Raw genomic sequence first — 57671 nt, 5'->3', positions numbered from 1 at the left:
GAGGGCAGCCGCCGGTTTCTACGCCGAGAATGCGGTCCGCGCTCAGTGCCTCGTGATGGGTGAGGAACTTGGCATCTTCCTGGGTGTAGATGTCATTGGTGACGACGGCGATATCGTAGTACTCGCGCATGGCACCGCAAAGTTCACGCAGCAGCGCGGTTTTACCGGAGCCTACCGGGCCGCCGATGCCGACACGCAGGGTCTGTTTTTTGGCTGTGGTCATGGTATTTATCCCCAGGATGCTTATTGGGTTCTCGTTAGGATCTAAACAATCGACTGTACTGGTGTTCGTGCTTGGCGCTGGCGATAGCCAGCGCGGGCAGGCCAGCCCCGAGTTCAAAGTCTTGTAATTGTGTTGCGCGGGTGATGGCCGCCGGTACCTGTTGCTGAATTTCGCCGATCAGTTGCTGCGCCTGGGTCTGTCCCAGGGGCACCAGTTTGGTGACGGCGGCAACCTGGTTTTCCAGCCAGGCCCACACCAGCCCGAGTACGGCGGCTTCCCCGCTCAGTTGCCAGTGATGTGCGGCGATGGCGAAGGCGGTGACAAAACTGGCTTCGGATTTCCCCAGCGGCTGTTCAATCTGCAGCTGCACTAAAAGCCGGATAAGGGCGTTGCCGGTAGCGGTGTCAGTGAGGCGCAGTTCGCGGGTTTCGCGGCACGCCAGGGCGTAATGGTTCCAGTAATGCAGCTGTTCCATATCGTCCTGCTGCAGTGCGCGATAGCAACGCAGCAGTAGCGGGCAATCCACCTGCGCCAGGGATTCCATCAATTGCAGTGACAGCCATTCGCGAGTCTGTTCGAAGTTTTTCACCCAGCCCGTATCAATGGCGTACTCCAATCCCTGGGAAAACGCGTAGCCGCCCACCGGCAGGCTGGCACTGGACAACTGCAGCAGGCGCAGCAGCGCCGCGTCAGTGGTGGTGATGCTCATGGTGATCGTGGCTATCTCCATGACTGTACGAATGGCTATGCGAGTGCCCATGAGAGTGCCCATGAGAGTGCCCATGGGAATGACCACCACTGTAGGCACCGGATTCCGGTACAAACACCGCCTCTTCTCGCGTCAGGCTGAGTCCGAGCAGTTCCAGCATTTCTTCCAGCACGTGGTCGGGGGTAATACGCAGCCAGTATCCATTGGCGCTTTCCCGGTTGCCGATCTGTAATTTCACATGACGGTTTCCCAGGTGGTAGCAGGCGCGACTGAAGGTGAACCAGTCATTGCAGTGGGCGGTGGTTACCGGCTCTTCGGCGCCGACCACCTCGACATAGCTATCGCACTGGCTCTGCAGGATTTCCCCTACCTGTAATGGCTTGCCACGCTCCAGAAAAATCCGCACTTCGCTGCCGTCGGTCGCCTGCGCACGCAAGCGGCCGCGGTCCCGCTGCAGGTGGTCCAGCACCAGGGAATACTGGGGCGTTTTTTCGCTGTCGGTACCGAGACGCTCGTAGATATCCAGTGTCAAAAGGCGTTCCTCACAATCAGAATAAGCAATAACGCTGCGCCAGCGGCAGCTCCGTGGCGGGTTCACAGGTAAGCAGTTCGCCATCGGCACGCACTTCGTAGGTCTGGGGGTCAACGGTGACGTCCGGCTGCCAATCGTTCAGCAGCATGTCTTTTTTGCGGATATTGCGGGTGTTTTTACAGGCTACCAGGGTGCGTTGCAGGCCGAGTTTTTCTCCGACACTGTTGTCCAGTGCAGCCTGGGACACAAAGGTCACCGAGGTTTTCGCCGCGGCCAAACCCAGGGCACCAAACATGGGGCGGTAATGCACCGGTTGCGGCGTGGGGATGGAGGCATTGGGGTCCCCCATGGGGGCCGCGGCAATCATCCCGCCTTTTAAAATCATCGATGGTTTTATGCCGAAGAAGGCCGGCTTCCACAACACCAGATCCGCCAGTTTACCCAACTCGATGGAACCCACTTCGTGGGCGATGCCGTGAGTGATCGCCGGGTTGATGGTGTACTTGGCGATATAGCGGCGCGCGCGAAAATTGTCGGCGCCGGCAGTTTCACCAACTGCATCCTCCGGCAAATTGCCGCGCTGTACTTTCATCTTGTGCGCAGTCTGCCAGGTGCGGGTAACCACTTCACCCACACGGCCCATTGCCTGGGAATCCGAGGCAATCATGCTGAAGGCGCCAAGGTCGTGGAAGATATCTTCCGCGGCAATGGTTTCCTTGCGAATACGCGAATCGGCAAAGGCAATATCTTCGGGAATACTGGTATCTAGGTGGTGGCACACCATCAGCATATCGAGATGTTCATCCACGGTGTTGACCGTATAGGGACGCGTAGGATTGGTGGAAGACGGCAATACGTTTTCCGAGGCGCACGCCTTGATGATGTCCGGCGCGTGTCCACCGCCGGCACCTTCTGTGTGATAGGTGTGAATGGCGCGCCCCTTGAAAGCACCGAGGGTATCGTCCACAAACCCGGATTCGTTCAAGGTGTCGGTGTGAATCGCCACCTGCACATCGTATTTTTCCGCCACCGTCAGACAGCAGTCGATGGACGCGGGTGTAGTGCCCCAGTCCTCGTGCAATTTTAGCCCGCAGGCACCGGCTTCCAGTTGTTCTTCAATGGCTTCCGGCAGGCTGGCATTGCCCTTGCCGAGAAAGCCCAAGTTCATCGGCAAGCTGTCCGTGGCCTGCAGCATTTTGCCAATATTCCAGGGACCGGGGGTGCAGGTAGTGGCATTGGTGCCGGTAGCTGGTCCTGTACCGCCGCCGATCATGGTGGTAACGCCGGACATCAGCGCCTCCTCCACCTGTTGCGGGCAGATAAAGTGAATGTGCGCATCGATACCGCCGGCAGTCAGGATCGAACCCTCGCCGGCAATAATTTCGGTGCCGGGACCGATGATGATTTCGACCCCTTCCTGCACATCCGGATTGCCCGCTTTGCCGATTCCGGAAATGCGCCCGTCTTTAACTGCAACATCAGCCTTGACCACACCCCAGTGATCGAGAATGAGCGCGTTGGTGATGACCAAATCGGGGGTTTCGGCAGACGGCCGCTGGCTCTGCCCCATACCGTCGCGGATCACCTTGCCGCCGCCGAACTTCACTTCATCCCCGTAGCGGGTGAAATCTTTTTCTACCTGCAGCCAGAGTTCGGTGTCTGCCAGACGCACGCGATCGCCGGTAGTGGGGCCGAACATCTGTGCGTAGCTTTCTCTATCCATGCTGCTCACGGTTTCACTCCCCTCACTCCCCGACCTTGTCCAGTGGGCCCATGACCTCACCACGAAACCCGTACACCTCGCGCGCGCCCGCGTAAGCCACCAGCTCGATCTCGCGCCCCTGTCCGGGCTCGAAACGCACCGCGGTACCGGAGGCAATATTCAGGTGAAAGCCCCGCGCCTGTTCGCGCTCAAACCGCAGCGCCGGATTGACCTCGTAAAAATGGTAATGGGAGCCCACCTGTACCGGGCGATCACCGGTATTTTCCACCCGCAGGGTGCGGGTTTCACGGCCGGGATTGAGTTGGATATCGCCCCTGTCTGACGCGACCTGAATTTCTCCGGGAATCATTTCACACCCTTTTTAATTAGCGCTTCAGCTGATGGGATTGTGCACGGTCACCAGTTTGGTACCGTCGGGAAAAGTGGCCTCCACCTGCACTTCGCGAACCAGTTCGGGAACGCCGTCCATTACCTGATCTGCATTCAATATCTCGCGGCCGTAACCCATCAGCTCCGCGACACTTTTGCCGTCCCGCGCACCTTCCATGATTTCCATGGTGATCAGCGCCACGGCCTCCGGATAATTCAATTTCAATCCACGCGCCAGCCGGCGCTCAGCGAGCAGTGCGGCGGTAAACACCAGCAGCTTGTCTTTTTCTCTCGGCAGTAATTCCATGCAAAATCCTGCAGTGCCTTTTCAATTTATAGATATCAAAACAAATCAGGTGCGCCAGATTCGCGGCGCACAGGGCGCACGTCCCAGCCATTCCGACCGCAGACGCGCCCACACATCGGTAAGCAGTGCACGCACTTCAAACGCGCAGCGCCCCAACACACGCACCGCGAGCATTTCGCCGACCAGGGTGACACCGGCCACACAGCGCTTGTCATGCGCTGCGATAATTTCCCGGCAGTCTTCCAGCACAATCTCTTCAGGTGCCTCCGCAAACGGCCCCATCACCAGCAGTCCATTGACCGGCAGCCCCTGCAATCCAGCGCGTGATTGCAAAATTTCTTCACCGCTCAAGCGCAGGGATTCCACCAGTAGCGGGATGCCCTCACGAAAAATTTCCAACCGCTGTAATAACTGGCCACTGGCAAAGGTGGCATCGCAGGCGGGCAAACCGAGGGACGTAACCTCCCAGCCTGCAAACCGCGCCCCGTGTGCAAGATTCACTCGCGTGTGCATAACCCCATTGGCACCCGGATAGGCAATATTCTCCAGCGGCAACCACTCCAGGCTCGCCCCGGCCTCGACCCGCAGCGTCGTATTCTGGCTCTGCAACAGGCCGTCCTGCCGCGCCCGGTAAACACGCCCCGCACCGGTGGTCGTCACCAGTGCACCCGCGCCCTGCTGGACCTCCACACGGATATCCAGCCGATCCCCGGAAACCAGCCCACCGGGTGGATGCAGCAGGTACACATGCGCCAGATCCCGCCCCTCTGGAAAGAACGGCTTCTGCACATACAAGGGACCGGAATGCCGATTGCGCGCCAGCCGGCAGCCACGCGCCCCGCGCGCGAACTGCAGCTCAAGGTTCGCGTGCCAGCGCCCTGCGGAAACGGCTTCAGCCGCACTGGGCTCGGGAATAGCGAGTTGATTCATGGAAACACTGGCAACAGCTTCTCGCCCCGGAAAATCTTTCACTCTTTCCCGGCAGCAGGTTGGATTTAAGGCCAATGGAAACAAGATTCAGAAGCGAGGGGTATGCGTCATTTGACGTAGAACGCTACCTGCGGGCACTCGTCGAAAGTTTGAAGTGAAGGGCAAAAAGAAACCGCGGCCTGAAATGGCCTTACAAAAGCCGTACACTCGGACACGGCTGAATAAATAACAGAATTGATCTCTAGCCTCGGAAAAGGAGCAACCAATGGCCCTCACTCCCTCCACCATGATTCCACTGGGCACGTCCATGCCCAGCTTCAAACTCCCGGATCCGACCGGCGCCCTGGTCAGCAGCAGCGACTATGCGGGCAAGCCACTGCTGGTCATGTTTATCTGCAACCACTGCCCCTTCGTAAAACACATTGCCGCCGCACTCTCCAAATTCGCCGAGCAGTACCTGCCCGCCGGCCTCGGCATCGTCGCCATCAACAGCAATGACTTTGCCAGCTATCCGGAGGACAGCCCGGAGAAAATGCAGAAAGAAGTGGCCGCGCGGGGATATCGCTTTGCGTATCTGGTGGACGAGGATCAGTCTGTGGCCAAAGCGTTCGACGCTGCCTGCACCCCGGACTTTTTCTTGTTTGATGGGAATGGAAAGCTGGCCTATCGCGGGCAGTTTGATGACAGCCGACCGGGGAATAATGAGCCGGTGGATGGAAAGGATTTGCGCGCAGCTGTGGATAAAGTTCTGGCGGGGGACGAGCCAGGAGAAGATCAGACGCCGTCGATCGGCTGCAATATCAAGTGGAAATAATCTCCGCTAACGAAGCAATGCAGGTGGGCTGAAGCCAAAGTGCTGGGTGTAAGTTTTTGAAAGCGTCGGCGACAGGGACGTCGCCGACGCAGCGTACAGGGATGTATTCACAGCGGTTTCAAAAACTTACACCCAGTGCTTTGGCGCCACATAATGCAAATAGAACTTTCGCCCCAGCTACGAAGCACTCTTCAAAAAAGCCAGCATCCACCGCGCCACCGCACTGGTGTGAATATCGTTAGAAAGCGAATCCTTGCCCTTCTCCACCATATCCTCACCAAACACCTCTCTGCGCAGCTCCATCAGCCCCTGTGAATAGGGCTTGGTGAACTCCGGATGTGCCTGCATCGTAAGCATGTGCTCACCAACCTGCAGCAGCGCATAAGGGCAGAAATCGCTGGAAGCAATCACCTTGGTGCCCGGCGCCGGTGTCACCACCTGATCCTGATGGCTCACCAACAGGCTGAAGTTCTCCTTAGGCTCCACCATCCACACCGGCGTCTCCTGCACCTCGTAACTGTGCACCCCCACACCCCAGCCCTTCTCCGACTTGCGCGTCTCACCACCCAGCGCATGGGCAATCAACTGGTGGCCAAAACAGATCCCCAGGGTCGGCTTCTCGCGCTTGTGCAACTCGCGCACAAACGCCATCAAAGGCGCAATCCAAGGCTGGTCATCGTAGACACCGGTTTTGCTGCCGGTAATCAAGTAGGCATCCACCTCATCGATATCGTCCGGATAGTGGCCGTGCTGCACCTCATAGGTCACAAACTCCAGAGATGGGTCTTCACGCTTCAGCAGGTCCGCAAACATCTCCGGGTACTCGCCGAATTCCGCCACCAGTTGCGGGCGTACATCGTCGGTTTTCAGAACACCTATTTTCATCTTTCCACCACTGCTCACTAAAACACACCAGTAAATTTGTGATCACATTATCCCGATGCGCCCGGAGACCAACAAGCCCCAAATCACCAGCACTCGGCCTGTCACCAGAGTAAACGCAAAAATATTGCGCTTTTCCATCCCCGGCTAGACTGAAAGTGTTGCGCCACACGGCCATGAAGTTCAAGGAGCGAATGCATGAAAGCAATCAGCCTGGCTGCGGCGATTCTCGCGGCCACCCTCGGCGCCAGCCAGTGCCTGGCAGATTACGAGCAGGGCGACTTCATCGCCCGTATCGGCTGGGGCTATGTAGACCCCGATGACGATTCCGACTGGTTGCGGATCAACGGCAGCACCTTCCTGGAAGATACCCGGGTCTACGTAGACTCCGGTGATAGCGCCACAATTACCGCCACCTGGCTGTTTGCCGACCACTTCGGTCTTGGACTGCTGGCGGCACTGCCCTTCGAACACGACCTCGCCGTTGCCGGCCTGCCGGACCCGAACAACCCCGGCAACCTGCTGGGCAAAGTCGACCTGGGCAGCATCGAGCACCTGCCGCCGACGCTCACGGTGCAGTGGTTCCCCGTGTGCAAAGAGTCCTGGGTGCAGCCCTATGTCGGCTTCGGTGTGAACTTCACCACCTTTATGGATGAAGATATCAGCAATGTCGCCAACGAGTATTTCGAGGACGTGCTCGGTGCTCTGACCCCGGCGGACCTGAAGCTGGACGACTCCTGGGGGCTCGCCGGCGAGCTGGGGGTAGACATCATGTTCGGTCGCGACAGCAACTGGCTGTTCAATGCGGCGGTCTGGTACCTGGATATCGATACCAAGGCGAAGATCGACTTCCGCTCCCGTGGCGATTTCACCACCCGTATCACCACCGATGTCGACATAGATCCCTGGGTCTATTCGGTGGGGCTCGGCTATAAATTCTGACCCTCAACATCTGAACCGGTTTGCGTTTGAGCGGGCGTCAGCGGGCGCCCGCCAAACCCATTGCAGGCCTTCATCTGCGCATGTTGAACGCTCCCCCCGCCCCTTTCGCACTGGCACTATACCCTTCGATCCCCCAGTATTTTCGGCAAATATTGCCCAAAATCCATGAAATTCAACTAGAAATACTGGCACCCTTCGCTCAAAGGCACCGCCATCATTATTGCTGTATGATTGCCCGTTATTTGATCACTTTTTAGCCGGCAGGCACTCGCACAGGAGACATAATGACAACATCCACATCCCCCAGTGACATCCAGCCCGCCGGCGCCACGAAAAAAACGGCCTTTACCCGCTTCCTCGATACGGTGGAATGGCTGGGTAACCTGCTCCCCCACCCCATTACCCTGTTCGCCCTGTTTGCTGTGGGTGTGGTGCTGATCAGTGGCATCGCGTCCTTTTTTGGCCTGTCAGTGGCGGATCCCCGCCCCGAAGGTGCTGCCGGTCGTGCTGCCGATGGCGTTATCCATGTGGTCAACCTGCTCTCTGGCGAAGGTCTCAGGACCATAGTCACAACACTTGTCACCAACTTCACCGGTTTTGCGCCCCTGGGCACGGTACTGGTGGCCCTGCTGGGTGTGGGGATTGCCGAGCACTCCGGGCTGCTGTCTGCCGCGGTGCGCGGTATGGTGCTGCAGGCCTCCAAACGCACCGTTACGGTGATCGTGGTATTCGCCGGCATCATCTCCAACACCGCCTCCGAGCTCGGCTATGTGGTGCTGATCCCCATGGCGGCGATGATCTTCCACTCCCTTGGCCGACACCCGCTGGCGGGTCTGGCCGCGGCCTTTGCCGGGGTATCCGGCGGTTACAGTGCCAACCTGTTCCTCGGCACCGTGGATCCGCTGCTGTCCGGTATCACCGAATCCGCCGCGCACATGATCGACCCCACCTATGTCGTGGGGCCCGAGGTGAACTGGTTCTTCATGATCGTCAGCACCTTCCTGATCACCATTGTGGGTAGCTGGGTGACCCTGGCAATTGTGGAACCGAAACTGGGCAAGTACGACAGCAGCGAAGCTTCCGTGGATCTGTCACAGGACAAGATGACCACCCTGACCGACACCGAGAAACGCGGCCTGAAATACGCCGGCCTCGCGGTACTTGCGGTGTGCGGTTTGCTGGCACTCACCATCGTGCCGGAGTGGGGTGTACTGCGAAATCAGGAGACAGGTGCCGTAGCCGGCTCCCCCTTCCTGAAAGGCATTGTCGCCCTGATTGTGGTGTTCTTTGCGGTACCGGGCTTTGTCTACGGCAAGGTGGTGGGCACCATGAAGAATGACCGCGATGTGATCGATGCCATGTCAAAAAGCATGGGCACCATGGGCATGTATATCGTGCTTGTGTTCTTCGCCGCGCAGTTTGTGGCCTTCTTCAAAATGACCAATCTGGGCACCATCTTTGCGGTGCTGGGTGCGGAAGCCCTGCAGAGCATCGGCCTCACCGGCCCGATCCTGTTCTTCTTCTTTATCCTGATGTGTGGTGTGGTCAACCTGAGCCTGGGCAGTGCCTCGGCGCAGTGGGCGGTAACCGCGCCGATCTTTGTTCCCATGCTGATGCTGCTGGGTTATGCGCCGGAAGTAATCCAGGCCGCCTACCGGATCGGCGACTCGGTGACCAACATCATCACGCCGATGATGAGCTACTTCGGCCTGATCGTGTCCTTCGCCACCCGCTACAAGAAAGACCTGGGAATGGGCACATTGATCGCGACCATGATCCCTTACTCGATCTTCTTCTTTATCGGCTGGACCGCACTCTTCTTCCTTTGGGTGTTTGTAGCCGGCCTGCCGGTTGGCCCCGGAGCGGCCACTTACTTCACCATGTAAGTGCTCTGCTCGCCCCTCGGTGGCGGGCAAGCGCTGGGTAACCCTTTTTGAAACCGCTGTGGATACATCCCTGTACGCTGCGTCGGCGACGTCCATGTCGCCGACGCTTTCAAAAAGGGTTACCCACCACTTTCCCTTCAATTTAAGTTTCTGCGCTTCATTAGCATCTCAACAGCTCCTTCAGTAGAATCGGCCAGACCAAAATAACAAACGGTCAGGCAGCTTTCGAAGCTGCCGTGAAGGAGTGAGCATGAAAAGAAACATCCTCAAGGCATCTCTGCTGTCCTTTCTGGTGAACGCCAGCGCCACCCAGGCCCAGAACCCCCTCGATTTCGGCAGCGACATCAAAACCGCCGACCCGTCTGCCCACGTGTGGAGCGACGGCAAGATGTACCTCTACACCTCTCACGACGAGGAGTGCCAGCAGGATTTCTGGATGAAAAACTGGCATGTGTTTTCGTCGGACAATCTGGTGGATTGGGAAGATCACGGTGCCGTGTTGTCGGTGGACGACCTCAGTTGGGCCGACAACTATGCCTGGGCACCGGATGCGGCCTACAAGAATGGCAAATACTACCTGGTATTTCCCGCGGGCACCGGTCACAAGGATCGGGTAAATCCGGAGAAGAGCACCAAGTGGATGGGCATTGGCATTGCCGAAAGTGACTCGCCCACGGGTCCCTTCAAAGATGTCATCGATGCCCCCCTGTGGCGTACCCCCTATGCCAACGATCCGGCTTTGTTTATGGACGACGACGGCAAGGCTTACCTGTATTTTCACGGCACCAGCTTTGATTACTACGTGGTAGAGATGGCCGAGGATATGCGCAGTATCCAGGGCGATTTCCAGAAGATGGATATGGGTGGCCACGAGCCGAAGATGGAAGGCCCCTGGGTCTTCAAGCACGACGGCAAATATTATTTCACCATGCCGGAAAACAACCGTGAGCTCGCCTATTACATGGCCGACTCGCCGCTGGGGCCCTGGGAGTACAAGGGTATCTTCATGGATCAGGAGAACCAGAGCAACAACCACCACTCCATCGTCGAATACAAGGGACAGTGGATTCTGTTTTACCACCGCTGGATGCAGTCACCGGTGTCCAGCTGCGAGAAGCGCCAGCGCTATTCCACCGCCGAATACCTGCACTTCAACGAAGATGGCACCATCCAGAAAGTGGTGCGCACTGACCAGGGTGTAGCGGATTTCTCCGAGCGGGTTAAGAGCAGCATTGCCCACAAGGATTGATTCTTGCAGCAGTGCATGGTTACCTGCCAATCGGCCATGCACTGCAAACAGGAATTTCTTGTGAAAAAAACAACATTAACAATCGCTCTCGCACTCGCCGCCACCGCCCTCCAGGCACAAGCCGCGGATGCCGACAAACAACTGGCACAGACCGAAAGCAAGGTCATCGAATGGCGCCGCCACCTGCACCAGAATCCTGAGCTGGGTAACCGCGAATTCGAAACCGCCAAATACATCACCGCACACCTGAAGTCCCTCGGCATGGAAGTGGAAACCGGTGTTGCCCACACCGGGGTGATCGGCTTGCTCAAGGGCGGAAAGCCCGGCCCTACCGTGGCGCTGCGCGCGGATATGGATGCACTGCCGGTTACCGAGCAGGTGGATATTCCCTTCGCCTCCAAGGCAAAGACCGAATACAACGGCGAGCAAGTGGGTGTGATGCACGCCTGTGGTCACGACACCCATGTGGCCATGCTGATGGGTGCCGCTCAGGTGCTGGCGGATATGCGTGATGAGCTGGCAGGCAATGTGCTGTTTATTTTCCAGCCCGCGGAAGAAGGCGCGCCTGATGGCGAAGAGGGCGGCGCGGAACTGATGCTGAAAGAAGGCTTGTTCAAGAAGTACAAACCCGCCGTGGCATTCGGTCAGCACGTGAGCTCCAGCCTGCCGGCGGGCGTGATCGGCTACCGTTCCGGGCCGCTGATGGCGAGCTCCGACGAGTTCCGTATCAATGTAAAAGGTCGCCAGACCCACGGCTCCCGCCCCTGGGGCGGTGTCGATCCGATCACCGCTGCCGCGCAGATTGTGATGGGCACCCAGACCCTCGTCAGCCGTCAGATAGATATCACCAAGGAACCCGCGGTGGTGTCCTTCGGCAAGATCGACGGCGGTGTGCGCAACAATATTATTCCCGACAGCGTCTTCCTGAATGGCACCATTCGCAATTTCGATATGGATAATCGCCAGGAAATTTTTAAACGCTTGAAAGTCACCGCGGAGAAAATTGCCGAGAGCAGCGGCGCTACCGCGGAAGTGGAAATTCTGGAAGGCTACCCGGTGACCAGTAACAACCCGGCGCTGACCGAAGCTGCAGTACCTGCACTTAAAGCCGCGGCCGGTGACGACAAGGTGATGCTGATTCCGAAAATTACCGGTGCTGAAGACTTCTCATTCTTCGCCAATGAAGTTCCCGGTTTCTACTATTTCCTGGGTGTCACCCCAAAAGGCACCAACCCTGCCACTGCCGCCAGCAATCACTCGCCGCGTTTCTACGTGGACGAAAGCGCGCTCAAGGTAGGCACCAAAGCGATTACCCAGCTGACTCTGGATTACCTCGCCAGCCAGCAAGAAAGTTAAAAACCACCTTAAAAAAGGCGGAGCAGTGCTCCGCCTTTTTCTCTTCGATCGTCAGATCAATGCGCGCGCGCCCGGCGCTCCGCCATTAATGCTTCAAACGCAATCGCCTCCGCACTCTTTACTGCCACGGTGCTTTCCTGTGGAACGGCACTGCGCAAGGATCGCGCCGCCACGGTTACAGTATCAGTTGCACTGGCAAAGCAGCGCTCCAGCAGGCAGTCCATAATGGTTTTGCGATCATCCAGCTCGTGGAATTGACGCAGTTCGCCGCTCACCGGATCTTCAACCGCAAACGGTTCCTCTTCCCCGGTGGCCGAATTGATCACGACTCCGCTCATAAACGCTGAAATCTCAGCGACTTCCCCAACTTCACGCTCCACCACGTGGGAAAACTCGGTGTTGGTCTCGGTACCGTGGCAACCGCTGCAGGTATTCAGGCCGACGATATGCCGCGCCTCATTATTCAGGATTCCGGGTCCGTTCCAGGTAGTTACCGGCCGCGCAAATCGCCCGATCTCGGCATCGGAAGCACCACCCAGCAATGGCTCACCGGCAAACTGGAGCGGTACCACATAGCTGCCATCGAGGATTTCGGCTTCCGCGCTGTTGACGTAGTCCGCGAACAGCTGGGTGCCGTTCACATCATCCGCCGGGGTCTGTGCGACGGTCGCGGGCTCCAGCAAGCCGGTTTCCGCGCTGAGTTTGAACTCCCGCAGCTGCCAGGGATCCGCAAAGGGCAGCTCATTAGTGCGCAGCTGGTTCAACGCATTGCCATTGGGCTTGTGTGGCACGGTATTTTTACCGGTAAAACGGTTGGTCAAGGCGATCAGCTGCTGGTTGTACTGTTCACCAAACTCCAGTGCACCCAGTGCGTGGAAGCCCTCGGCCCAGGCCAGCAGCTCCTCTTCCGAATTGGCTTCCAGGCCGTACTCAAAGATGACCTTGGCCGGCAGGGTTCCACCGCTGCTGGGCTGGTTAAAGCTGAATACAAAGCGCGCCTCACCACCACTGGTGACCTGGCCACTGGCATCCCGGGTGTGCAGGTCCGGGCGGTAGACAATCGCCAGCAAACGGAACAGGTGAATATCGAAATTCAGCGCATCGCTGGTGCCCTGGCTCAGGCTAAAGCTCATACCCCGCCAGGGTTCGATAAACAGCGTCTGTATCTGCGGGCGCGTGGCCACGACGTCCTCGTTGATGACCTGCTGGTTGAGGTAGCTGTTGAGCCAGTGCAGAACAAACGCTTCTTTTTCCGCGTTGGTCGGATTCTCCTGCGGCATCATCTGTTCAATCAGATGCACCCAGGAAAGCTCGCCACTGATGGCCGCTTGCGAGTCCACCACCGACAGGTCGCGAATCAGCAACTCTTTGTCGATGTCCACGGCGTGAAATACTGGCAAGCAGGCGCCATCCAGCGTCCACTCACCCCACTCCCCATGGTGCGAGGAAGGCAGTGTGTTCTGGTTCCACCAGTTGGCGGTATACCGCTGCTGGTTCTCCACCACCCGGGCGCCACTGGCATAGGCGCTGGCCGAGTCCCAATCAGGCACTGCGGTGCAATCCACCTGGCTGGCCTGTGCGGAAGTAGCAGAAGTAAAAACGGCAGAAGCTGCCAGGACCAATGCGGACGCATTGGCACGGATAGATCGATACATAACTCTGTCCCTAAAACGAGGTTGTGGACAACCTCAAGTACTTCGAATTCACGCACCTTTCCGGGTGCGCAAAGCGGTGGCAGCAAGAAATAAAGCGAATTGCATCTCACCACACCCGACAATGACAACGCTGTCATTGCCGCGAAATACTAATACCAACAAGTCATGAAATCTATATGACGGGAACTCTGGCGGAGAGAAGCTGCAGATGAACAGGACCGGTGCCGCGCCCCGATTCAGTACCCCGGGAAAGGCGCCATTGCGGCCCTGCCGAGTGCGGCAGGTAAGTGAGTACCAACAAAAACGGCGAGCTGGAAGCTCGCCGTTTTGTGGAAAAATTTTCTAGCAGGGCGTCAAATTACGCCGTTTCACTGCGCCGGGCCCGACGCTGGCGAGGACGTTGATCCGCGCCGCCAGTGCGATTGCCGCGCGAGTCGCCGTTGCCACTGCGATTGCCATCCTGGCGATTACCACTGCGATTTCCGTCCTGACGATTGCCGCGCGCATCGTTTTCAGAGCGCCGGTTGCTGTTACCGCGGTTACCCGAGCGATTGCCGGATCGACCTTCGCTATTACCGGAGCGGTTTCCGGAATCCCGTCCGTCGGAAGCGCCGCGGCGGTTGGCCGGCTTCTTGCGCGGGGCACCGTCGCGACGCACCTGTGCGCCCTTGCCAACCTTGCCTCCGGATTCGGGTAACTGGTGATCCGGCTCAAAGCCCTCAATTTCTTCGCGCTCGATGGGCTTCTGGATCAGCCGCTCGATATCCCGCAGCTGCTTGATTTCATCCGCAGAAACCAGAGACACCGCGCGACCGCTGGCGCCGGCACGGCCGGTGCGGCCAATACGGTGCACATAATCTTCCGGCACATTGGGCAGATCAAAGTTCACTACCTGGGGCAGCTGATCGATGTCGATACCGCGCGCGGCAATATCCGTCGCCACCAGAATACGAACCTTGCCGGATTTGAAATCGGCCAGGGCCTTGGTGCGCGCATTCTGGCTCTTGTTGCCGTGAATGGCCGCGGCAGAAATCTTGCTCTTCTCCAGCTGGGTCACCAGGCGGTTGGCACCGTGTTTGGTGCGGCTGAAGACCAGGGCCTGATGCCAGTCGTTTTCCTTGATCAGGTGACTGAGCAACGAGGTCTTGCGCGCTTTGTCTACCGGGTGCAGCTTCTGCAGTACCGTCTGGGTGGTGGTATTGCGCGGGCTTACATCAATTTCTACCGGATCATTCACCAGCCCCTTGGCCAGGGCGCGGATTTCCGGAGAAAAAGTCGCAGAGAACAGCAGGTTCTGGCGCTTGGCCGGCAGTACCCGCAGAATTTTTTTGATGTCGTGGATAAAGCCCATGTCCAGCATGCGGTCGGCTTCGTCCAGTACCAGCACTTCCAGTGCATCAAACTTGATCGCGCGCTGATTGTACAAATCCAGCAGGCGGCCCGGGGTGGCTACCAGGATGTCGGCACCGCCACGCAGGCGCATCATTTGTGGGTTGATCTTCACCCCACCGAATACACAGCTGTGTCGCAACGGCAGGTTTTTGCTGTAGCTCTGCACATTATCAAAAACCTGCGCCGCCAGTTCGCGGGTCGGCGTCAACACCAGCGCCCGCACCTGGTTATTGCTGGCGCGTTTGCCGCTGCTCAGGCGATGCAGTAATGGCAGGGTAAAGCCGGCGGTTTTACCGGTACCGGTCTGCGCCGCCGCCATCACATCACCGCCGCGCATGACCACAGGGATCGCCTGCTCCTGAATCGGGGTGGGCTTGGTGTAACCCTGTTCCGCAACGGCGCGGGCAATTTCCGGCACCAGGCCGAGATCTTCAAACAACATAAATTTCTTTCTTCAATTAACGAATGTGCGACTGCGCAATAGCGACTGTGCAGTTCGCGAGTTTGTGGTTCCGGCACCCAGTGTCAGGGAATAGATCCGGTCAGAAAATTTGGGGGAAGCTGTGCTGCTGTGAACAGATCGAAAAACCCATGTTCCACGGGTCAGCTTCAAATTCGCCGCCAAAGGCAGTAGCCGAAAGTTTCACTTCGGCACGGTGCGGCATTCAGTAGAGGAGGTTCAGACACACTGTTGAGTACAGCGTTCCAGAAATGAGCCGAAAACAGTCTCGGCCTACAGATGACGCAACTGGCGTTAGCGCCAGCCGCGGCACTATACCACAGGGCGTCAGACTGCCCAGTTTTATTTGCAATGGTGTCGCACAGGCACTATTTCGCCCGAAATCCCCTTCGAGCCCCGTGGAACCTTTGGCTGCCACTGGCGCCACCGTAGGATTTCCCTGCGGCTGTAGAATCGCTGCCGATGGTGCTATAGCCGGGAACTAGCAATAACAAGCGTGAACCCGGACTCGGGGAAACGTGAACGGCAATACCGACGTTTCGGTGCTGTACTTTCGGTTCTGTACTTTCGGTTCTGTATACAGACACGAAACCGATACGAGGGCCGCAGATTGAGTGACACAAATTCTTCGAGTCGCGGCAAACGGGGAGGATAGCCTTATGTCTGGCACGACCATGAATCAACGCAGCCAATGGTTCGAAAGCGGCGTCAATGAGGGCGACCTGAATGAGATCGGCATCAGTGACAGCCCACTGGACCACAGTCGATATACCCTGCGAGACGGCCGCCAGGTTGTCATTCGCCCGGTACAGGCATCGGACGTCGATCTGGAACGTGAGTTGATTGAGGGGCTGTCCGCCGACTCCAGCCGCATGCGCTTTCTCGGCGGCATTGGCCAAGTCAGTAAACAGCTGATGAGAATTCTTACCGACAACGACCCACAGCACGAGGCATATATTGCTCTCTACAAGGATGAAGCCGGTAACCAGCACGCCGTGGGTGTCGCCAACTTCGCCTGCGATCCAGACGGTCGCGCTTGCGAGTGCGCCGTTGTGGTTGCTGACGACTGGCAGAATGCCGGCCTCGGCAAATATCTGCTGCAGGAGCTGGTAGATGCCGCCAAGGTCGACGGCCTGGAAGAAATCTACTCCATTGAATCCGCGGGCAACAACGCCATTGACCACGTCGCCCGGGAGCTGGGGTTCGCATGCAAGTCCGACCCCCGCGACTACACCATGGTGCGCTATAGCCTTCATCTGCAGTGACCTGCATTGGTAACCCCAGCATTTGCCGACAAGCCGCAAAGCAAGTCCGGGATAACCCACCAGAGGGCGGCAGCAGCCGCCCTCACACACAAATGTCAAAAAGTTGACATTCCCGCCACCGGCGCCTATCTAGAATCAGTCGACCTAGAATCACTTAACTAGAATAGTGATAGCGATGCATCCGGAGCGCCTGGCCCCTTATCCAGCGACTCAGGACAAACAACACGTCTAATAATAATTTCTGGAGGTTCCTATGGAATCCGGCCCCCTCGTCTCGATTGGACTGCCAATCGCCCTGTTTATCATCATGATCGGGATTGGATTGACGCTCACTGCCCGGGACTTCCATCAAGTCACGGTCAAGCCTGCCGGGCTGATCATCGGCACACTGGCGCAGATACTGGTTATGCCCCTGGCGGCATTTGCCCTCGCCTGGGCACTGGCACTGCCCCCGGCCATGGCCGTCGGTCTGGTGATCATCGCCGCCTGCCCCGGCGGCACCACGTCCAACCTGTTTACCCTGTTGGCCCGCGGCAATGTGGCACTGTCTATTGTGCTCACGGTTTCCGCCAGCATGATCACCATCATGACCCTGCCCATCTTTACCAACTACGCACTGCAGACCTACTTCGGTACCGGCCAGGAAATTGCGCTGCCGTTTACCAAGACGGTGATCATGTTGTCGGCCATCGTCCTGTTGCCCGTGGCGATCGGCATGCTCGTGAAGGCGTGGAGACCGGCACTGGCAACCCGGGCCGAGGGGGCAGTAAGCCTGTTCGGCGCCTTTGTGCTGGCGGCCCTGGTCGTCGGGCTGGTATACGGTATTCGCGATCGCTTTCTGGAGCTGCTGGTACAGGCTGGCCCTGCGGCCATTGCCCTGAACCTGCTGGGTATCGCAGCCGGACTGCTGTGTGCAAAGCTGGCGGGGCTGACCAAGCGCGAAGGGCTCGCCGTTGCTACCGAGCTGGGGATCAAGAATGGCACCCTGGGCCTGATGGTCACCCTGACCCTGCTGCACTCCAGTGAGATGTCGGTGCCCTCCGCCATTTACGGCGTGATTATGTTCCCCATCGGCTTCCTGCTGGTGAGCTATGGCCGACGGGTAGTGAAAGCCAGTGATTGCCAGCCGGCAAACCCGACCGAGGAAAATGCCAAGCTGGCAGACGCAAGTTGAGTCAATCCAATCCGTCGACATAACGCTGCAGGCGCGCGGGATCCGCAATGGTCACGCGCCCATAGGCGAACTCGATCAACCCCTGGTTTTCAATGTTTTTAAGCACACCGTGTACCCCCTGGCGAGTCATGCCCATCATGTTCGCCAGCAGTTCGCGGGTAAGTGCAAAACTGACTGACTGACCGCCCGCCGTCCCCGTACGATTGTGCATTTGCGCAAGAAACAATAGTCGCCTGCCAATGCGCGCCTCGGTGCCCCGCAATACATCGTCCTGAATCACTGACATAGCAGACCAGAGCCGGCGACTGACCTGATCCAGCATGGTGGGGTAGCCCTCCGGGTAACGCTGCAACAAAGATCGCAGCCCCTCCCCCGGGATTTCCACTACCCGGCTATCGCTGTGCGCGGTGGCGCCGAAAACCCTTGGCATCCCCGGGGAAAAAACCGTATCCCCGAACCAGGCACCCACATCGAGAATCGCCAGTATGGCCTCGCGGCCGCCGGCGTTGCTGGAACAAATGCGGACGCGGCCATCGGCGATGATGCACAGGTTGCTCTGCACCGATCCCGGCGGATAAATAATCTCGCCCGCAGAGTAAGTACGACTGCGGCAAAGACTGGCGAGAGCCTGGCGGGCTTCATCTCCCAAACCTGCCAGCAGCGGGCAGGCCTGAATACTCACCAATAACTCATTCATGTTTGCCTCCTGCTGCGAAAGTACTTCATCCGGGAAAACGTAAACCAATTGACAGTCTTGTGCACGCGCCGGTACCTAAAATGGCTCTGTCTTAAAAGCCAATACGCAAAATAACAAAATACGGGAGAAAGCCCATGACTGCGACACTGGATTCCATTCCGTCTCTTGAAGGCAAAGTGAGCGCTGAAGAATGGCAGCTGCGGGTAGACCTGGCCGCAGCCTATCGACTGATCGCACTCCACGGTTGGGATGAAATTGTATTTACCCATCTGTCAGCGCGGATCCCTGGTCCGGAACACCACTTCCTGATCAACCCCTTTGGCGCCCTGTTTGAAGAAATCACCGCGTCCAGCCTGGTCAAGATCGACCTCAACGGCGAGAAAGTCGACGACACACCTTTCCCGGTAAACCCGGCCGGCTTCACCATTCACAGCTGTATCCATGAAGCCCGCGAAGATGCGCAATGTGTCATGCACACGCACACCGAGGAAGGGGTTGCGGTGGCTGCGCACAGCGAAGGGTTGCTACCACTGTCACAGCAATCGCTGTTCCCGCTTTCCAACCTGGCCTATCACGACTACGAGGGTATTGCGGTAAGGGAAGACGAGAAAGCGCGACTGGTTCGGGACCTTGGCAGCGCAAATTACATGATTCTGCGCAACCACGGTCTGCTTACCTGCGGTCCTTCGGTGGCAGATACCTTCCTTGCGATGTTTATCCTGCAGAAGTCCTGTGAAATCCAGGTCGCCGCCCTCGCCGGTAACCGCCCGCTGACCCCGGTGCCGCAGCCGATCATCGACAAGATCGTCGGTGAAGGTAACAAGGTCACCAGCAACCAGGGCGGCAAGCTGGCATGGCCAGGTCTATTGCGCAAACTCGACCGTATCGATCCAAGCTACCGCAAGTAATGTTTGCGAAATTCATCTGACAAGGTAAAAAAATGGAAAATAATAATTCGCCACGGGCCACTTTCACCCATATGGAACAGGGTAGCGCCGAAGACTGGAAGTGCATCGCCGACGCCTTTGGGCCGTTTGCCCAGGGCCTCGCAGACCGGGTTATCGCCCACCTGAAACTGCTGGAAGGCGACTTTGGCGGCTTCCCGGTCGACCGCCTGACCCACTGCCTGCAAACCGCAACCCTCGCCCACCGCGATGGCAAAGACGAGGAGTATGTGATCTGCGCGCTGTTGCACGATATCGGCGACACCCTGGGCAGCTACAACCACGCCGATGTTGCGGCGGTGATCCTCGAGCCCTTCGTCAGCGAGGCCAATCACTGGATGATCAAGCATCACGCGATTTTCCAGGGTTACTACTTCTTCCACTACCTGGGTATGGATCGCAACCTCCGCGATAACTACCGTGAGCACCGCTACTTCGCGCAGACGCTGGAATTCATTCAGAAGTACGATGCACCGGCGTTCGACGCAGAGGGTGAAACGCTGCCATTGGCGTTTTTCGAACCGATGTTGAAGCGGGTTTTCGAAAAGCCGAAGAAGTCGCTCTATAAGCAGGCTTTTGAGGAAAAAGCCGAAGAAATGGCGTGATCAATACTGCGGCCAGAATCGCAGTGTAGGATTTGAAGTCGGAGCCGCCCGCAACCAACATTGGGCGGCTCCTGAATCCGTTCAAACTATCTATTCAGACTATCTATTCAGACCCCGACAATACGCGCGCGAAAATTGCGACCTTTGATTTTACCGTTGGCCAACTTGCCCAGCGCTTTTTTGGCCACTGTGCGCTCCACCGCTACAAAAGTGGAAAAGTCGAACAACTGAATTTTTCCGATCTGGGTACCGTCAATCCCACCCTCGCCGGTCAAAGCACCGACCACATCCCCAGCCCGGACTTTCTGTTTTTTGCCGCCATCGATCTGCAGTGTCGACATGAGCGGACGAGCGGGCCGGAAGCCTTTTTCAATGGCGGGGATTTCCTGCAAGGTAATCGGTTGCTGCATCAACTCTTCCAGACGCTCCAGCTTGTAGATTTCCTTCTTGCTCACCAGCGACAGCGCCAGGCCTTTCTGGCCCGCACGCCCAGTGCGCCCGACCCGGTGCACATGCACTTCCGGATCGCGGGACAGGTGGTAGTTCACCACTACTGGCAACTCTTCGATATCCAGTCCGCGCGCGGCAACGTCCGTCGCCACCAGAATCGACGCACTGCCGTTGGCGAAGAGCGTCAGGGTGCGGTCGCGATCCTTCTGTTCCATATCACCGTGCAGCGCCAACGCGGCAAAACCGGCACTGCGCAGAGCCTGGGCAGCTTCATCGGTTTCCTTTTTGGTGTTGCAGAAGATAACCGCCGACGAAACATCAAGGCTCGCCAACAACTGATAGAGAGCAGCAGGACGCTGTTCGTTGTTTTCCACCCGGTAGTAACGTTGCTCGATAGTGCTCTGGGTGTGTCCCGCGGTTACTTCGACTTTCACCGGGTCGCGCATGACCCGGGTGGCCAGCGCATCAATGGTTTTTGGATAAGTAGCAGAAAACAGCAAGGTTTGGCGTTGTTGCGGCAATGCCGCCAGAATCTGGTCCAGTACCGCCTGAAACCCCATGTCCAGCATGCGATCGGCTTCGTCCAGCACCAGAGTCTGTACCTCGCTCAGGTCCAGGTTGCCCTTGCGCAGGTGATCTTCAATACGCCCGGGCGTGCCGACGACAATATGTGCACCGTGCTTCAGTGAGCCAATCTGTGGCCCGAACGGCATACCGCCGCACAGGGTCAGAATCTTGATGTTGTGAATCGCCCGCGCCAGCTTGCGCAGTTCCCTCGCCACCTGGTCCGCCAGCTCCCGGGTGGGGCACAACACCAGCGCCTGCACCCGGAAGCGCTCCGCCTGCAACTTGTGCAGTACACCGAGGCCAAAAGCCACCGTTTTCCCCGAACCGGTCTTGGCCTGGCCGATCACATCCTTGCCCGCCACAATCGCCGGCAGCGCAGCGGCCTGGATTTCCGTCAGGCGTGCAAAGCCGAGATCCGACAGGTTCTTCAGCAGGGGCTGCTCTAGCGGCAGGGATTGAAAATCGCGGGGGTGATCCGTGTCAGACATGGTGGAAACCGGGGCTTGTAGAAGGAAAGGCCGCGTATTGTAGGTAAGCGCAGGGCAATTTCCTATTGGAATCCAACAAAATGCACCCTAGCCGAAATAGTGCGCCCAGCAGCGTCACACACATGCTGTCGGCGTCAGCTCCAGACCTAAGTCTGAGGCTTGGCGACGAAGCCCTTTTCCACATCGCCAATAAAGCCGACACTCTCGTACAACCGGTGCGCTTCCACACGTTGTGCGCCCGAAAGCAACAGAACCTTGTAGCAGCCCTTATCCCAGGCCTGATTCAGGGCGAAGGTCAACACCGCTTTACCCAACCCATTGCCGCGCGCTTCCGGAAGGGTAATAACATGTTCAATAACACCAAAGGGGCGCGCCGCCATTGCCATACTGGGCACAGTGCCCAGCATGCAGGTAGAGCTCAACTTGCCGTTATGCTCCGCAACAATGATATCGGCATTTGGGGATTTGATAATTTCTGACAACGCCTTTTCCGAGGCCGCAGAATCCAGCTCGGGATCATTCGGCCTCAATGCCCGGTAAAGCTGTAATATTCCGTCTTTGTCTTTTAATTCGGCTATTCTTGGCATACCCGCTCACACTTCACGCAAAAAAATCAAACTTTGCTACACGCTATCCGCGCTCTCAACCACAAGTACGCGCACTTCACCTCGCGGGTGTGCCACATGCTCGGTGCCTACGGATGCAAAAAAGATATCCCCCACTTCTAACACAGCCACTTCTTCTTTGCCGGATACGCGATAGTGCATATCGACCACACCATCCAGCACCACAAATACTTCTTCACCATCGTTTACGTGCCACTTGTATGGCGCGTTCGTCCAGTGAAGCCTTGTGGTTATGCCACCCATATTGGCAATTTCCTTTGCACCCCAAGCGCGCTCGGCAGAAAAATCTTTGCTTCTTACGACTTCCATTTTTTAACACTCTAGATCCATAAACATTGACGGCCCAAATCGCGGCCCACCTGACAGGATATCTACGAACGCCTATTGAATCCTGAATTTCACCCCGGAAAATGGTTTCTGATTGAACCACAGAAGCTTTTCCATTGGAAAATTGGAGAACACCAGAAGTTTGTCACTCTCCCAGCTAACCCTGAGATCACCGGGCTCAGAATCAATACCGAAAATACCGCCGTATTCCTCGCCACTTTTCAGGTCGACAAGCAGAACACCGGTCTGGACCCGGGTGAATGCACCGCAATCTGAATAACCGATCCTGGCAACTTTATTGCCATCTGGAGATGGCACACTGACAACTTCCGTATTTTTACAGATTTCAGGAAAATCAACACCGCTCAGTTCCAATGCTGCAAAAACACACTGAAACCCCACGTAGGTAAAGAAAACAGCTGCCCCGGCATTCCAAAGTAGTTTTCGAGTCTTTTTAAAATACTGCACGGCAGTGATTACCAGAAAGGAAGATTGAATTACATTATGTATATATCCATACACACCGACACTCACCGCGTTGGCAGCTTCGATTGTCAGGCATTAGGATCCGCAAAATACATACTCAACCAAAGTAACGGCATACTTAGCAAAGCAATAGCCATTGATAAATTGGACTTTAAAAAAACAATTTTCTTGCCAGAGTAAACTTCAAAAAAGCCAACGAGCAGAGAAATTGCCAAACAGGCCAGGAAACAGCTCAGGAAGAGTTGGCTAGTTCCGGTATGGCAATAAAGACCATTATGTCTTTTGCTGCAAAACCCTTCACTAACGAATAGCGCTACAGCCCCCGTCAGCAACGTAACTGCCATAGCCATTATTGTCACAAGCCGATATTTTTTACTGAGCACTCTTCTTCGCCGGGTTCTCATTTTCCTGATACTCGCTGCAGGGGCGGCGGGCGCCTATCCAGGCTGCCACCATTTCTGCCCAAAACAATAAAGCCCCGCATTGCGGGGCTTTATCTTTAGCTGACTTCGGCAAGGTTGCCCTTGCTCTCCAGCCACTGTTTTCTGTCTCCCGCGCGCTTCTTCGCGAGCAACATATCCAGCAACTGATTACTGTCGTCGCCAGCATCGATAAACAGCTGCACCAGACGGCGGGTGTTGGGGTCCATGGTGGTCTCGCGCAATTGCAGCGGGTTCATTTCACCCAACCCTTTAAAGCGGGTTACCTGGATCTTGCCTTTCTTTTTCTCCGCGGCAATGCGATCGAGAATGCCCTGGCGCTCGGCGTCGTCCAGTGCGTAGTAGACGTCTTTACCGATGTCGATACGGAACAGCGGTGGCATAGCAACATACACATGGCCATTGGTGACCAGCGGGCGGAAGTGACGCAGGAAGAGTGCACACAGCAGGGTCGCAATGTGCAGACCATCGGAGTCGGCATCCGCAAGGATACAGATTTTGTTGTAGCGCAGGCCTTCCAGGTTGTCGCTGCCCGGGTCTACGCCGAGCGCGACGGCGATATCGTGCACTTCCTGGCTGGCAAGAATCTCGTTGGAGTCCACTTCCCAGGTGTTCAGGATTTTACCGCGCAGGGGCATGATGGCCTGGAATTCGCGGTCGCGGGCCTGCTTGGCAGAACCGCCGGCGGAGTCACCTTCCACCAGAAAGAGTTCCGAGCGGCTGGTATCACCGCTGGAGCAGTCGGCCAGTTTGCCCGGCAGCGCAGGGCCCTGGGTGACTTTTTTACGCGCGACTTTTTTCGCCGAACGCAGGCGCTTTTGTGCGTTGCTGATACAGAGTTCGGCGAGCTTGTCGCCGTCTTCGGTGTGCTGGTTCAGCCACAGGCCAAACGCATCTTTGGCCACACCGGAAATAAACGCAGTGGCCTCACGGGAACTGAGGCGCTCCTTGGTCTGACCGGAGAATTGCGGGTCGGCGAGTTTGGCGGAGAGCACGTAAGAGCACTGACCCCAGATATCTTCCGGCCCGAGTTTAACCCCGCGCGGTAACAGATTGCGGATTTCGCAGTACTCGCGCATGGCATCCAGCAGGCCGGCGCGCAGGCCGTTGACGTGGGTGCCGCCCTGGGCGGTGGGGATCAGGTTAACGTAGGACTCGGCGGTGACTTCGCCGCCTTCAGGCAGCCACTGCACCGCCCAGTCTGCTGCTTCTGTCTGCGCAGAAAAGTTGCCGACAAAGGGCTCGGCCGGCAGCACTTCCCAGCCCTGATTGGCCGCGGCCAGGTAATCCTTGAGGCCGTCTTCGTAGTACCACTGATCGGATTCGCCGTCCTGCTCATTGATAAAGGTGACGGAGAGACCGGGGCAAAGCACCGCCTTGGCGCGCAGCAGGTGGCGCAGGCGCGGTACCGAAAATTTGTTGGAGTCGAAATACTTCGGGTCCGGCAGAAAACGGATGCTGGTGCCGGTGGTGCGTTTGCCGCACTCGCCGATCACTTCGAGATCGGAGGCCTTGTCACCATTCTGGAAGCCAATACGATGCACCTGGCCGTCGCGCTGAATGGTGACTTCCACCACTTTCGACAGCGCGTTAACCACCGATACACCCACGCCGTGAAGACCGCCGGAGAACTGGTAATTCTTGTTGGAAAATTTGCCCCCCGCATGCAGGGTCGACAGGATCACCTCCACCCCGGGACGCCCCTGTTCCGGGTGAATATCCACCGGCATGCCGCGACCATCGTCGCTGACCGACAGGGAGTGATCCTTGTGCAGTACCACCTCGATTTTTTTGGCGTGGCCGGCAAGGGCTTCGTCGACACTGTTATCGATGACTTCCTGAGCCAGGTGATTCGGTCGGGTGGTATCGGTATACATACCCGGGCGTTTTTTCACCGGGTCCAGCCCCGTTAGTACCTCGATATCTTCAGCGGAATAATTGGCCATAATTTCTGCTCACCCCTCGGGGTGCCTACTGCTGATGCTTATTCGTTGTTTTTTGCTCAGTGCTCGTTATGAGCGATTGTCCTAGATCTTCTATCTAATTGTTGTCTGGCGGAAATAGGAAATCTACCAGTGCCTCGGCATAGCGGGCAAATCCCTGGAAGCTGTGGTCACCGCCCTCTTCCACCGTTTGCCGCTGTCCTTGATAAAACTGCTCCGCCTCACGGCAGTCGAGGGTCTCGTCCCCGCGCTGGGCCAGTAACCAGTAGCGGCCCGCCAGTGGCGCAACCACGCTGCCTTCCAGTTGCCGCATCTTATCCACATCTTCGGGGGCAAGGCGATAGGTCTGCATTTCTCCACTGTAGGGCTGCAAGTCCTGCCCCAGGTATTTGGGCATGAAGCGCGAGGGTTTGACCGCGGGATTGACCAGTACCGCCGGTAGCCGGTGCTGCTCGGCCAGCCAGGTACTCCAGAAGCCCCCCATGGAGCTACCTACCAGACCGATGGGCCCCAGGTGGTTGCCTATAGAGTCCTGCAATATTTTACCCAGCACAACCGAAGCTTCGCCGGGATAGGGCGACACCAGCGGGGCGTAAAAGACGATGTCCGGGCGATGCTCAAGCAACCAGGCTTTGAGCAGCTCGCATTTGTAGGACTGCGGCGATGACAGGAAGCCGTGCAGATAAATCAGCAGCGGGCGTTCGCTAGAGAATTGTGGGTGTGACATGGGCGGGGATTATAGCGATGCCGCCGGCATAAGTACCGGCGGCTTTACCCCAAATGGCGAGGTTATGGTGAGGTTGTAGCAACCAGGCTGTTACTGCAGCGACTTATCCAGGCTGGCAAATGCGCGGCGCATATCGGTTTTCATGTCGGTCCAGAAGGTGACACTGGTAAAACGTTCGAAGCGGCCGTTGGGGCCGAGGCTACCAAAGTTCTCCCCGATATCACGGCGGTCGCTGAAGCGCATCACCGCATTGCCGTTGCTATCCTGCAGCTCACCGGAGAGCACACCGTAAGCACTCTGGTCGGTATACACCCGCCACAGCCAGGGTTGCGGATCCAGCGGTGCGCCCAGTGAGAAGCTGCTCAGATCCAGCTGCAGAACGTAATCCGCCTGTGCTTTATCGCTCACCAACACACTTTGGCGCGGCGCCAGGAAGCGCTCGGTCAACGTCTGCCCCATCAGGTCCTGGAGGCGGGCTATATCCTTCTGGTCCAGCTCGTAGTCCTTGGCTCTCAGGGGAGAGCCTGCGCCGGGAAAGCGCCGGCTGTAAGCCACATTGACCGGCTCGAGATAAACCTTGGCGCCACTCAGGTCAAAGGCATAGGCAGCACTGACACTATCCAGCCCGGTTTGGCGCGGCAGCAGGCCGTCTTCGGTATCTTGCGGGGTAACTGTCGCCTGCTGGACACAACCGCCGAGCAGCGCAAGGGAGAGGGAGAGGAGTAACCCGGAGAGAGACGGCCTAGAGAGAAATGGCCAAGAAAGAAGTTTGCGATAAATTGTTAGCATGGTGACCTCACTTCCTGAAGTACGAAAGTACAAGAAAATATCAGGCGGCCAAAGGTGATCGATCCTGACCAGCCATTGAACCCGGTACCGCTAAACCGCGAATTCAGGTGCCATTCTAAAATAAAAATAGATCACGAAGTCACGAAAGGCAGGTTTAACGGTGAAATGACCGATCATCCTGCTTCCATTGGAAAAGCCGGGATCAGTATCCGGAAGAGGCCAGATCCACGCTGTATTCGGCGATAGCGACGCGCTCGACCCCGGTGCTGTAGCTGCCGTCGTCGTTGAGTTCAAACCAGCGGTAGCCGGGCATTTCACTGTCCACGGCGAAAGGGCCGCTGCCGGGGGTGAACTGCACCGAGGTGGAAGGGGTGGCGTGCAGGCCAATATGATCCAGCTGACTATCGTACTGCTGGTGGACGTGTCCCCAGGCAATGGCTCGCACATTGTCCGCCCCGCGCACCAGTTCGATAAAGGCTTCGCGCCCTTCACGCAGCATATGGCCATCGATCCAGTGGCTGCCAACGGGTACCGGCTGGTGGTGCATCATCAGCAACAGGGGATGCTCGCTGTGGCTGGCAATCAGCTGTTCGATACGCGCCAGCTCAGCGGCACTGAAACCACCGCAGATTTGCCCGGGCACGCTGGTATCCAGCAATAACAGACGCCAGTTACCCAAAGCCACCACTTCCGGGCGCCTTCTGGGGGCGATTTCATCCATGCGCTGGGGATTATCGTGGTTGCCGGGCAACCAGAACCAGGGGGTGGTGACCGGCTGCATCTTGTGCAGAAAACGGCGGTAGGCGGCTTCAGAGCCGTTGGCAGAGACATCACCGGTGACGATCATCAGCTCAGGGGCGTCAGCACTGCCGGCGACGGCCGTGAGCACTTCGTCCAGTGTGCGGCCAGTATCCAGGCCCAGCAACTGATAATCCGGCCGGCCGCCAACATGGGGGTCGGTTATCTGGATCAGCCGATTTGCTGGTTCTACTGCCGCGTTATTCACTTTCTCACCTTGCCGAAACATCCATGTACGCTTGTGCGATGCCCGGCTTTCTATCTCGTCCGCAGGATTCAGATGCGCCGACCACCCAGGGTGAAGTCGACTTCCGCGCGTCCATTTGCCAGGCAATGAGCCAACCATTCGCTCAGGAACCGGTTGACCTGTTGGCGCTCGTCTTCACTGTGCATGGCCGGGTTGGGATAGCTGAAATTCAGTCCGTCGCCACCGATCGGCCCCTGACCGTCCACCGCCACCACTTCCGCCATGCGCGCATCGTGATACAGGCGCACGGTAATGGGAGGCGGAGCCAGCCAGTTTTTGTCCTTGCTGCCGGGTTCCGGCGCGGAGGATTGCAGGCTCACCTCTGTGGTGTACCTGCTGCGCTCCAGCACCGCCACTTCCAGGGTGCCGTCGGGCATCTGGTAGCGCCAGCTTTGGTTACTTGCGAGCTCCGGCATCAATTTGCACAGGCGCAGATAATTGGCATCACAGTCTGCATGATAGGTGGGCAGATCCACACGAAATCGCTCTTTTGCGATCGTCCGGATCTGTGATGCCGCCTTGCTGCGGCCAGTGCCTGCCGGTACCGCCATTATCGACACTCCTGTTGAGTTCGCGCCGTGATTCATCTCTCAAAATATCCGCGCCACCACCGATTGCCGGCGCCATTGGTCGCATTCTTGTCATATCACCACTGTGCGGGTGCAATATCCGTGCAATACCGCGGAAATTGGTCGCAAAAGCTGCAACCATTCAGCCGCGCGTCGCTCCCGTTTCCAGCCGTGACCGATTCAGCTGCAGCCACTGCAGGCTGATGATACTGGCGGCATTGTCGATGGCGTCATCAGCGCTGTTTACTGCCTCCAATACCGTCTCCAGAGGGAATACCCGCAGGCGTATGTCCTCGTGCTCCTCCGCCAGCCCGAAATGGCCCTCGATCCCGCGCAAGTCAGCACAGGCACAAAAAAGGTGCATCCGCTCGCAGGTTCCGCCGGGGCTCGGCAGGTAACTGCGGATAAAGTGCAGTTCCTGCACCTCCAGGCCGGCCTCTTCCTGCAGTTCGCGCCGGGCGACGTCTTCCAGGGACTCGCCCTCTTCGACCATGCCGGCTACCACCTCCAGGCACCAGGGACCCGCCTCGCGCTCCAGGGCGCCAATGCGAAACTGCTCGATGAGTGCCACCAACTGGTGTTCGGGGTCGAACAACAGCACCCCCACCGCATGCCCGCGTACAAACAGCTCGCGTTCCATTTCGCCACCCCAGCCACCGCGGTAGAGGCGGTGGCGCAGGCGCAGTTTGTGCATCTTGAAAAAACCGTCGTAGACTGTTTTGCGGGACAGGATATCCACCGCACCGCGGGTGAACTGCGGTTTGAGGTCCGTTTTATCACTGCTCATGCAAGATTCTTCCCAATCGAAAACGGACAATCAGTCGTAACCGACATCATTGTAAGGTGGGAAGCGTGCAAGAATCAGGGCGGCCTCTTCGCGCAGCTGCAGCAATTGCTGGTCCGGCGACTCGTAGCGCCCCGCTACCGTGGGCATGCTGCCCCGCCACAGGGGGGCCTCTTCCGGCGACAGCACATCCACAATCAGGGTGGATTCACGGTATTCACGCACCCGCAGCGGGGCCCGCCATCCAAAACCGAAGTAGCGGTAGCCGCCGTAAATGCTGAAGGGGTCGTCGTAGACCGCCACTTTATCGGTGCTGAACAGCTGTACCCGCACCAGGAAGTCCGCCTGGTCACGGCTGGCTGCGGGCTGGTAGCTTCCCTTGAGGATGTCGTCGACGGCCTGGCTGGCACGCTTGCTTTCGAAGGGCGAAACAGGGCCATTGGCCAGGGTGTCGAGCAGGTAGTAGCTGCGCAGGTTGGCGAATTTGAACGATGGGTCGTAGTCCACGGCCACCGGGTTGGGGGTTGTACAGCCCGTGAGCCCCAGGGCCAGAATCAGCCCCAGCAGGGCAGCCGTACGAAATTTAAGCAGCAAAGCCATGTGTTCTCCCGCGATGCGTTGGTATGCGTTTGGAGCACCGGCGTCCCTGCCGAAACTGTTATTGGTTGATTATCCGAGCACTGGCCATCAGCGGCCGCTCACTGGAAAGCCTACCGGTCAAGAGGCCGGTGGTAAATCCTGCAGTAATTCCCCAATGGCCTTGTTGAGGATGCGCTGGCGTTCGTTCTTGTCCTCCGGGCGCACCATCAACTTGGTGGCGCTGCCGCCCCAGATGGGCATGGCATTTTGCGGGCCGATGCCCACAGACAGCGTGACCCGCGGCGCACCGGTGCGCGAAGGCAATTCCACCACCCCGGACTGGGCGTTGCTGTCGAATTGCGCATCCCAGCTTTCGTTGGTGGGATCACCGGCAAATTCTTCTTCCACTACCGCGATCTGGTAGTCCACCACCATCTGCGCATTATCCACCCCCTGTACCTGTCGGTAGCCGCGGGACTGCAGCAGCGCGCCGAGGGTCTGGCGCAGCTCGGTATCCAGCTCCACCAGCTGCGCCGGGGCTCCGGTGTCGGCACTCAACACTTCAGTACCCCAGGCGTAGGTCTGGAAGCTGACCGGCGGCGTGCGCGATTCGATGCGATCGATCTGGGTGGGACTGCTGCAGCCTGTGAGAGCGCCCCCGGCCAGTCCGACCAGTCCTGCAAAGGCCAGTAATCCCGACGCCAGGCGGCTAATTCTATTACGCATCCGTTTTTCCTTTCCCTTCTGTTTTCTGCTCTGATCGCAACAAAAAAAGCTGTTCCGTGTATTGCGGAGCAAATTTATTTGAAACTGTCTTCCAGTGCCGGGTAAAGCTCGATTTTCGGGCTCCATAGCAACCACTCGGGCTCGGCCTTGCCATACAGTGGATAGTGGCTGCCAGATTCCACTTCCAGCCCCATTTCCGGATTGTCCGGTGTCGCGAAGGCGATGCCTCCCGCCAGCAGGGCCTGGGCAGACTCGGTGTGCACATCCAGCCCGGTCTTGAGGCCAAAATTCACATCCATTCCGCTGGCATTCCAGAACCTGGAATGCTCTCGCACCAGGGTGCGGAATTCGGGTTCTATATAACAATAGATGTAAACACGATCCGCCAGTTCCCCCAGCTGGTAACCGGTCACCTTGCCCACCTGCACCTGCCGATAATAAATCGGGCTGCCGCGTTTAAGCGATCCCCGCCGCGGCGCATCCAGAATCAGCGCCAGTCCGGGCATCATCATGGTGTCTGCCAGATCCGGCTCGGGCTTGACGGCCAGGGCCACAAACTCCGTCTGCGGCTCATTGCCCTGGCCGGGCTCCAGCTCGAGAAATGGCCCGGTGACCAGGGTATCCAGGTTGTCGACGCCACTGAGTCCAATCTTCGGTCCCACCACCCACATGCGTGTGCCAGTGCGTGCAAAGCGCTCGGCGCGCTGGTACAAACGGGCGCGCGCACGCACGCCATCCAGTTCGTGGCTGAGGCGCATGCGGGTAATTTCACCCACCTGGATTCCGCGATAGCGCAGCGGCGCGCCGACCTTCAGCCCCTCATCGCCAGTGAGGTCGATGTAGATATTGATGCCCTCTTCCATCGCCTCGTCGCGACTGCCATATAACCGGAAACTGTCGCCGCTGCGGGCACTACCGGCATTTTTGCTGTCGTGGGGGCCACTGCCGAAGGCGATGCCGCCGCGCACCAGCGACAACAGTGAGTCCGTCTCCACCTCCACACCCTTGAGGCTGGCGCTGGCACGCAGGCCACTCACATTCCAGAAGCGGCTTTCACCATTCACCAGGTGCGCGTAGGGCGGGTCAATCACCACATAGACCTCCACCCCGGAGCCATCGGACTTGAGCGCCATCCCCTGTACCCGCCCCACTTCCACCTGGCGGTAGTACACCGAGGCACCCCGCTGCAGTGAGCCGGTGTTTCTCGCGGTCAATTGGAGATGCAGCCCCGGTACCCGGGGGTCCCGCGGCGGCGGGCTGGAGTGGGCGGCGAACTCCCGCACCGAGCGCTGTCCCTTGCGCAGGTCAACCTCGATGCGATTTCCTTTCAACAGGTCATTGATACCGGAGGTGAAATCTAGCGTGGGCGGCGCCAGCCAGAAGCGGGTGTTTTCGCTCAGCAGGTCATCGGTGATGGGGTCCATCAGCACCTTTACTTCCATCCCATCGATTTTGCGATTGGCTTTGACGGTACTGACCTGCCCCACCCGGATTCCCTGGTAGATCACCTGCGTAGTGCCCTCGGCGAGACTGACACCGCGATCAAAATTGAGGGTGATGGGAATACCGGCATCCGCTTCAGCGAAACTTTTGTACAGCTTGAACTCGTTGCCATCCACCGCCAGCGGCGACTGGTTCTGGGATTCCGGGGTGTAGAAACTCACGCCGCCTGCGATCAGGGAAGCGAGAGACTCGAGTTCCACATTGACGCCGCTGATGCCCCCCTGGATCGAAACCCCCGAGGTATTCCAGAAGCGGCTGCCGCGGTGCACCAGATGCGCGTAACTGCGGCGAATAAACAGATTGATCTCCACCTCGCTGGCGTCTTCCGCCAGGTGGTAACTCTCTACCTGCCCCACTTCCAACTGGCGGTAATACACCGGTGAACCGCGATTGAGCGACGCCAGGCGGGGAGATTTAAGGGTGACACGCAGGCCATCACCGCGCACATAGGCCGGTGGCTCGGTCACCGCAACAAAGTGTCGTTGCTGAGAGCCACTGCCCGGCTCAACCGCAATGTAATTACCGGACACCAGTGCTTCCAGCCCGCGCACCCCGGTGAGGGACACCTCCGGCTTCACCAGCCAGAACTTGCTACCTTTGGTCAACAGATAACCGGCACTGCGGTTAAACGTTACCTCGGCCAGAACCCCGTCCTGTCCTTCCAGCTCGGTGGCGTTCGGCACCAGCCGGAAATCGCCCACCACACCGATTTCCACCCCGGCATACTTCACTGCGGTCTTGCCCTTCACCAGGCCATCGCCGCTGGAAAACAGAATCGTGGCGCGAATATCGCCCTGGGTGAAATCCTTGTACAGCAGCCACACGGCGATCAGTGCCGCGATCAAGGGCAGCAGCCACACCAGCGAGAGACCGCGACTGCGGCGCGCCAGACCTTCCGGCTGGGCGTCGTATTCAAACGGCGGCTCGCTCATCCATTCTCCCTAGGGTTACGTTATTGCTCTTTACTTCATTACTTCATTGCGCTGCCAGCCGGTGCTGCGGTTCGGCAACCGCAAATCAGCGGCCGGGCTCTGACTCAGTCACCTTCGACTCGTACATATCCCAGATCAGGCGCGGGTCAAATGCCCGCACCGCAAACATGGTTACCACCACTACCGTCGCAAACGCGGTACTGCCGGTTCCGGCCTCCACCTCTGCGATGGCTCCCATATCTACGAGTGCCACCAGGATCGAGATCATGAACAGGTCCAACAGCGACCAGCGCCCGATCGCATTCACCACCCGGTAGATCCGCATCGCCTGGCGCGGGGCCACATTTAACCGCAGCTGCACCGTCAGGCAGAGAATAACCAACCCGACCAGTTTCATTACCGGCACCGCAATACTTGCCACAAACACAATCAGCGCAATGCCCCAGAGGCCATTGTGGTACAACTCCAGGGCGCCGCCGATGATGGTACTGGGCTCCCCGGAGCCCAGATAGATGACCGTCATTACTGGCAGTATATTGGCAGGAATCAGCAACAGTGCGCCGGTAATGGTCAGCGCCCAGGTCAGCATCACACTGGCCTCCACCCGCCCGTGCATACGCGCGCCGCAACGGGGACACAGACAAGAACGGGTACCCCGCGCCACCGACACCAGCTGCCGGCAACCGAGGCAAGTCCAAAAGCCCTCAGACAGGGCGCGCGCCGGACGGTTCAATGGGGCGTCTCCGCAGCGGAATCCAGTTCCGGCTTGTGGCCGCTGGCGGCCGCAGCCCTCCGCGCCAGACGCGCCCATACGGTTTCGGCGTCAAATGACACTGTGGCTGCGCTGGATACCACCATCATCGCCACAAAACAGTAGAGCCCGGGCTCCACACTCATCTTGCCGAGATCCGACATTTTCACCAGTGCCACCAGAATCCCGAGCATGTACACATCGAGCATGCCCCACTCCTGCAGGTGGTGATACCAGCGCAACGCCCGCGCCACCGGCTTGCCCATACTCACCCAGCCACTGCCCCAACTGATAAACGCCAACAGCAGAAACTTGCCCAGCGGCGCCAGCACGCTGCAAAACAACACAATAGAGGCAAGCCAGATATAACCCGCGGCAAACAGCGACCGGACCCCGTTCATCAGGGTGTTTTCAGCACCAAATGAAAACAGCGAAAATTCCAGCAGCGGCAGGCTGGCGGTAGGAATAAACAGCAGCAGCCCCGTCAGACTCAGGGCTGCGGTGTGGGCAACGCTGCGCTCCATATTGCGGTGCAGGGTTGCGCCGCAGCGGGGGCAGATCAAGCGCTGCCCTACCGGGGCCCGATCCCGGGTCAGCAACAAATCGCACTGGTGGCAGGCACGCCGCCAGGTCGCGCGCGGCGGCGGGTCTTCACCCGGGGTGTGATGCTGTTCGTTGTGCCGGGAATCTTGCCCCATTGCCGGTCCGTATATCGCCTATCGGTGTATCGCACGTATTAGAGGTCTGACAGCGCAGGCGGAACCAGTTTCCGGGGCTGCATCCAAGTACCGACCTCACGTCGTCTGAATAGCCGGGAAGCACAGAGGATGTACACGGAAAGTACCGTTGTGCCGATCGGCAGGTGTTTTTTGTCACTGGACGCACATTCGCGTCCATTTAACGAAGATATACCAAATTGCGCCGATCGTCGCCTCGACGCTCCTGCGGCCGGCAGGTACACTCTCGCGACCGCAGGCCCGAACTCCGTCAGAAGACGCAGTTGAAAGACACCGTAAATACGCATCCGGGCCAAGCCAGCACCGCCTTCAGAGCACATTACAGACTGGCTCCAGATCCTTAACCAAAGGAATAGCGGGGTTTACAGGAAAGCGGGAGCAAAGACTCCCGAGCCCGGGGCCCTCCAGGAAACTAACCACCTGGAAGCTGCCTGGAAAGCAGGCCGCAAAACACAGGCCACCGGAAACTTGAAGACCGCAGCTGTCACAGGAAATCAACAGTAATGACAAGAAGTGCAACTGAGCGCACAGCGCGCCAATTTGTTCGCCCGCTCACATCTCTGCTCGCCGCCGCTGTTCTGGGGCTCGGCGCCATGCAGGCCCAGGCCGACACCCTGTGGGAAATCTATCTGCAGGCGCTGGATAACGATCCACAGCTGGCCGCCGACCGCGCCGCCTATCGCGCCGGACTTGAAGCCAAGAATCTCGGTCGCTCGGCGCTGTTGCCGCAGATCAATGCCTCTGCGGAAAGAAGCAAGACCAAAACCAATTTTGAATCCAGGGGCATTCAGTTCGACAACACCCTGGGGTTGCTGCAGTCCATCCAGTCTGGCGACAGTGACGTAGACACCACCAGTTATGGTGCCCGCCTGGACCAGGCGATCTTCGACCTGCCGGCCTGGTTCGGCTACAAGCAGGGCAAGACAGTCAGCGAACAGGCCACCGCCGAATTCAGCGCCAATCAGCAGGATATGATGATCCGCGTGGCCAGCGCCTACTTCGACGTATTGCGCGCTCACGATGTGCTGGAAGCCGCGCGCGCCGAGGAAGAAGCCCTGGCCAAACAGCTGGAACAGACCCAGCAGCGCTTTGAAGTGGGTCTGACGGCGATTACGGACGTTTACGATTCCCGCTCTGCTTATGACAGCGCCGTTGCCCGCCGCCTTACCGCCCAGGACGACCTGCTGAGCAATTTCGACGCCCTGTCGGTGCTGACCGGTATCAACCACGATACCGTGGCGCCGCTGCAACCCAGCTTTACCGTTGCCGCGCCGGACCCGGCGGATCGCGCGGCCTGGGTAGAGTTTGCGCTGACCAACAACTTCAGCCTCAAAGCCGCACGCCTGTCTGCCGATGCGGCGCGCTACGGTGCCCGCGCCGCAGCGGCCGAGCACCTGCCGACGATTGGCGGCTCCATCGCCTATCAGAATATCGAGGACGAAGGTGACCGCAATACCACCACCCGCGTACCCTCGCTAGGCCGGCAAATCAGCTCCACTATCCCGGCAGACGGCAGCACTGAAGTCACCGTGGCAGCGATCACCCTGAACATGCCCCTCTACACCGGTGGCCGCCTCAGCGCCAGCCGCAGGGAAGCGCGTAACCAGGCCTTCCAGGCCGAAGACCTGCGCAACCTGACCGAGCGCAATACCATTCAGGACACCCGCACCCTGCACCGCGCGGTTACTACCGACACCAGCCGAGTGGAAGCCCGCGAGCAGGCGGTGATTTCCGCCAAAAGTGCACTGGACGCCACTCAGGCAGGCTATGAAGTGGGCACCCGCAATATTGTCGATGTGTTGCTGGCGCAGCGCACCCTGGCACAGTCCCAGACCGACTATGCGAATGCACTCTACGACTACATCCTGAACACGTTGAACCTGAAACTGGTGGCCGGCCTGCTGGCACCGGAGGATCTGCAGCAGCTGGACCTGCGCCTGAACCCGGCGTCTCCGGTATCCCGTGCGCACATCCTCGACAGCGGCGCCGCCCGCTTCAGCAAGTAAGCACCGACAGGCATCCCGGAATACAACACCGGGCGCAGCAAAAAAAGGCCGGCACTGCTATAGTGCCGGCCTTTTTTGTGGGCTGACTACAATTGCGGGGCGCGATTCACAATTGCGCGAACTCCCGACCTAGCCTCCTGGATTATTCAACAGCGGTCTGTTTTTACTCATGAAGTGTCTGATTACCGGCAATGCGGGCTTTATCGGTTTCCACGTAGCAAACGCGCTGATGGCACGGGGCGATTCCGTGGTGGGCGTGGATAATGTCAACGACTACTACGAAACCAGCCTCAAGGAGGCCCGCCTGCAGGCGCTGGAAAAAACCGCGCAGCGACAGGGCGATGCGGTTGAGTATGAATTTGTACGCGCCAATATCGCCGACAAAGCGGCACTCGACGCCTGCTTTGAACGCCACCAGTTCGATCGCGTTATTCACCTTGCCGCCCAGGCCGGCGTGCGCCACTCCATCGAACACCCGGAAGCCTATGTAGAAAGCAACCTGGTCGGCTTTTCCAACCTGCTGGAAGCCTGCCGCAGTGCGAAAACGCCACACCTCACCTACGCCAGTACCAGCAGTGTCTACGGCGGCAACACCACCATGCCGTTCAGTGAGGATCACGGTGTAGACCACCCGCTGCAGTTTTACGCCGCCACCAAACGCGCCAACGAGCTGATGGCCCACAGCTACAGCCACCTGTTCAAACTGCCCACCACCGGTCTGCGCTTTTTTACCGTGTACGGTCCCTGGGGGCGCCCGGATATGGCGCTGTTCAAATTCACCAAACTGATTTTGCAGGAACAGCCGATCCCGGTGTTCAACCACGGCCACCACAGCCGCGACTTCACCTACATCGACGACATTGTTGAAGGGGTGATCAAGTCCAGCGACCAGATTGCCACGGCAGATCCCGCCTGGTCCGCAGCGAATCCCGCCGCAGCCACCAGCAATGCCCCCTTCCGTATTTTCAATATCGGCAACGGCAACCCCGCGCAACTGTCCGACTATATCGATGCGCTGGAGGAAGCACTGGGTAAAAAAGCGATCCGCGAGATGCTGCCAATGCAACCGGGCGACATTCCCGACACCCACGCGGACACCCGCAAACTGCAACAGGCCATCGGCTACAAGCCGGACACCAGCGTACGAGAAGGGGTGCAAAAATTTGTGGAGTGGTACCGGGCTTACTATTCGGTTTAACTGCCCGGATCAGCTATGCGCTTTCGCAGTCCATAGCGCGCTGGTAGGCCTGGGTCAGCGCCTGCCAGTTTTCTTCCGAAAAATAAAAAGTGGGGTGACGCCCCTGGAGCTTGTCCAGTGAGCGCCGCAGGCGGGATACATTGGACTGCGCATCTTGGCGGGAGAGATGTTTGCGGATGACCCCTTTATCGAAGTCGATCAAGTAAATCTCGTCACCGCCCGTCAACAGAATATTGCTGGCGTTGAGATCTGCGTGGTAAACATTCGCGCGGTGAAAGCGTGCGATCAATGCACCCAGTTTTTGCCAGAGGGCGTTATCCAGCGGCTTTTCGCACAGGGTTTCGGTCAGGGTTTTCGAGTCCGCTACCCGCTCGGTAATCAGCGCAGCACGGTAGCCCAGCGGTGGCAGACTGACACAACGGGCCGCCACCGGGCGCGGCACCGGCAGTCCCAGCTTGCGCATCGCCGCCAGCATATTGAACTCCCGCCACACACGAGTGTTGGGTAAACGACTGTACAGGTACGTCTTTTCGACCAGGCGCCCGGCGAGGCCACCGCGGTGATAGCGCTTGAACACCAGTTCCAGCCCGCGGTAGCTAAACATCACCGCTTTGCCGCGCTCCACCAGCGCACCATTGCTGTTCTGCTGAAGCCATTCCCGCTGGAACAGCTGCTCGCAATTGGCATCCACCAGCGCATCGTCATAAATGACAGTCGCCAGTTTATTTTTGAATTGCCGATACCCCACGGGTAATCCCTCGCTTTGCACCGGGTGTGCACAGTCACTGTGCCAGCGGCGCCGTCCACCTGATGAAAATCCCGCGCATTCTACCCCCAAGCCGGCCCCCACCCCAGCCCCCAGGTGACGAACTGCTCGCACCCGGCAAAAAAAGCCATGGTAAATGCCGAGGAAAACACTACGAAAAATAAAAGCTCAGCGAAAAAGTCCGCGCAATTTGCGCTCCAGGCGATCCAGCAGCTTGAGCCAACCGGCCCCCTGCATCGGGTCATAGGCCCAGGGCGTCTTGAGCGCGCCACGGGTAGGTTTGAGGAACTCTTCAGCCACCGGCAACCGGGCAGGATCCGCCAGCTTGAGATTCTCCGCCTGCTGATCCGTCATGATCTCCAGCGGGTAGAGGCCGCAGCGCCGGGACCATTCACCAAAGCGCAGGGCCAGGGATTTCTGTTTGCCGCGATAGGCGCGGCCGTTCGGCAGCCACATGGAGAAGGGAGCGCGCATCCGCGCCATGCGGCAGAAAATTTTCGCGGCCTTGCGGTTGTTTACCGATTCACCCACCTCGAAAGACCAGTCCACCTGGCGCAGGCGCCGGGGGTCGGCAATCAGCAGTGCGGAGAACCAGGTCCCGGTTGAGCGCTTGCGCGGATACCAGAACCAGAAGCCGCGCTCACGATCGAAACGGAAATCCTGGTTGGCCGCTTTTTTCAGGGAAATACCGCGTACAAATGCCGGTGAAATGAACCCCAGGTCCGGCTGATCCGCAAAGTTCTGCCGCAGCTCCTGAATATCCTCATCGGATAGCCGGCGCACCATCTGGGTGTCATCCTGCAGAAAGCAGATAAGGGCATCGTCAGCGGCCATTTCAAAGGCCGCCTGCATATTGGCGTAGAGGCCACCGAGTTTGTGGCCACTCTCGGCAGTTTTGTCGATCACCTGGTGCCGCTTGGCAATCTCCGCCAGCACACGGCGGGTCTCCGGATCATCGCTGCCATCGTCAATGACCGTCAGCTGGCATTGCGGCGCACAGTCTTCGATGGAGCTGATGCAGTTTTCGAGAAACGGGCCGCGATTGTAGGAAAAGACAAAAATATGCATGGGGGCTCGAGTGGTTAAAATCGGGTGGTAGACGTCGAAGGACAGGAACCGGGCTATCACCGCCGGGCTATCACCGCCGGGCCATCACCGGAGGCGGTTGCAACCGGTACAGCATACCAAATCACCCGGGGGGCGTGCCGTGACTCTATTAACCGAAATGAACCCTATCCCAAATTGACCCGTCAACCGCCCACTCCGGGTGCAAAGCCCTGGCCAACACCTTAAACTTGGCGGCTTTTAAGCCCGGAGTCACTCAGGAACCCGGCACGGAATCAGGCCCGAAAACAGGCAGCACTGCCCGGTCAACCGGCTCCGCCCGCGCGTTCGCAATAGCCGGATTGTTGGTATATGCTCAGCGGCCCCGATTTCCCGCCCGGCAATGCCCGATTCTCCGCCTGGCAGCACACCGAGTCACACTCTCCCATCAACCACGCCAACCAACCGCAGAAGCCCATGAAACTGTCTGTCATCATGACCACGTACAACTCCCCCGAATGGCTGGAAAAAGTGCTGTGGGGATACAGTTGCCAAACCGAACAGGCTCTGGAAGTGATTGTTGCCGATGACGGCTCCCGTAGTGACACCGCCGAACTGGTCGCGCGCCTGCGGGAGGAGACGGGACTGGATATTCGCCATGTCTGGCAGAAAGATGACGGCTTCCGCAAATGCCGCATCCTCAACAAGGCCATTCTCGAGGCTCGCGGTGACTATATTGTGTTCACCGACGGCGACTGCATACCGCGGGCGGACTTTCTGGAAGTACACAAACGCCGTGCCGAGCGGGGCTACTTCCTCTCCGGCAGCTACTTCAAGTTGCCCATGAGCACCAGCGAAGCCATCACCCGGGACGACATCCTGTCCGGGCGCTGCTTCGATTTCCAGTGGCTCAGGGAGCACGGCCTGAAGGCCCGGCGCAAGACCCTGAAACTCCGCGCAACGCCGCGCTGGGCGCCGCTGCTCAACCGCATCACCCCCACCGCCTGCAACCTCAAGGGCTCCAATGCCTCTGCCTGGCGGGACGACATCCTCAAGGTGAATGGCTTCGACGAGCGCATGGCCTGGGGCGGACTGGACCGGGAATTCGGGGTGCGCCTTGAGAACGCCGGCATCAAGCCCCGCCATGTGCGCTTTGATGCCGTCTGCGTACACCTGGACCACCCCCGCGGCTACGCCGACCCGGAAATCGTTGCCCGCAACAAGGCCCTGCGCCTGCGGGTGGCCAAAGAGCGCATCATTGAAACACCCCAGGGGATTCGCCAGTTGCTGGATGCCGGTTATCAACCGGGGACAAAAAACGGCGGGCTGACAGACTGAGGCCATCGCCCCCTCCCGAACCTGTGTTCCCAAGTATTAACCGGCGGTTTTCGAATGTATATCCGCCTCACTTTGACAAGATAGCGCCATGCCAAGTAATTCTGATCACACTGATTCTCCCAGCGTCGACCTGAAAAAACACTGGTCTGATCCCATCGTCAGCCGTTTCCTGCGTCTCGCCGCCAGCGGCTGGGTGCCCGCCTCGCTGTTTCAAAAACCACTGCCGGGAAAAGAGCAACGCGCAGCGCGCAGTGGCAAGCTGGATATTGAAATCGTCAGCCACTGCTGGCAGTACTCCCACTTCCTGATTTACCAGTTGAGCTCCCTGGCACTCTTTCCGCCCACAAAAGCCACCGTGACCATGACGGTGTACTACAACGGCGAAGACACCCGCACCGCCGCCGTACTCGACTTTTTCGCCAAGCAAGAGGTGCCCGGGGTGACCTGGAACTGGTGTGAGCTGCCGAAGGAATCCCTGTACCGCCGCGCGATCGGCCGCAATCAGGCGGCCCTGGCCACCAAGGCCGACTGGATCTGGTTTACCGATTGCGACCTGATGTTCCGCGAGCAGTGCATCGACCAGCTGGCGGAGCAGCTGCAGGGCCGCAACGACAGCCTGGTGTTCCCCCTGCGCGAGCGCATCACCTCGCTGCTGGAGGATGACGACCCCATGCTGAACTTCGATCCGCAGGATTTGCGGGTCATCGATATCGACGACTCGCTGTTTGTGGAGCAAACCCGCGACCGCGCTACTGGTCCACTGCAGATTGCCCACGGCGATATCGCCCGCGCCGGCGGCTACTGCGACAGCTTGGCTTACTACCAAAGGCCGGCGGCCAGCTGGTGCAAGGCCCACGAGGACCGCGCCTTTCGCTGGCTGCTGGGGACCCAGGGTGAGCCGTTGGATATCCCAGGGGTTTACCGTATCCGCCATATCAGCAAAGGCCGCTATACCGGCAGCAAGCTGAACACCCAGATTCGCAGCAGCGTGCGCAAAGCGACCGACAAACACTAGAAACCGCCACTGGGGCTATCAACAAGCCGCGGGGGCCATTAACAAGCCGCCGGGGGCCATTAACAAAAAAGGGCCGGGTGCATCGCGCATCCGGCCCTTTTTACTGTTCTGGCAACAGACAACCAACCGGGGCGACTCACCCCCGCATCAACACTTCAATTTCATCCACCGTGCGCGCCAGCGCACCGCTGTTCTGCGCCGCCACTTCCCGCGCACTGTTGCCCGCGGCCATGCGACGCTCCGGGTCGCCGAGCCAGACTCCGACTTCGGCGGCCATCTGCGCCGGGTCTTCAGCCACCACCAGACCACCGGACTCCCGCATCAGCGCGGACACGGTACTGAAATTGTGCAGGTGCGGCCCGCACACAATAGGAACGCCCCAGGCCGCCGGCTCGATCATATTGTGCCCGCCGACAGGCACCAGACTGCCCCCGACAAAGGCGACATCGCAGGCACCGTAAAAACGCAGCAGTTCACCCATGGTATCCCCCAGCAGCACCTGATCGTTCGCGCCGGGAGCCACGCCGTCACTGCGTCGCACGGCACTCAAGTTCTGCTCGCGGCACAGGCGGGCCACACCATCGAAGCGCACCGGATGTCTCGGCACCAGCACCAGCAGCAGATCCGGGAAATCCCGGCGCAGGATCTCGTAAGCCGCCAGCACCAGCTCGTCTTCCCCCGCATGGGTACTCGCTGCCAGCCACACCGGCCGGCGGCTATTCCCTCGCCACTGGTGCGACAGCGCCTGAGCCTCGCTGATCAGGCCAGACCCGATATGCAGGTCAAACTTGATATTGCCCACCGCGGTCACCCGCTCCGCCGGCATCCCCAGTTCAATAAAGCGCTCCGCATCTGCCGGGTACTGCGCCAGTATCAGGGTTAGGTGATTCAGCATACTGCGGCTCAGACCGGCAAAGTGACCGTATCCCCGCGCTGACTTGGCGCTCAGGCGGCCATTGACCAAGATCGACGGCATATTGCGACTGCTGCACACCGCCAGCAGGTTCGGCCACAGTTCCGTTTCCATACTGACCAGAATATTCGGGCGCAGAGCATCCACAAACGGCGACAGGCACTCGGGCAAATCGAACGGCATGTAGTAGTGCAGCAGGCGCCCATTGAGCAGTGGCTCCAGGGCATCGTGCACGCGCTGGGAGCCGGTTGGGGTGGTAGTAGTCACCAGCCACTGCCACTGTGTGTGACGAGCGGCCAGGGCTTCAATCAGGGGAATGGCGGCGAGAGTTTCTCCCACCGAAACCGAGTGAATCCAGATCAGCGGCGCACGGCTGGCGCGGTCCGGTACCACACCAAAGCGCTCGCGCCAGCGGCGGCGGGCACCGGGCCGGGAAGGTACCAGCCCAAAACGCTCACTCCAGCGCTTGCGGTAAGCCGGGTCGGCCCGGCCACGCCACCACAGATGCAGCAGCATCAACGGCAGGGAGAGGCGGAAAAACCATGTGTAAATGTGGCGCATCAGTTTAAAAATCGGTATCGGCGATGGTGATGAAAGTGAACGTACGCGAGGTCAAGCGCCGCGGGACCAAATCCCGCACCTCGCCGCATTCTACGCTATCTTCGCGCCCCGCTGACGCGACTCAATGCCCGAAGTTTTCACCGCACAGGCGTCCAAGTCAACCAGACTAAGGTCACCGGACTGCGGCTGGCACCAGCCCCCTTCACCTGCTCGGACAAGGAGCCCTTTGCGTTACCCCCGCCCTTGTCCCCTATAATCCGCGCGTCGAGGAGCATTTGAGTGACTCCCCGAACCATTGTTTAACCGGTCAGCGGGAAGTGCATTTTGAAAGTCATCCAGCTATTGCCCGCCCTCAACTCCGGCGGCGTAGAAAGGGGCACCCTGGACCTGGCCCGTGCCCTGGTGCACGCCGGTCACGAATCCATCGTTATTTCCAGCGGCGGACGTCTGGTCAAACAGTTGGAAATGGAAGGCAGCCGGCACATCACCCTGCCGGTGCACAAAAAATCGCTGACCAGCCTCTGCCAGGTGCGCCCCCTGCGACGCCTGATCCGGGACCTACAGCCGGATATCCTGCACCTGCGCTCCCGGGTACCCGCCTGGCTCACTTACCTCGCGTGGAAAAAGCTCGACCCGAAGACGCGACCGCGACTGGTGAGCACCGCCCACGGCCTTTACTCCATCAATCGCTACAGCGCGATCATGGCCCGGACCGAGCAGGTCATCGCCATTTCCGATTGCGTCAAACGCTACCTGCTGGACAATTATTCGTCAGACCTGCGGGCAGAGCCGCAAGTGATCTACCGCGGTGTGGACACCCGCGAGTTCTCACCGGAGCTGCCGGTGCCCGCGGACTGGCAGGAAACCACACTGGGTGAATTCCCCGAGCTGCGCGACCGCCGCTGGCTGCTTTTGCCAGGGCGCCTGACCCGCTGGAAGGGACAGGAAGATTTTATTCACATGATTGCCGAACTGACGGGCAGCGGCGGGGACGGAAAATATCAGGATATACAGGGCATCATTCTCGGCGGTGCGGAAAAAAACAAAGAGCACTACGCCGACGAACTCCAAGCGCTGGCCAGCGAGCTGGGCGTTCGGGACAGGATCACGTTTACCGGCCACCGCAGCGATATCCGCGAATGGTACCGACAATCCACCTTGGTCTATAACCTGTCGAAAACCCCGGAGCCGTTCGGGCGCACCGTGATAGAAGCGGCGGCCATGGGCACGCCGATAATCGGCTATGACATTGGCGGTCCAGCCGAATCCCTGCGCGCCTGCTTTCCAGATGGCCTGGTGGAGAATGGCAACCGCGAACAATTACTGGCAACAACCCGCAGATTACTGGCACAGACAGGGGCAGCGCGGCTCTCCCCTGAACTCCCTCCTGAGTTCTCCCCTAAGCTCTCCCCAGAGCTACCCTCAGAGTTCACCCTCGATCACATGGTCGCACGCACCCTGGCCCTGTATCAGCAGCTGCTGGCAGAAGGAGCCAATACCGGGAAATCCAGTACCGGAAATTAGTGCGGGAAAATAGTGCCGGAAGTATTGAAAAAGAGAGACAGTAACCATTGATTGATCTGAGAGAGCAGCGTCCCTTCGCCTCCGGTGGCAACCGCCACTGCTACCGCCATCCCGAACACCCGGAGCGCTGCATCAAGGTGATGATTCCGGGGCGTGTTGGGGAACTGCGTGCGCGAGCCCCCTGGTACAAGAAACTGTTCGGGGACGACCAGTTTGATGACAACGCGCGCGAGCGCGAGGGCTACCACCAGAAAGCATTAAAAAACGCGGCCGCAGACAGCATCGTCTGGCAACACCTGCCGCGCTGGTACGGTATCGAGGACACTAGCGCGGGCCCAGGATCCGTTTCCGAGCTAATACTGGACAGCAGTGGTGAACCGGCAATGACCCTGGAGCGCTACCTCCAACTCTACGGCCTGGATGAAACCATTCGCCGCGCGCTCAGCGAGTTTGCGGACTGGCTGCGATTGTCGGGAGTGATGACCAAGAACCTGCTGCCCCACAATCTGGTCATCCGCGAGACGCGGGAAAATCCCCGACTGGTGCTGATCGATGGCCTTGGTCGGTCCGCCTTCCTGCCGTTTGCCGAAATTTTCGAGGGCTCCCGGAATCGCTATCTGGAGCGCAGAATCAAGCGCATGTGGGCGCGGGTGGAGTGGGAAACCTCAGACCGCGCAATGACCTGGGAAGAAGCAGAGGACATCAGTCGCCGGCGCTGAGGCAACGCCAGCCACTTATACCTAGCACCCCGCACCCGACACCCGACACCCGGCCGTTCATTCTGTCACTAATGGCGCTGACGCCAGTGCGGTCCGGTACACTTTCATGGTTTCCGTCGCCATCGCATCCAGGGTCAGGCGCTCGCGGGCGCGGGCAAAATAAGGGCTGTAATTGTCCCGCAGCTGTTCCAGGTCCCCCAGCGCCGACGTCAGTTTTACTGCGAGCCCGGCAGTATCGCCGATGTCGACCAGGTAGGACGCCGGAATATTTTCGGCCACATTGCCCACATGGGTGGAAACCAACGGGCAGCCCGCCAGCAGCGCCTCGGCCACGGTATAAGGCGCGCCCTCCTTGCTTGAGGCGACGACCATCAGATCCGCCACCGACATCCAGTCGGCAACATGGGATTGGAACCCGACGAACTTCACACGCTCCCCCAGCTGCAACTCATCCCCAAGCCGTTCCAGCTCCGCGCGCAGCGGGCCATCGCCGAGGATATACAGCACCGCATCCCCGACCTGCGCCTGGGCCCAGGCCCGAAGCAGAAGATCAATTCCCTTGGCCGGCACCAGGCGCGCAACGGAAATCACCGCCGGTTTGCCACTGTCCAGCACGGATCGGTAACCCTCACCGAGCTTCGGCAACCGGGTGCCATTGGGGATCACCTGCCAACGCAGCGCTGAATTGGCCACCGCCATCTGACTCACCGCAATCCGGTGCGGGAAATGTTTCGACAGGCTGTCTTTGGGATTGGCCACATTGTGCCGGGTCAGTACCACCTTGCCTGGAATCCAACGCTGTAGACGGCGCATCAAGTAGGCGGGCTTGGCCGCGTGGGCGTGCACCAGGTCGAAGCGATAGCGACGCATCAACCGCAGCAGTTCAAAACTGAGTAGTGGGTTGCGGCGCCCGCGATCGGTATTCACCGCCAGAAAATGGACCCCGGCGGGAAACATGGCCCGATAGCGGGGGTGGGCAATCACGTAGACTTCGGCCTCGCAATTCTGCAATTGCCAGCTGCTGAGCTCCTGCACATGCTTTTCCAGCCCGCCGGTTTCTACACTGGTAAACAGTTGGCAAATTCGCAATGGCTTGTCCCGCTGTGCCCCTTCCGCCAACTCAACCATACCTGTGCTCCTCGATTGTTTTGATACCGCAACGGCGCAATAGTGCGCGCGCACAGCTTATCTGTTGATTGAAGGGTTCGCGAGACGACCGCGCATCCGCTGTGGATGCATCCATGCTCATCGCCTCGACCTGTTCCGTCACCAGCCCCTGATCCAGCAGGCGCTGCATGGCGCCGCGAATTTTGTTGCGCGGCCGCCGGCTGGGCTGGGCGATCACGCCGATCTGCGCCCGGCTCTGCAGCGCCTCGAACACCATGGATACACTGTCGCCGGTAATCCAGATATGCCCGGCCCGGGCCATCTGCTCTGCCAGCCATCCCGGGGAACTCTGCTGCCAGGGCACCAGCTCGGCCCCGCTGCCCACATACTGCTCCAGGGTTCCCTCCGGGGTGCGGCGGCTATCCGCCAGCACCCATTTCAGAGGCTGCTGCAGCAGCCGCTCCGACACCGCCGCCACCTTGGCCGCGTCCCAATGGAAATGCCGGCTGGGACCGCCAAACAGCAATAGCCCGCGATCCGCCTCCAGCGGCAATTCCGGCAACGGCTCGGCAAGTGCGCCCTGGGTCAGGATCACATTCTCCAGCGCCGGGGGCCGGTCGTGCTCCGGTGCAATCACAAAGTCAAACCAGGAAAGCGGCAGGCTCGGCTGCATGATCACCACACTACGGCCCCCGCAAAGGCGCCGCGCCCGCAGAACCGGCCAGTGGGTGCGATGACCCGCACCAATAATGAAGTCGGGGCGAGGCAGCGATTGCAGAGCCGCGGGCAAGCCCCCCCACAGCGATATCCTGACCGCACCACAGTCGATCACCCGGCAATCGAGCGCATCCGCCCCCAGACACTGCACAAGGCCACTGACCAACGCAGCGCTCTGCTTCTCGTGTGCACGATTGCCGTCAATAAAACGCCAGATAACCAGCACAGTTTCCCCTTATTGCTCCAACGCCACTTGCTTCAGCGCCACCAGCTTTAACCGCAAATCACACCCGTTGCGATGACCTCTACGGATACAGGATACAGAATCCAGAAAGAGCGCCGGTGAACGCACGCCCGCTTCCGCGGCATGCTACCCCAGCCACCGGCGAGACTGAAACTGCTGTACGCAATTGCGGTCTCTGAATGACCCACTGGCGCACACACCGGTGACCCGCCAGACCCGGAGCCACCTGCGGTAGCCCGCAACGGGCTCTGGGGATACAATGTTCGGCTTATCCAGGGCCCATAAATCGTCGTTAATAAGGCCGAAAAACAGGATCCCCGCTGTATGTCTACCACCTTGTCGGCCGCGTCGCCGCAAAGCGTATCCCCGCTCAAAGCCCTGTTGCGGCGCACTTTCGACCGCCCCTTTGCCATCGGCCTGCTGCTGTGCAGCTTTATCTGGGTGCTGCCCTGGTCACGCACCTTCCAGCTCTCGGTGCTGGTGCTCGCCATTACCGCCATCGCCTTGCTGATTCGCGACCGCAACAGCTGGAAGCCGTTTGGCATCAAGCCCTGGTGCCTGATGAACCTGCTGGCCGCGGCCGCGCTGGCACTTTCTGCGGCGGGTTCGGAATACACCGACAAACCCATTGAACTGGCCGCCTTCCAGCTGATCCTGATGCTTGCGGGAATCCCGGTGCTACTGTGGGCACGGAATGATGCCATATGGCACAAGCTGCAACTGTGTCTGCTCGCCATTATCGGCTTCTGGCTGGTGGATGGGCTCTTCCAGGCGCTGGTGGGCTTCGACTTCTTCGGCGTACCCCGGGCAGAGCGCCTCGGCGGTTACTTCAGCCACCCGGACAAATTCGGCTACTACATAGCCCCGCTCTGCGCTTGGGTACTCTTCGCCCCGGCGGTGCGCAGGCTAAGCCTGCCGATACAGTCTGGAATCTATTTACTGTGCCTCGCGGTCACTTTCTTCGGCAATACCCGCGCTGGCTGGGTGGCCTTTGCCCTGATCAGCCTGATCTGGCTGTACACCATTCGCCAGCAGCTGCGCGCGTCCATCGGTGTGCTGTGCCTGCTCGCGGCAGCCGCACTGTTTGCCGGCTGGTGGATCATCAGCGACCCGATGATCGGCAAGCGTATTGCCGCCAGCATTCCCCAGAGCCTGGATATGGACGGCCTGTCGTCCGTGATTCCGGTACGTATCCAGCTGTGGGCCCAGGCCTGGGAGCAATTCCTCACCTCGCCGTGGCTCGGTACCGGTGCCGGCAACTATGTGCTGTTCCTGCCGGAACACTGGGCAGACACCCACCTGGATCAACCCTACGCACACCAGGTGGTGTTTGAAATTCTCGCCGGCGCCGGCATTGTCGGCTGCGCCCTGTTTCTCGCCGTACTGGTATGCTTTCTGCGTATCGTCTGGCATGGTGACTATACGCAGGTAGCGGAATCCCGGCGCCCGCTGGCTCCAATGATCATACTGCTGTGCACCTGGTTTCCGCTGAGCACCCATCGCGAACTGTTCAGCTCGGAAATGATGGTATTCACCTGGCTGTGTATTGCCCTGGTGATCGCTCGCTCAAACCTCCCACAATCCGAGCAGGGTGCAGCGAGTAAAGAAATCTCCAATTCAGACAAATGTGAAGGAACGACACAGCAATGAATGTTTCCGTATTTGGCACCGGTTATGTAGGACTGGTACAAGCGGCCGTGCTGGCCGAAGCCGGCCACCGGGTAACCTGCATCGATATCGACGAAAACAAGATCGAGCGCCTGAAGCAGGGACATATTCCGATCTTCGAGCCGGGCCTGGAGCCACTGGTCAAGCGCAACAATGAATCCGGCAACCTGACCTTCACCACCGACGCCGCCGAGGGCGTGGCCCACGGTGAACTGATTTTCATCGCGGTCGGCACCCCGCCGGATGAAGATGGCTCCGCAGATCTGCGCTACGTACTGACCGTAGCCCGCACCATTGCCGAACATATGGACGGCAAAAAATACATCATCAACAAGTCCACCGTGCCGGTGGGCACCGCGGACAAGGTGCGTGAGGAAGTAACCCGTACCCTGCAGGCGCGCGATGCGCTGAACCTGGAATTTGATGTGATATCCAACCCGGAATTCCTCAAGGAAGGCTCCGCGGTGGCCGACTGCATGAAGCCGGACCGCATCATTATCGGCACCTCGGAAAATGCCTCCGAGCAGAAGATGCGTCAGCTGTACGCACCATTTAACCGCAATCACGACAAGGTCATCGTGATGGATGTGCGCAGCGCGGAGCTGGCCAAGTACGCGGCTAACTGCATGCTCGCCACCAAGATCAGTTTTATGAACGAGATGGCGGTGATTGCCGATAAGGTGGGCGCAGATATCGAATCCGTGCGCCAGGGCATCGGTTCCGACCCGCGTATCGGCTACCATTTCATCTACCCCGGTATCGGTTACGGCGGCTCCTGCTTCCCGAAAGATGTGCAGGCGCTGAAAACCACCGCCGCGCAACTGGGGCTGGAGCCGATGATCCTGAATGCGGTGGAAGACCGCAATCACAGCCAGAAGCACTACCTGCTGGAGAAGATTGTGCAGCGCTACGGCAAGGACCTCTCCGGCAAAACCTTTGCCCTGTGGGGACTGGCGTTCAAACCCAACACCGACGACATGCGTGAAGCACCGGCGCGGGTCCTGATGGAAAACCTGTGGCAGATGGGCGCCAAGGTACGCGCCTTTGACCCGGAAGCCATGCACGAGTGCGAACGCATTTACGGCAACCGCGACGACCTGCAGCTGTGCGGCACCCGCGACAGTGCCCTGTCCGGCGCCGACGCCCTGATCGTGGCCACCGAGTGGCAGCAGTTCAAAACCCTGGACTTTGCTACCGTCAGCAGCAGCCTGAGCGAGCCGGTAGTGTTCGACGGCCGCAACCTGTACCACCCGCTGGATATGGCCGAAGCCGGCTTTGACTACTACTGTGTGGGACGCCCACAGCAGGCAAGCTGATAGGTCGGCCTGTCGACACACCATAAAAAAAGGGTGGACACCTTGCGGGATCCACCCTTTTTTATTTGAGCTGGATTGGCTCAATCCAAACAATCAGGCCGATGCTGCTACCTGCGCGCAGGTTTCATGCACATCGCTGAGCCAGCCCAGGTGTGCCTGGCTCTTGCCCTGAACCACATCGAAGTAGAGCTGCTGCAGACGCTTGGTCACCGGCCCGCGGCGACCTTCGCCGATGGTGCGGCCATCCAGCATGCGGATCGGCAGCACTTCCGCGGCGGTGCCGGTGAAGAAGGCTTCGTCGGCAATGTACACCTCGTCGCGGGTGATACGCTTTTCCTTCACGGTATAACCGCACTCGTGCGCCAGCTGGATCACCGAGGCACGGGTGATGCCGTCCAGACAGGAGGTCAGTTCCGGGGTGTAGATAACCCCGTCGCTTACCAGGAAGAAGTTCTCACCACTGCCTTCCGCTACATATCCTTCCGGGTCCAACAGCAGGGCCTCTTCACAGCCGTTGCGAATGGCTTCCTGCAGCGCCAGCATGGAGTTGATGTAGTTGCCGTTGGCCTTCGCCTTACACATGGCGATATTCACATGGTGGCGGGTGTAAGAAGACGTATTGACCTTGATGCCCAGCTCGCGGGCTTCCGGGGTCATATAGCTCGGCCACTCCCAGGCGGCGACAATCACGTGGGTCTGCAGCTTGTCCGCGCGCAGGCCCATGCCCTCGGAACCGTAAAAGGCCATGGGGCGCAGATAGGCTTCCTTGAGGCCATTCTCACGTACCACCAGACGCTGGGCTTCATTCAGCTGCTCAGCATCGTACGGCATTGGCATGTTCATGATTTTGGCGGAACGGCACAGGCGGCGGGTATGCTCCTGCAGCCGGAAAATACTGGTGCCGCCATCGGCGGTTTCGTAGGCGCGCACACCTTCGAAAACACCCATTCCGTAGTGCAGTGTGTGGGTCAGAACGTGGATCCGGGCATCGCGCCAGGGAACCAGTTCACCGTCAAACCAGATAACGCCGTCTCGATCGGCAAAAGACATGGGGATCTCCTACAAAATTCTATTACGCACTCTGTAGGAGCGGCCTGGGGAAGGAGCGGGAGCGGTCTATACCGGATCGAGCCTGTTCGCCTGCAGGCAGGCTCCTACAGCACAGAGCCTGGTGAAAAACAGTTTAATTGGGCTGCAGTGAAACCATTGGGGAAAACGCGCGCACGAAAAAAGGCGGGAGCGCTTTAACCCAGTAACTGCTGCCAAGTTGTTTCAACGGTCTTTCTTTCCGCTTCGAATTGGTCACCGGATACAACCCCCGGCAGCTGTTGTAATGCCAGGCGATGACCTTCAGATCGGTAGGCTTTGTAGGCGTCGATCAAATGCTCGGCTTGGTGGGCCGGCATCAGGCCCGCCTCGATGAGGCTTTCAAGAATGCGAATATTATCGGTAAATCGCACGATTGATGGGGCGCGCTGCGCCCAGGCCAATGCGGCATATTGAACCATAAATTCGATATCGACAATACCGCCCGCGCCGTGCTTGAGATCGAATTGCCGATCATTGCTCTTATCGAGGTGCGCACGCATCTTATTGCGCATCTGTACCACCTCTTCACGCAATTTCTGCTCATCCCGCGCCTCACATAAAAGCGTTGTGCGCAGGGATTCGAACGCCTCTCCGAGGCGCACACTGCCAGCCACGGTGCGTGTGCGCACCAGCGCCTGGTGTTCCCAGGTCCAGGCGCTCTCGCGCTGATACTTTTCAAACGCTGTCAGTGAGGTCACCAGCAAACCGGAGTTGCCCGACGGGCGGAGGCGCGTATCCACCTCGTACAGGGGACCGCTCAGGGTGCGGGTCTGCAGGATATGGATCAGCCTCTGGGCGAGTCGGGTGTAAAAGCTGAGATTGTCGATGGAGCGTTCGCCGTCGGTGTACTGCTGGGGTTCGGCGTCGTGCACAAACACGATATCCAGATCCGAGCCGTGCCCCAGCTCCAGGCCACCGAGTTTGCCGTAAGCGACGATGGAAAAATGCATATCTTCGGCAGTGGCGCCGTTGGGCGTTCCGTGTTTTTCCGTCATCTGCTGCCACGCCAGGGTCAGCGACTGCTGCAGTATCGCCTCCGCCAGCCACGTCAGTGAATCGCTTACCTTCATCAACGGCAAAGCGCCGGTCACTTCCTGGGCGGCAATACGCAGGCTCTGGCCCTGTTTGAAATGGCGCAGGGCTTCCATCTGTGCTTCCAGGTCTTCCGGATCCACCCGCAGCAATTCCTGACGCAGGTCGTCGGCAATATCTTTTGCCGTGGAAGGCTCCAGCAGACGGCGCTGGTCGAGCATTTCATCTAATAAAATCGGGTGGCGCGCCAATAGCTCGGCAATCCACGGTGACGCGCTGCACAGGCGTAGTAGTTGTGCCAGAATCGGCGGGTTTTCATTGATCAGCACCAGGTAGGCACTGCGGCGCAAAATAGAACGCAGCAAGGGGGTTACCCGCTCCAGCGCCAGCAAGGGCTCACTCACTTCGGAAGCTGCGGCCAGCAACAGCGGCATCGTCTGGTCCAGGCGCTGGCGGCCGGTGGCGGGCAGCGCACTGACAATCCGATCGCTGTGCAAAGCCACCACGGCTTCCAGCGCTTTGGCCGCGGGCTGAAAGCCGGCATTGTGTAATTGCTCGAGCCAGCTATCGCGGTCTTCGCTGCGCTCGCAGCCATTCCACAGCATCTGCCAGCTGTCGCTAGCGGTAATTTCCGTTGCCTCTTCCGGTGGCGCTATCACCTCATCAAATTCGCGCTCGATGACCGCGCGCGCCGCCACCAGTTTTTCTTCCAGCGCCTGCCAGTTGGTGTAACCGAGGGCAAACGCCAGGTGTTCGCGACGCTCGATTTCCGGCGGCAGTGTTTGCGTTTGCTGGTCGCGCTCCGCCTGCAGGCCGTGCTCCACCCGGCGCAACAGCAGATAGGCATCGCGCAACTCCGCGGCAGCGCCTTGCGGTAAATGGCCGCCCTGCTCCAGCAGCGGCAGCACTTTCAATATATTACGCACCCGCAGATCCGGCTCGCGACCACCGCGAATCAACTGGAAAGCCTGGGCGATAAATTCCACTTCACGAATACCGCCGCGGCCCAGTTTGATATTGTCGATCAGACCGCGGGCGCGCACCTGGCGCTGGATCAGGGTTTTCATTTCCCTGAGCGCCTCGATCACGCTGAAATCGATATAGCGGCGGTAGGTAAAGGGTCGCAGCAGCTCCATCAATTCTTCGCAGGCTTCCGCCGCGGCTTCACCGGCCGCCGCCACCGGGCGCGCCTTGATCATGGCGTAGCGCTCCCACTCACGCCCCTGGGTCTGGTAGTAATCTTCCAGTGCCGCAAAGTGGCTTACCAGGGGACCGCTGTCACCGTAAGGGCGCAAACGCATATCCACCCGGAATACAAAGCCGTCGGCGGTGACGGCATCCAGCGTTTTGATCAGTCGCTGGCCCAGGCGCTGAAAATACGCCTGGTTTTCCAGGGTTTTCTTGCCTTCAAACTGGTCGCCGTCACTCTCGCCCGGCTCCGGGTAGGCAAAAATCAGGTCAATGTCGGAGGATAAATTCAGTTCGCGCGCACCCAGCTTGCCCATGCCGAGCACGATCATGGGCTGAACATTGCCGTCCCGGTCGCGGGGTTCGCCATGCCGCTCAACCATCTTTGCCCGGTGCCAATCCAGCGCTGCCTGAATCGTCATTTCCGCCAGCTGGGTGAGGCGGGCGCACACCTGGGGGATATCCCACTGGCCGGCAAAATCCCGCCAGATGGCTTCGCTGTTGACGCGATTGCGCAGCTGGCGCAGGTGCCGCTCCAGCGACTCCTCGCTGTCCAATGCTCCCAGGTCAATGGGCGGTATCCCCAGGTCATCCTGCTCCAGCAGCAGCGCTAGCAGATCGGGGAAGCGCACACACTGCTGCAGGAAAAAATCTGAACCCACCAGGCTGTGCGCCAGGGCGTCGACGAGATGAGCGGTGGCATCGGCGCTCTGCAGACGAGTTTCCACCTGCCTCACCATCGACGCATCCGCCGCCTCACACCACTGCTGCCACCGTTGCTGCGCACGATTTGCCATGGGGGCGGGGCAGTGTTCGAACAGCGACATCTTTCTCTCCTTTGACACAAAAAACCCGTGCAATGCACGGGCCCGTTTTTTGTTGGGGGTTACATCAATCTATGGAATATGGGAATTTCGGGTAATCAAAACGGTTTCTTCAGGAGTGCAGCAGCGTCCCCACGCCCATCTTGATCACATTGCCGCCGATTCGACAGCGCACTTCCTTGCCCGGTTTTTTATCGAACTCGGCGTGCAGAATACTTTTGCGGGTTTCCAGGCTGCCGCGATCAATGGAGAAGGTGTGGGTGCCCGCCGCGGTTTCCTGCTGTTCCGCAAGGTAGGCCACAAACTCCGGCATGACGTTGCCAATCGGCGGGAACACCTCTTTCGGCAGGTTGGGGTTCAGCAGGCGGCCGTGGAATTCTGTACTGCCAGTGATGGAACCGGGCGCAAACAGGAAAAGCTCCGAGGTGTAGAGTTCACCCAGCAGTTGCGCCCAGCGTTCGCTGTTGAGACTGGCGGCAATCACATGCTCCGGGCGGGTGAAGGGCACGATCAGTGTGGGCCTGTCGACACTGATCACCATCGGTTTGTACTTGCTGAACGAGATATGTTTTTCGTCGCTGTTCAGTGCCGCAGCTAGGCGACTAACTTCCGGCGTGTAGCGATCGGCGGTGGGGGAAAGCACCCGCGCAAACTGGATGGCGCCCGGCCCGGCTTCCGCTTTATCGATAAAGCTTTCGATCAGCCCCTCGTCCTGACGCAGCAGGAAGGAAGCAAAACTACCTTCGTCCTGGGTCAATCCCATCTCGAACGCCACATAGGAGGCGGCGAGAATGGTGTGGGCGCCGAAGCGCTGCGGCCCCTTGCTATTAAACACACAGGCCGGTACATCCTTGTGCGGCTCGATAAATACGGTTTCGGTTTGCTGGAATTCACTGGCGATCGCCATTTTTGAAGCGTCGCTGGTTTCGGTCCCCGGCAGTTTTACCACCGGGATCTGGGTACCCTGAAACGGGGCATCGGCGAAAACATCCAGAAGTGCGTATTCAAGCGTCATCTCAATCATCCTTTTTAGTTGATCGCTTTTTTATTGATCGTTTCTTTATTGTTCGCTTCGATCACTCTGACTATGCAACAGGAATGGCCATTTGTCAGAAAGAAATATCCGGTGGCGGTGCCACCCGCAGCACCTCCTGCACGGTGGTGATACCTGCGGCAACCTTGCGTGCACCGGATAACCGCAGACTGTTCATGCCCTCGCGCATCCCCTGCCGGCGCACCAGCTGCAGATCGCAATCGTGGGTGACCAGGGCCTGCACTCCTTCGGTGAACGGCAGTATTTCGTAGATACCCTGGCGGCCGCGGTAGCCGGTGTTGCGGCAGTCGAGACAGCCCTCCGGCTGGTACACCACCTCGGGCTTGGGCGCCTTCCAGGGTTTCACCAGTGCCTGCCAGTCCTCGTCACTGACCTCCGCCTTGCGCTTGCAGCTGGGGCAGAGGGTGCGCACCAGGCGCTGGGCCATTACCCCGAGTACCGTAGATTTGAGCAGATAGTGGGGCAATCCGAGATCCAGCAGACGCGTCACTGCGGTAGGGGCATCGTTGGTGTGCAGGGTAGAGATCACCAGGTGGCCGGTAAGCGCCGCCTGTACCGCCATCTGCGCGGTTTCCAGGTCGCGGATCTCCCCCACCATGATGATGTCCGGGTCCTGACGCATCAGGGTGCGGATACCCGCGGCAAAGTCGAGACCGATACTGTGGTGCACCTGGGTCTGGTTGAAGCTGTCTTCCACCATCTCAATGGGATCTTCGATGGTGGAAACATTTACCTCGGTGGAGGCCAGCTGCTTCAGCGCGGTATACAGGGTGGTGGTTTTACCAGAGCCGGTGGGGCCGGTGACCAGTACGATACCGTTGGGGCGAGCCAACATGGTCTGCCAGCGCGCCAGGTCGTCGCCGGCGAGCCCCAGGTCAGTGTAGGAGCGCGCCAGCACTTCCGGATCGAAGATCCGCATCACCAGTTTTTCCCCGAACGCCGTGGGCAAGGTGGAAAGGCGCAATTCCACCTCGCTGCCATCGGGGCGCTTGGTTTTGATGCGTCCGTCCTGGGGTTTGCGTTTTTCCGCCACGTTCATGCGCCCGAGGATCTTCAAGCGGCTGGTGATGGCGGCGTTGACCTGGTCCGGCAATTCGTGAATCGGGTGCAGCACACCGTCGATGCGGAAGCGGATGCGGCCCACATCCCGGCGCGGCTCTATGTGGATATCACTGGCGCGCTGATCAAAGGCGTGCTGCAGCAACCAGTCCACAATGTTGACGATGTGCTGGTCATTGGCCTCCGGGTCCTTGAGATTACCCAGTTCCAGCAGCTGCTCGAAATTGTTGGCACCGGAACTGCCCTTTAACCCGCTGGCCCCGGAAATAGAGTTGGCCAGGGAATAGAATTCGGTGCAGTAGCGTTTGATATCCGCCGGGTCCGCCACCACCCGCTGCACGGTGCGCCCGCTGGTGTGCTCCAGTTGCTCTTCCCAGCCGGAGGTATAGGGCTGGGCGGTGGCCACCAGCAGCATCTCTTTCGAGGCCTCCACACAGAGTATCTGATGGCGCTTGGCAAACTGGAAGCTCATGACCTCGGTGACCGAGGCCACATGCACTTTCAGCGGGTCGATATGGTAGAGGCCGTGGGAGGAGGTATCCGCCAACCACTGGGTCAGGACAGCCGCATCCAGCACCCTGCCCGGCTTCTTCTGGTTCTGCAGCTCACAGCTGGCGATATAGCTGAGCGGGTGCATCTGTGCCTGCTCGGCCGTGCGCGGGGTGCCAATCAGGCGATTGGCGTCCAGGCGGCTGATATAACCCTG

At 59.0% G+C, this 57671-nt stretch carries 53 protein-coding genes (2 of these 53 cut by a window edge); 17 read left to right on the top strand and 36 right to left on the bottom strand.

The window, feature by feature from the left end; all coding sequences use genetic code 11:
* The 7 genes in view from ureG to GRX76_RS05630 are tightly spaced (at most 45 nt apart) and all read right to left on the bottom strand, a layout consistent with a single transcriptional unit that may run on beyond the window.
* On the bottom strand, positions 1 to 223 hold the 5' portion of the coding sequence (gene ureG, locus GRX76_RS05660) for an urease accessory protein UreG (protein ID WP_160152421.1). 419 nt of this gene lie to the left of the window's left edge; only the first 223 of its 642 coding nucleotides appear in the window; its start codon is at positions 221 to 223; the stop codon falls past the left edge of the window.
* Positions 224 to 257: 34 nt separating this feature from the next.
* Entirely contained in the window at positions 258 to 932 is a 675-nt protein-coding gene (locus tag GRX76_RS05655; RefSeq protein ID WP_201276919.1) for an urease accessory protein UreF, read from the bottom strand.
* A complete protein-coding gene (gene ureE, locus GRX76_RS05650) occupies positions 913 to 1464 on the bottom strand; it encodes an urease accessory protein UreE (RefSeq protein WP_201276918.1) in 552 nt (183 codons plus the stop codon). Before ureE ends, GRX76_RS05655 begins: the two co-directional genes overlap by 20 nt.
* 16 nt (positions 1465 to 1480) lie before the next feature.
* The gene (gene ureC, locus GRX76_RS05645) at positions 1481 to 3196 is read right to left on the bottom strand and encodes an urease subunit alpha (RefSeq protein WP_160152418.1); all 1716 of its coding nucleotides are present in this window, start codon (positions 3194 to 3196) and stop codon (positions 1481 to 1483) included.
* A gap of 13 nt (positions 3197 to 3209) precedes the next feature.
* Entirely contained in the window at positions 3210 to 3536 is a 327-nt protein-coding gene (locus GRX76_RS05640) for an urease subunit beta (protein WP_160152417.1), read from the bottom strand.
* A gap of 24 nt (positions 3537 to 3560) precedes the next feature.
* On the bottom strand, positions 3561 to 3863 hold the full coding sequence (locus GRX76_RS05635) for an urease subunit gamma (RefSeq protein ID WP_160152416.1): 303 nt from the start codon (positions 3861 to 3863) through the stop codon (positions 3561 to 3563).
* 45 nt (positions 3864 to 3908) lie between these two features.
* Positions 3909 to 4793 (bottom strand): urease accessory protein UreD, encoded by an 885-nt coding sequence (locus GRX76_RS05630; protein ID WP_160152415.1) that lies wholly within the window; start codon positions 4791 to 4793, stop codon positions 3909 to 3911.
* Positions 4794 to 5058: 265 nt separating this feature from the next.
* Here GRX76_RS05630 and GRX76_RS05625 point away from each other — a divergent pair, with 265 nt between their 5' ends.
* Positions 5059 to 5607 carry a thioredoxin family protein gene (locus tag GRX76_RS05625; protein WP_160152414.1) on the top strand — a complete coding sequence of 183 codons (549 nt, stop codon included), beginning with the start codon at positions 5059 to 5061 and terminating at the stop codon, positions 5605 to 5607.
* Between the two features lie 177 nt (positions 5608 to 5784).
* Here the strand turns inward: GRX76_RS05625 and GRX76_RS05620 are convergent, their stop codons facing one another.
* On the bottom strand, positions 5785 to 6492 hold the full coding sequence (locus GRX76_RS05620; RefSeq protein ID WP_160152413.1) for a gamma-glutamyl-gamma-aminobutyrate hydrolase family protein: 708 nt from the start codon (positions 6490 to 6492) through the stop codon (positions 5785 to 5787).
* 195 nt (positions 6493 to 6687) lie between these two features.
* On the opposite strand from GRX76_RS05620, the gene GRX76_RS05615 reads away from it, so the two are divergent.
* From GRX76_RS05615 to GRX76_RS05600, 4 genes are all read left to right on the top strand, one after another.
* Positions 6688 to 7431: an OmpW family protein gene (locus GRX76_RS05615; RefSeq protein ID WP_160152412.1), complete on the top strand. Its 744-nt coding sequence runs from the start codon at positions 6688 to 6690 to the stop codon at positions 7429 to 7431.
* 284 nt (positions 7432 to 7715) lie between these two features.
* Positions 7716 to 9317 carry an AbgT family transporter gene (locus GRX76_RS05610; protein ID WP_160152411.1) on the top strand — a complete coding sequence of 534 codons (1602 nt, stop codon included), beginning with the start codon at positions 7716 to 7718 and terminating at the stop codon, positions 9315 to 9317.
* Between the two features lie 250 nt (positions 9318 to 9567).
* Positions 9568 to 10566 (top strand): family 43 glycosylhydrolase, encoded by a 999-nt coding sequence (locus GRX76_RS05605; RefSeq protein WP_160152410.1) that lies wholly within the window; start codon positions 9568 to 9570, stop codon positions 10564 to 10566.
* Positions 10567 to 10626: 60 nt separating this feature from the next.
* Positions 10627 to 11922, top strand: a complete 1296-nt coding sequence (locus tag GRX76_RS05600) for a M20 family metallopeptidase (RefSeq protein WP_160152409.1) — start codon at positions 10627 to 10629, stop codon at positions 11920 to 11922.
* A gap of 56 nt (positions 11923 to 11978) precedes the next feature.
* On the opposite strand, the gene GRX76_RS05595 is transcribed toward GRX76_RS05600, so the two are convergent.
* Both GRX76_RS05595 and GRX76_RS05590 read right to left on the bottom strand, forming a co-directional pair.
* On the bottom strand, positions 11979 to 13577 hold the full coding sequence (locus GRX76_RS05595) for a hypothetical protein (protein ID WP_160152408.1): 1599 nt from the start codon (positions 13575 to 13577) through the stop codon (positions 11979 to 11981).
* Positions 13578 to 13935: 358 nt separating this feature from the next.
* A complete protein-coding gene (locus GRX76_RS05590) occupies positions 13936 to 15411 on the bottom strand; it encodes a DEAD/DEAH box helicase (protein ID WP_160152407.1) in 1476 nt (491 codons plus the stop codon).
* A 677-nt stretch (positions 15412 to 16088) separates the two neighbouring features.
* Here GRX76_RS05590 and GRX76_RS05585 point away from each other — a divergent pair.
* Both GRX76_RS05585 and GRX76_RS05580 read left to right on the top strand, forming a co-directional pair.
* Positions 16089 to 16694 (top strand): GNAT family N-acetyltransferase, encoded by a 606-nt coding sequence (locus GRX76_RS05585; protein ID WP_160152406.1) that lies wholly within the window; start codon positions 16089 to 16091, stop codon positions 16692 to 16694.
* A gap of 253 nt (positions 16695 to 16947) precedes the next feature.
* Positions 16948 to 17868: a bile acid:sodium symporter family protein gene (locus tag GRX76_RS05580; protein ID WP_160152405.1), complete on the top strand. Its 921-nt coding sequence runs from the start codon at positions 16948 to 16950 to the stop codon at positions 17866 to 17868.
* A gap of 1 nt (position 17869) precedes the next feature.
* On the opposite strand, the gene GRX76_RS05575 is transcribed toward GRX76_RS05580, so the two are convergent.
* Positions 17870 to 18565, bottom strand: a complete 696-nt coding sequence (locus GRX76_RS05575; RefSeq protein WP_160152404.1) for a Crp/Fnr family transcriptional regulator — start codon at positions 18563 to 18565, stop codon at positions 17870 to 17872.
* A gap of 134 nt (positions 18566 to 18699) precedes the next feature.
* Between GRX76_RS05575 and GRX76_RS05570 the strand changes: the two genes are divergently transcribed.
* Positions 18700 to 19473 carry a class II aldolase/adducin family protein gene (locus GRX76_RS05570; protein ID WP_160152403.1) on the top strand — a complete coding sequence of 258 codons (774 nt, stop codon included), beginning with the start codon at positions 18700 to 18702 and terminating at the stop codon, positions 19471 to 19473.
* A gap of 32 nt (positions 19474 to 19505) precedes the next feature.
* Positions 19506 to 20114: an HD domain-containing protein gene (locus GRX76_RS05565; protein ID WP_160152402.1), complete on the top strand. Its 609-nt coding sequence runs from the start codon at positions 19506 to 19508 to the stop codon at positions 20112 to 20114.
* A 107-nt stretch (positions 20115 to 20221) separates the two neighbouring features.
* On the opposite strand, the gene dbpA is transcribed toward GRX76_RS05565, so the two are convergent.
* From dbpA to GRX76_RS05485, 16 genes are all read right to left on the bottom strand, one after another.
* Positions 20222 to 21619, bottom strand: a complete 1398-nt coding sequence (dbpA, locus tag GRX76_RS05560; RefSeq protein WP_160152401.1) for an ATP-dependent RNA helicase DbpA — start codon at positions 21617 to 21619, stop codon at positions 20222 to 20224.
* 146 nt (positions 21620 to 21765) lie between these two features.
* The gene (locus tag GRX76_RS05555) at positions 21766 to 22206 is read right to left on the bottom strand and encodes a GNAT family N-acetyltransferase (protein ID WP_160152400.1); all 441 of its coding nucleotides are present in this window, start codon (positions 22204 to 22206) and stop codon (positions 21766 to 21768) included.
* 36 nt (positions 22207 to 22242) lie between these two features.
* Positions 22243 to 22554: a cupin gene (locus GRX76_RS05550; protein ID WP_160152399.1), complete on the bottom strand. Its 312-nt coding sequence runs from the start codon at positions 22552 to 22554 to the stop codon at positions 22243 to 22245.
* A 72-nt stretch (positions 22555 to 22626) separates the two neighbouring features.
* Complete coding sequence (locus GRX76_RS05545; RefSeq protein ID WP_160152398.1) at positions 22627 to 23040, bottom strand: hypothetical protein; 414 nt, start codon at positions 23038 to 23040, stop codon at positions 22627 to 22629.
* A gap of 86 nt (positions 23041 to 23126) precedes the next feature.
* The gene (locus GRX76_RS05540; RefSeq protein ID WP_160152397.1) at positions 23127 to 23441 is read right to left on the bottom strand and encodes a hypothetical protein; all 315 of its coding nucleotides are present in this window, start codon (positions 23439 to 23441) and stop codon (positions 23127 to 23129) included.
* Between the two features lie 116 nt (positions 23442 to 23557).
* On the bottom strand, positions 23558 to 25444 hold the full coding sequence (gene parE / locus GRX76_RS05535; RefSeq protein ID WP_160152396.1) for a DNA topoisomerase IV subunit B: 1887 nt from the start codon (positions 25442 to 25444) through the stop codon (positions 23558 to 23560).
* A gap of 94 nt (positions 25445 to 25538) precedes the next feature.
* Complete coding sequence (locus tag GRX76_RS05530) at positions 25539 to 26168, bottom strand: YqiA/YcfP family alpha/beta fold hydrolase (protein ID WP_160152395.1); 630 nt, start codon at positions 26166 to 26168, stop codon at positions 25539 to 25541.
* A 90-nt stretch (positions 26169 to 26258) separates the two neighbouring features.
* Positions 26259 to 26957, bottom strand: a complete 699-nt coding sequence (locus GRX76_RS05525) for a hypothetical protein (protein ID WP_236250560.1) — start codon at positions 26955 to 26957, stop codon at positions 26259 to 26261.
* 202 nt (positions 26958 to 27159) lie between these two features.
* A complete protein-coding gene (locus tag GRX76_RS05520; RefSeq protein ID WP_236250559.1) occupies positions 27160 to 27963 on the bottom strand; it encodes a metallophosphoesterase in 804 nt (267 codons plus the stop codon).
* A 68-nt stretch (positions 27964 to 28031) separates the two neighbouring features.
* Positions 28032 to 28553 carry a DUF1249 domain-containing protein gene (locus GRX76_RS05515; RefSeq protein ID WP_160152393.1) on the bottom strand — a complete coding sequence of 174 codons (522 nt, stop codon included), beginning with the start codon at positions 28551 to 28553 and terminating at the stop codon, positions 28032 to 28034.
* A 160-nt stretch (positions 28554 to 28713) separates the two neighbouring features.
* The gene (locus GRX76_RS05510) at positions 28714 to 29358 is read right to left on the bottom strand and encodes an NUDIX domain-containing protein (protein ID WP_160152392.1); all 645 of its coding nucleotides are present in this window, start codon (positions 29356 to 29358) and stop codon (positions 28714 to 28716) included.
* Positions 29359 to 29388: 30 nt separating this feature from the next.
* Positions 29389 to 29955, bottom strand: a complete 567-nt coding sequence (locus GRX76_RS05505) for a DUF4136 domain-containing protein (protein ID WP_160152391.1) — start codon at positions 29953 to 29955, stop codon at positions 29389 to 29391.
* A gap of 117 nt (positions 29956 to 30072) precedes the next feature.
* Positions 30073 to 30660 (bottom strand): DUF4136 domain-containing protein, encoded by a 588-nt coding sequence (locus GRX76_RS05500; protein ID WP_160152390.1) that lies wholly within the window; start codon positions 30658 to 30660, stop codon positions 30073 to 30075.
* A gap of 74 nt (positions 30661 to 30734) precedes the next feature.
* Positions 30735 to 33095 (bottom strand): MlaD family protein, encoded by a 2361-nt coding sequence (locus GRX76_RS05495; RefSeq protein WP_160152389.1) that lies wholly within the window; start codon positions 33093 to 33095, stop codon positions 30735 to 30737.
* An 85-nt stretch (positions 33096 to 33180) separates the two neighbouring features.
* Positions 33181 to 33684, bottom strand: a complete 504-nt coding sequence (locus GRX76_RS05490; RefSeq protein ID WP_160154826.1) for a paraquat-inducible protein A — start codon at positions 33682 to 33684, stop codon at positions 33181 to 33183.
* Positions 33685 to 33824: 140 nt separating this feature from the next.
* Positions 33825 to 34544: a paraquat-inducible protein A gene (locus GRX76_RS05485; protein ID WP_236250558.1), complete on the bottom strand. Its 720-nt coding sequence runs from the start codon at positions 34542 to 34544 to the stop codon at positions 33825 to 33827.
* A gap of 542 nt (positions 34545 to 35086) precedes the next feature.
* Between GRX76_RS05485 and GRX76_RS05480 the strand changes: the two genes are divergently transcribed.
* Both GRX76_RS05480 and GRX76_RS05475 read left to right on the top strand, forming a co-directional pair.
* Positions 35087 to 36589: a TolC family outer membrane protein gene (locus GRX76_RS05480; RefSeq protein ID WP_160152388.1), complete on the top strand. Its 1503-nt coding sequence runs from the start codon at positions 35087 to 35089 to the stop codon at positions 36587 to 36589.
* A gap of 169 nt (positions 36590 to 36758) precedes the next feature.
* Positions 36759 to 37787 (top strand): NAD-dependent epimerase, encoded by a 1029-nt coding sequence (locus GRX76_RS05475; RefSeq protein WP_160152387.1) that lies wholly within the window; start codon positions 36759 to 36761, stop codon positions 37785 to 37787.
* Between the two features lie 13 nt (positions 37788 to 37800).
* Here the strand turns inward: GRX76_RS05475 and GRX76_RS05470 are convergent, their stop codons facing one another.
* Together GRX76_RS05470 and GRX76_RS05465 are read right to left on the bottom strand one after the other, a co-directional pair.
* The gene (locus GRX76_RS05470; protein ID WP_160152386.1) at positions 37801 to 38535 is read right to left on the bottom strand and encodes a 3-deoxy-D-manno-octulosonic acid kinase; all 735 of its coding nucleotides are present in this window, start codon (positions 38533 to 38535) and stop codon (positions 37801 to 37803) included.
* A 186-nt stretch (positions 38536 to 38721) separates the two neighbouring features.
* A complete protein-coding gene (locus GRX76_RS05465; protein WP_160152385.1) occupies positions 38722 to 39621 on the bottom strand; it encodes a glycosyltransferase family A protein in 900 nt (299 codons plus the stop codon).
* Between the two features lie 348 nt (positions 39622 to 39969).
* On the opposite strand from GRX76_RS05465, the gene GRX76_RS05460 reads away from it, so the two are divergent.
* Both GRX76_RS05460 and GRX76_RS05455 read left to right on the top strand, forming a co-directional pair.
* Positions 39970 to 40935: a glycosyltransferase family 2 protein gene (locus GRX76_RS05460; protein ID WP_236250557.1), complete on the top strand. Its 966-nt coding sequence runs from the start codon at positions 39970 to 39972 to the stop codon at positions 40933 to 40935.
* A gap of 88 nt (positions 40936 to 41023) precedes the next feature.
* A complete protein-coding gene (locus tag GRX76_RS05455) occupies positions 41024 to 41950 on the top strand; it encodes a glycosyltransferase family A protein (RefSeq protein WP_160152384.1) in 927 nt (308 codons plus the stop codon).
* Positions 41951 to 42086: 136 nt separating this feature from the next.
* Here GRX76_RS05455 and waaA read toward each other — a convergent pair whose 3' ends face one another.
* Entirely contained in the window at positions 42087 to 43424 is a 1338-nt protein-coding gene (gene waaA, locus GRX76_RS05450; protein WP_160152383.1) for a lipid IV(A) 3-deoxy-D-manno-octulosonic acid transferase, read from the bottom strand.
* 324 nt (positions 43425 to 43748) lie between these two features.
* On the opposite strand from waaA, the gene GRX76_RS05445 reads away from it, so the two are divergent.
* Positions 43749 to 44948 (top strand): glycosyltransferase family 4 protein, encoded by a 1200-nt coding sequence (locus GRX76_RS05445; RefSeq protein WP_160152382.1) that lies wholly within the window; start codon positions 43749 to 43751, stop codon positions 44946 to 44948.
* Positions 44949 to 44995: 47 nt separating this feature from the next.
* On the top strand, positions 44996 to 45667 hold the full coding sequence (locus GRX76_RS05440) for a YrbL family protein (protein WP_160152381.1): 672 nt from the start codon (positions 44996 to 44998) through the stop codon (positions 45665 to 45667).
* Between the two features lie 57 nt (positions 45668 to 45724).
* Here GRX76_RS05440 and GRX76_RS05435 read toward each other — a convergent pair whose 3' ends face one another.
* Complete coding sequence (locus GRX76_RS05435) at positions 45725 to 46795, bottom strand: glycosyltransferase family 4 protein (protein ID WP_160152380.1); 1071 nt, start codon at positions 46793 to 46795, stop codon at positions 45725 to 45727.
* The gene (locus GRX76_RS05430; protein WP_160152379.1) at positions 46788 to 47717 is read right to left on the bottom strand and encodes a mitochondrial fission ELM1 family protein; all 930 of its coding nucleotides are present in this window, start codon (positions 47715 to 47717) and stop codon (positions 46788 to 46790) included. Before GRX76_RS05430 ends, GRX76_RS05435 begins: the two co-directional genes overlap by 8 nt.
* A gap of 342 nt (positions 47718 to 48059) precedes the next feature.
* Here GRX76_RS05430 and GRX76_RS05425 point away from each other — a divergent pair, with 342 nt between their 5' ends.
* On the top strand, positions 48060 to 49385 hold the full coding sequence (locus GRX76_RS05425; RefSeq protein WP_160152378.1) for an O-antigen ligase: 1326 nt from the start codon (positions 48060 to 48062) through the stop codon (positions 49383 to 49385).
* A complete protein-coding gene (locus GRX76_RS05420) occupies positions 49382 to 50719 on the top strand; it encodes a UDP-glucose/GDP-mannose dehydrogenase family protein (protein WP_160152377.1) in 1338 nt (445 codons plus the stop codon). Before GRX76_RS05425 ends, GRX76_RS05420 begins: the two co-directional genes overlap by 4 nt.
* 93 nt (positions 50720 to 50812) lie before the next feature.
* Here the strand turns inward: GRX76_RS05420 and GRX76_RS05415 are convergent, their stop codons facing one another.
* From GRX76_RS05415 to GRX76_RS05400, 4 genes are all read right to left on the bottom strand, one after another.
* Complete coding sequence (locus GRX76_RS05415) at positions 50813 to 51769, bottom strand: branched-chain amino acid transaminase (protein ID WP_160152376.1); 957 nt, start codon at positions 51767 to 51769, stop codon at positions 50813 to 50815.
* 194 nt (positions 51770 to 51963) lie between these two features.
* On the bottom strand, positions 51964 to 54855 hold the full coding sequence (gene glnE, locus GRX76_RS05410) for a bifunctional [glutamate--ammonia ligase]-adenylyl-L-tyrosine phosphorylase/[glutamate--ammonia-ligase] adenylyltransferase (protein ID WP_160152375.1): 2892 nt from the start codon (positions 54853 to 54855) through the stop codon (positions 51964 to 51966).
* A gap of 109 nt (positions 54856 to 54964) precedes the next feature.
* Positions 54965 to 55867 carry a PhzF family phenazine biosynthesis protein gene (locus GRX76_RS05405; RefSeq protein ID WP_160152374.1) on the bottom strand — a complete coding sequence of 301 codons (903 nt, stop codon included), beginning with the start codon at positions 55865 to 55867 and terminating at the stop codon, positions 54965 to 54967.
* A gap of 94 nt (positions 55868 to 55961) precedes the next feature.
* On the bottom strand, positions 55962 to 57671 hold the 3' portion of the coding sequence (locus tag GRX76_RS05400; RefSeq protein ID WP_160152373.1) for a GspE/PulE family protein. It continues 75 nt past the right edge of the window; the window shows 1710 of its 1785 coding nt (coding positions 76-1785); its start codon lies beyond the right edge, outside the window; the stop codon is at positions 55962 to 55964.

The organism is Microbulbifer sp. ALW1, from assembly GCF_009903625.1.
GTDB lineage: Bacteria > Pseudomonadota > Gammaproteobacteria > Pseudomonadales > Cellvibrionaceae > Microbulbifer.
This window is presented reverse-complemented; position numbering and strand designations above follow the sequence as displayed.

Bases quoted from the DNA above. Each gene is read 5' to 3' on its own strand.
- GRX76_RS05655 (WP_201276919.1), bottom strand. From the start codon at position 932: ATGAGCATCACCACCACTGACGCGGCGCTGCTGCGCCTGCTGCAGTTG.
- GRX76_RS05640 (WP_160152417.1), bottom strand. From the start codon at position 3,536: ATGATTCCCGGAGAAATTCAGGTCGCGTCAGACAGGGGCGATATCCAA.
- GRX76_RS05635 (WP_160152416.1), bottom strand. From the start codon at position 3,863: ATGGAATTACTGCCGAGAGAAAAAGACAAGCTGCTGGTGTTTACCGCC.
- GRX76_RS05630 (WP_160152415.1), bottom strand. From the start codon at position 4,793: ATGAATCAACTCGCTATTCCCGAGCCCAGTGCGGCTGAAGCCGTTTCC.
- GRX76_RS05625 (WP_160152414.1), top strand. From the start codon at position 5,059: ATGGCCCTCACTCCCTCCACCATGATTCCACTGGGCACGTCCATGCCC.
- GRX76_RS05620 (WP_160152413.1), bottom strand. From the start codon at position 6,492: ATGAAAATAGGTGTTCTGAAAACCGACGATGTACGCCCGCAACTGGTG.
- GRX76_RS05615 (WP_160152412.1), top strand. From the start codon at position 6,688: ATGAAAGCAATCAGCCTGGCTGCGGCGATTCTCGCGGCCACCCTCGGC.
- GRX76_RS05610 (WP_160152411.1), top strand. From the start codon at position 7,716: ATGACAACATCCACATCCCCCAGTGACATCCAGCCCGCCGGCGCCACG.
- GRX76_RS05605 (WP_160152410.1), top strand. From the start codon at position 9,568: ATGAAAAGAAACATCCTCAAGGCATCTCTGCTGTCCTTTCTGGTGAAC.
- GRX76_RS05595 (WP_160152408.1), bottom strand. From the start codon at position 13,577: ATGTATCGATCTATCCGTGCCAATGCGTCCGCATTGGTCCTGGCAGCT.
- GRX76_RS05590 (WP_160152407.1), bottom strand. From the start codon at position 15,411: ATGTTGTTTGAAGATCTCGGCCTGGTGCCGGAAATTGCCCGCGCCGTT.
- GRX76_RS05585 (WP_160152406.1), top strand. From the start codon at position 16,089: ATGTCTGGCACGACCATGAATCAACGCAGCCAATGGTTCGAAAGCGGC.
- GRX76_RS05580 (WP_160152405.1), top strand. From the start codon at position 16,948: ATGGAATCCGGCCCCCTCGTCTCGATTGGACTGCCAATCGCCCTGTTT.
- GRX76_RS05575 (WP_160152404.1), bottom strand. From the start codon at position 18,565: ATGAATGAGTTATTGGTGAGTATTCAGGCCTGCCCGCTGCTGGCAGGT.
- GRX76_RS05570 (WP_160152403.1), top strand. From the start codon at position 18,700: ATGACTGCGACACTGGATTCCATTCCGTCTCTTGAAGGCAAAGTGAGC.
- GRX76_RS05565 (WP_160152402.1), top strand. From the start codon at position 19,506: ATGGAAAATAATAATTCGCCACGGGCCACTTTCACCCATATGGAACAG.
- dbpA (WP_160152401.1), bottom strand. From the start codon at position 21,619: ATGTCTGACACGGATCACCCCCGCGATTTTCAATCCCTGCCGCTAGAG.
- GRX76_RS05555 (WP_160152400.1), bottom strand. From the start codon at position 22,206: ATGCCAAGAATAGCCGAATTAAAAGACAAAGACGGAATATTACAGCTT.
- GRX76_RS05550 (WP_160152399.1), bottom strand. From the start codon at position 22,554: ATGGAAGTCGTAAGAAGCAAAGATTTTTCTGCCGAGCGCGCTTGGGGT.
- parE (WP_160152396.1), bottom strand. From the start codon at position 25,444: ATGGCCAATTATTCCGCTGAAGATATCGAGGTACTAACGGGGCTGGAC.
- GRX76_RS05530 (WP_160152395.1), bottom strand. From the start codon at position 26,168: ATGTCACACCCACAATTCTCTAGCGAACGCCCGCTGCTGATTTATCTG.
- GRX76_RS05525 (WP_236250560.1), bottom strand. From the start codon at position 26,957: ATGCTAACAATTTATCGCAAACTTCTTTCTTGGCCATTTCTCTCTAGG.
- GRX76_RS05515 (WP_160152393.1), bottom strand. From the start codon at position 28,553: ATGGCGGTACCGGCAGGCACTGGCCGCAGCAAGGCGGCATCACAGATC.
- GRX76_RS05510 (WP_160152392.1), bottom strand. From the start codon at position 29,358: ATGAGCAGTGATAAAACGGACCTCAAACCGCAGTTCACCCGCGGTGCG.
- GRX76_RS05505 (WP_160152391.1), bottom strand. From the start codon at position 29,955: ATGGCTTTGCTGCTTAAATTTCGTACGGCTGCCCTGCTGGGGCTGATT.
- GRX76_RS05500 (WP_160152390.1), bottom strand. From the start codon at position 30,660: ATGCGTAATAGAATTAGCCGCCTGGCGTCGGGATTACTGGCCTTTGCA.
- GRX76_RS05495 (WP_160152389.1), bottom strand. From the start codon at position 33,095: ATGAGCGAGCCGCCGTTTGAATACGACGCCCAGCCGGAAGGTCTGGCG.
- GRX76_RS05490 (WP_160154826.1), bottom strand. From the start codon at position 33,684: ATGCTGACCTGGGCGCTGACCATTACCGGCGCACTGTTGCTGATTCCT.
- GRX76_RS05485 (WP_236250558.1), bottom strand. From the start codon at position 34,544: ATGGGGCAAGATTCCCGGCACAACGAACAGCATCACACCCCGGGTGAA.
- GRX76_RS05480 (WP_160152388.1), top strand. From the start codon at position 35,087: ATGACAAGAAGTGCAACTGAGCGCACAGCGCGCCAATTTGTTCGCCCG.
- GRX76_RS05475 (WP_160152387.1), top strand. From the start codon at position 36,759: ATGAAGTGTCTGATTACCGGCAATGCGGGCTTTATCGGTTTCCACGTA.
- GRX76_RS05465 (WP_160152385.1), bottom strand. From the start codon at position 39,621: ATGCATATTTTTGTCTTTTCCTACAATCGCGGCCCGTTTCTCGAAAAC.
- GRX76_RS05460 (WP_236250557.1), top strand. From the start codon at position 39,970: ATGCTCAGCGGCCCCGATTTCCCGCCCGGCAATGCCCGATTCTCCGCC.
- GRX76_RS05455 (WP_160152384.1), top strand. From the start codon at position 41,024: ATGCCAAGTAATTCTGATCACACTGATTCTCCCAGCGTCGACCTGAAA.
- waaA (WP_160152383.1), bottom strand. From the start codon at position 43,424: ATGCGCCACATTTACACATGGTTTTTCCGCCTCTCCCTGCCGTTGATG.
- GRX76_RS05435 (WP_160152380.1), bottom strand. From the start codon at position 46,795: ATGGTTGAGTTGGCGGAAGGGGCACAGCGGGACAAGCCATTGCGAATT.
- GRX76_RS05425 (WP_160152378.1), top strand. From the start codon at position 48,060: ATGTCTACCACCTTGTCGGCCGCGTCGCCGCAAAGCGTATCCCCGCTC.
- GRX76_RS05420 (WP_160152377.1), top strand. From the start codon at position 49,382: ATGAATGTTTCCGTATTTGGCACCGGTTATGTAGGACTGGTACAAGCG.
- GRX76_RS05415 (WP_160152376.1), bottom strand. From the start codon at position 51,769: ATGTCTTTTGCCGATCGAGACGGCGTTATCTGGTTTGACGGTGAACTG.
- glnE (WP_160152375.1), bottom strand. From the start codon at position 54,855: ATGTCGCTGTTCGAACACTGCCCCGCCCCCATGGCAAATCGTGCGCAG.
- GRX76_RS05405 (WP_160152374.1), bottom strand. From the start codon at position 55,867: ATGACGCTTGAATACGCACTTCTGGATGTTTTCGCCGATGCCCCGTTT.